The sequence below is a fragment of the Pseudoalteromonas porphyrae genome, from assembly GCF_001298125.1.
Taxonomy (GTDB): domain Bacteria; phylum Pseudomonadota; class Gammaproteobacteria; order Enterobacterales; family Alteromonadaceae; genus Pseudoalteromonas; species Pseudoalteromonas neustonica.
Window position 1 is genome coordinate 57672 of the sequence record NZ_LHPH01000015.1, and the last position, 57671, is coordinate 115342.

General features: G+C 40.3%; 51 protein-coding genes (1 of these 51 only partly in view). 14 read left to right on the forward strand and 37 right to left on the reverse strand.

Annotated elements, in window-relative coordinates; translation table 11 throughout:
- Together panC and ADS77_RS13430 are read left to right on the forward strand one after the other, a co-directional pair.
- A protein-coding gene (gene panC / locus ADS77_RS13425) for a pantoate--beta-alanine ligase (RefSeq protein ID WP_054454896.1) crosses the window boundary here: on the forward strand, window positions 1-509 show its 3' portion. Its footprint begins 343 nt before the window's first position; only the last 509 of its 852 coding nucleotides appear in the window; the start codon falls outside the window, past its left edge; its stop codon occupies window positions 507-509.
- 18 nt (window positions 510-527) lie between these two features.
- Window positions 528-767 carry a hypothetical protein gene (locus tag ADS77_RS13430; protein ID WP_054204252.1) on the forward strand — a complete coding sequence of 80 codons (240 nt, stop codon included), beginning with the start codon at window positions 528-530 and terminating at the stop codon, window positions 765-767.
- Between the two features lie 243 nt (window positions 768-1010).
- On the opposite strand, the gene ADS77_RS13435 is transcribed toward ADS77_RS13430, so the two are convergent.
- The 13 genes from ADS77_RS13435 to ADS77_RS13495 all read right to left on the reverse strand — a co-directional run bounded on the left by ADS77_RS13435 (window position 1011) and on the right by ADS77_RS13495 (window position 14989).
- On the reverse strand, window positions 1011-1979 hold the full coding sequence (locus ADS77_RS13435; RefSeq protein WP_054204253.1) for a PstS family phosphate ABC transporter substrate-binding protein: 969 nt from the start codon (window positions 1977-1979) through the stop codon (window positions 1011-1013).
- A gap of 91 nt (window positions 1980-2070) precedes the next feature.
- Window positions 2071-3390: a phosphate regulon sensor histidine kinase PhoR gene (gene phoR, locus ADS77_RS13440; protein ID WP_054454899.1), complete on the reverse strand. Its 1320-nt coding sequence runs from the start codon at window positions 3388-3390 to the stop codon at window positions 2071-2073.
- A 70-nt stretch (window positions 3391-3460) separates the two neighbouring features.
- Entirely contained in the window at window positions 3461-4150 is a 690-nt protein-coding gene (gene phoB / locus ADS77_RS13445) for a phosphate regulon transcriptional regulator PhoB (protein ID WP_054204255.1), read from the reverse strand.
- A gap of 279 nt (window positions 4151-4429) precedes the next feature.
- Window positions 4430-5362, reverse strand: a complete 933-nt coding sequence (locus ADS77_RS13450) for a porin (protein ID WP_054454901.1) — start codon at window positions 5360-5362, stop codon at window positions 4430-4432.
- 393 nt (window positions 5363-5755) lie between these two features.
- Window positions 5756-6820 (reverse strand): class II fructose-bisphosphate aldolase, encoded by a 1065-nt coding sequence (fba, locus tag ADS77_RS13455; protein ID WP_054204257.1) that lies wholly within the window; start codon window positions 6818-6820, stop codon window positions 5756-5758.
- A gap of 213 nt (window positions 6821-7033) precedes the next feature.
- Window positions 7034-8209, reverse strand: coding sequence for a phosphoglycerate kinase (locus ADS77_RS13460; protein WP_054204258.1), 1176 nt, complete (start codon window positions 8207-8209; stop codon window positions 7034-7036).
- A 55-nt stretch (window positions 8210-8264) separates the two neighbouring features.
- Complete coding sequence (gene epd / locus ADS77_RS13465) at window positions 8265-9281, reverse strand: erythrose-4-phosphate dehydrogenase (protein WP_054204259.1); 1017 nt, start codon at window positions 9279-9281, stop codon at window positions 8265-8267.
- Window positions 9282-9440: 159 nt separating this feature from the next.
- Window positions 9441-9701, reverse strand: a complete 261-nt coding sequence (locus ADS77_RS13470) for a hypothetical protein (protein WP_054454903.1) — start codon at window positions 9699-9701, stop codon at window positions 9441-9443.
- Between the two features lie 200 nt (window positions 9702-9901).
- Window positions 9902-10525 (reverse strand): 3'-5' exonuclease, encoded by a 624-nt coding sequence (locus ADS77_RS13475; protein ID WP_054204261.1) that lies wholly within the window; start codon window positions 10523-10525, stop codon window positions 9902-9904.
- Window positions 10526-10558: 33 nt separating this feature from the next.
- Complete coding sequence (locus ADS77_RS13480; protein ID WP_054204377.1) at window positions 10559-12397, reverse strand: DUF294 nucleotidyltransferase-like domain-containing protein; 1839 nt, start codon at window positions 12395-12397, stop codon at window positions 10559-10561.
- Between the two features lie 108 nt (window positions 12398-12505).
- Window positions 12506-12718: a cold-shock protein gene (locus ADS77_RS13485; protein ID WP_054454906.1), complete on the reverse strand. Its 213-nt coding sequence runs from the start codon at window positions 12716-12718 to the stop codon at window positions 12506-12508.
- A 272-nt stretch (window positions 12719-12990) separates the two neighbouring features.
- A complete protein-coding gene (locus ADS77_RS13490) occupies window positions 12991-14715 on the reverse strand; it encodes a sodium:solute symporter family protein (protein ID WP_054204263.1) in 1725 nt (574 codons plus the stop codon).
- A gap of 10 nt (window positions 14716-14725) precedes the next feature.
- On the reverse strand, window positions 14726-14989 hold the full coding sequence (locus ADS77_RS13495) for a DUF4212 domain-containing protein (RefSeq protein ID WP_004586074.1): 264 nt from the start codon (window positions 14987-14989) through the stop codon (window positions 14726-14728).
- Between the two features lie 389 nt (window positions 14990-15378).
- On the opposite strand from ADS77_RS13495, the gene ADS77_RS13500 reads away from it, so the two are divergent.
- Window positions 15379-18819, forward strand: a complete 3441-nt coding sequence (locus ADS77_RS13500; RefSeq protein WP_054454908.1) for a PAS-domain containing protein — start codon at window positions 15379-15381, stop codon at window positions 18817-18819.
- Between the two features lie 163 nt (window positions 18820-18982).
- On the forward strand, window positions 18983-19360 hold the full coding sequence (locus tag ADS77_RS13505; protein ID WP_054204265.1) for a hypothetical protein: 378 nt from the start codon (window positions 18983-18985) through the stop codon (window positions 19358-19360).
- 92 nt (window positions 19361-19452) lie between these two features.
- Here the strand turns inward: ADS77_RS13505 and ADS77_RS13510 are convergent, their stop codons facing one another.
- Window positions 19453-20055: an alpha-ketoglutarate-dependent dioxygenase AlkB gene (locus tag ADS77_RS13510; RefSeq protein WP_054454910.1), complete on the reverse strand. Its 603-nt coding sequence runs from the start codon at window positions 20053-20055 to the stop codon at window positions 19453-19455.
- Between the two features lie 245 nt (window positions 20056-20300).
- Between ADS77_RS13510 and ADS77_RS13515 the strand changes: the two genes are divergently transcribed.
- Entirely contained in the window at window positions 20301-21074 is a 774-nt protein-coding gene (locus tag ADS77_RS13515) for a hypothetical protein (RefSeq protein WP_054204267.1), read from the forward strand.
- Window positions 21075-21272: 198 nt separating this feature from the next.
- On the opposite strand, the gene ADS77_RS13520 is transcribed toward ADS77_RS13515, so the two are convergent.
- The 4 genes from ADS77_RS13520 to ADS77_RS13535 all read right to left on the reverse strand — a co-directional run bounded on the left by ADS77_RS13520 (window position 21273) and on the right by ADS77_RS13535 (window position 29786).
- Window positions 21273-24005, reverse strand: a complete 2733-nt coding sequence (locus ADS77_RS13520) for a DUF2339 domain-containing protein (RefSeq protein WP_054204268.1) — start codon at window positions 24003-24005, stop codon at window positions 21273-21275.
- A 110-nt stretch (window positions 24006-24115) separates the two neighbouring features.
- A complete protein-coding gene (locus ADS77_RS13525) occupies window positions 24116-25480 on the reverse strand; it encodes a hypothetical protein (RefSeq protein ID WP_054204269.1) in 1365 nt (454 codons plus the stop codon).
- A gap of 164 nt (window positions 25481-25644) precedes the next feature.
- Window positions 25645-26952, reverse strand: a complete 1308-nt coding sequence (locus ADS77_RS13530) for a metallophosphoesterase (protein ID WP_054454912.1) — start codon at window positions 26950-26952, stop codon at window positions 25645-25647.
- A 47-nt stretch (window positions 26953-26999) separates the two neighbouring features.
- Entirely contained in the window at window positions 27000-29786 is a 2787-nt protein-coding gene (locus tag ADS77_RS13535) for a TonB-dependent receptor (RefSeq protein WP_054454914.1), read from the reverse strand.
- A gap of 325 nt (window positions 29787-30111) precedes the next feature.
- On the opposite strand from ADS77_RS13535, the gene ADS77_RS13540 reads away from it, so the two are divergent.
- From ADS77_RS13540 to purU, 3 genes are all read left to right on the forward strand, one after another.
- Window positions 30112-31032, forward strand: a complete 921-nt coding sequence (locus ADS77_RS13540) for a GGDEF domain-containing protein (protein ID WP_054454916.1) — start codon at window positions 30112-30114, stop codon at window positions 31030-31032.
- Window positions 31029-32048 carry a helix-turn-helix domain-containing protein gene (locus ADS77_RS13545; RefSeq protein ID WP_054454918.1) on the forward strand — a complete coding sequence of 340 codons (1020 nt, stop codon included), beginning with the start codon at window positions 31029-31031 and terminating at the stop codon, window positions 32046-32048. Before ADS77_RS13540 ends, ADS77_RS13545 begins: the two co-directional genes overlap by 4 nt.
- Before the next feature lie 469 nt (window positions 32049-32517).
- Complete coding sequence (gene purU / locus ADS77_RS13550; RefSeq protein WP_054204274.1) at window positions 32518-33348, forward strand: formyltetrahydrofolate deformylase; 831 nt, start codon at window positions 32518-32520, stop codon at window positions 33346-33348.
- A gap of 81 nt (window positions 33349-33429) precedes the next feature.
- On the opposite strand, the gene ADS77_RS13555 is transcribed toward purU, so the two are convergent.
- Together ADS77_RS13555 and acs are read right to left on the reverse strand one after the other, a co-directional pair.
- Entirely contained in the window at window positions 33430-34083 is a 654-nt protein-coding gene (locus ADS77_RS13555) for a response regulator transcription factor (RefSeq protein ID WP_054204275.1), read from the reverse strand.
- 97 nt (window positions 34084-34180) lie between these two features.
- Window positions 34181-36121, reverse strand: coding sequence for an acetate--CoA ligase (gene acs, locus ADS77_RS13560; protein WP_054454919.1), 1941 nt, complete (start codon window positions 36119-36121; stop codon window positions 34181-34183).
- Between the two features lie 298 nt (window positions 36122-36419).
- On the opposite strand from acs, the gene ADS77_RS13565 reads away from it, so the two are divergent.
- Window positions 36420-37586 (forward strand): DcaP family trimeric outer membrane transporter, encoded by a 1167-nt coding sequence (locus ADS77_RS13565; RefSeq protein ID WP_054204277.1) that lies wholly within the window; start codon window positions 36420-36422, stop codon window positions 37584-37586.
- 156 nt (window positions 37587-37742) lie between these two features.
- Window positions 37743-39872: a TonB-dependent siderophore receptor gene (locus tag ADS77_RS13570; protein ID WP_054454921.1), complete on the forward strand. Its 2130-nt coding sequence runs from the start codon at window positions 37743-37745 to the stop codon at window positions 39870-39872.
- A 400-nt stretch (window positions 39873-40272) separates the two neighbouring features.
- Here the strand turns inward: ADS77_RS13570 and recA are convergent, their stop codons facing one another.
- The gene (gene recA, locus ADS77_RS13575; protein ID WP_054204279.1) at window positions 40273-41316 is read right to left on the reverse strand and encodes a recombinase RecA; all 1044 of its coding nucleotides are present in this window, start codon (window positions 41314-41316) and stop codon (window positions 40273-40275) included.
- A gap of 65 nt (window positions 41317-41381) precedes the next feature.
- On the reverse strand, window positions 41382-41873 hold the full coding sequence (locus ADS77_RS13580) for a CinA family protein (RefSeq protein WP_054204280.1): 492 nt from the start codon (window positions 41871-41873) through the stop codon (window positions 41382-41384).
- 21 nt (window positions 41874-41894) lie between these two features.
- On the opposite strand from ADS77_RS13580, the gene mutS reads away from it, so the two are divergent.
- Window positions 41895-44465 (forward strand): DNA mismatch repair protein MutS, encoded by a 2571-nt coding sequence (gene mutS, locus ADS77_RS13585; RefSeq protein ID WP_054204281.1) that lies wholly within the window; start codon window positions 41895-41897, stop codon window positions 44463-44465.
- A gap of 77 nt (window positions 44466-44542) precedes the next feature.
- On the opposite strand, the gene rpoS is transcribed toward mutS, so the two are convergent.
- The 11 genes from rpoS to ADS77_RS13640 form a co-directional block, all read right to left on the reverse strand.
- Window positions 44543-45526 carry an RNA polymerase sigma factor RpoS gene (rpoS, locus tag ADS77_RS13590; protein WP_054204282.1) on the reverse strand — a complete coding sequence of 328 codons (984 nt, stop codon included), beginning with the start codon at window positions 45524-45526 and terminating at the stop codon, window positions 44543-44545.
- 57 nt (window positions 45527-45583) lie between these two features.
- The gene (locus ADS77_RS13595) at window positions 45584-46408 is read right to left on the reverse strand and encodes a peptidoglycan DD-metalloendopeptidase family protein (RefSeq protein ID WP_054454923.1); all 825 of its coding nucleotides are present in this window, start codon (window positions 46406-46408) and stop codon (window positions 45584-45586) included.
- Window positions 46409-46449: 41 nt separating this feature from the next.
- Complete coding sequence (locus tag ADS77_RS13600; RefSeq protein ID WP_054204284.1) at window positions 46450-47028, reverse strand: YqaA family protein; 579 nt, start codon at window positions 47026-47028, stop codon at window positions 46450-46452.
- Window positions 47029-47037: 9 nt separating this feature from the next.
- Window positions 47038-47676, reverse strand: a complete 639-nt coding sequence (locus tag ADS77_RS13605; protein ID WP_054204285.1) for a protein-L-isoaspartate(D-aspartate) O-methyltransferase — start codon at window positions 47674-47676, stop codon at window positions 47038-47040.
- Complete coding sequence (surE, locus tag ADS77_RS13610; RefSeq protein WP_054204286.1) at window positions 47666-48430, reverse strand: 5'/3'-nucleotidase SurE; 765 nt, start codon at window positions 48428-48430, stop codon at window positions 47666-47668. The genes ADS77_RS13605 and surE overlap by 11 nt, the downstream gene beginning before the upstream one ends.
- On the reverse strand, window positions 48411-49460 hold the full coding sequence (truD, locus tag ADS77_RS13615) for a tRNA pseudouridine(13) synthase TruD (RefSeq protein ID WP_054204287.1): 1050 nt from the start codon (window positions 49458-49460) through the stop codon (window positions 48411-48413). Before truD ends, surE begins: the two co-directional genes overlap by 20 nt.
- Window positions 49457-49939 carry a 2-C-methyl-D-erythritol 2,4-cyclodiphosphate synthase gene (gene ispF / locus ADS77_RS13620; protein WP_054204288.1) on the reverse strand — a complete coding sequence of 161 codons (483 nt, stop codon included), beginning with the start codon at window positions 49937-49939 and terminating at the stop codon, window positions 49457-49459. Before ispF ends, truD begins: the two co-directional genes overlap by 4 nt.
- Complete coding sequence (gene ispD, locus ADS77_RS13625) at window positions 49936-50637, reverse strand: 2-C-methyl-D-erythritol 4-phosphate cytidylyltransferase (RefSeq protein WP_054204289.1); 702 nt, start codon at window positions 50635-50637, stop codon at window positions 49936-49938. Before ispD ends, ispF begins: the two co-directional genes overlap by 4 nt.
- Complete coding sequence (gene ftsB, locus ADS77_RS13630) at window positions 50627-50917, reverse strand: cell division protein FtsB (RefSeq protein WP_054204290.1); 291 nt, start codon at window positions 50915-50917, stop codon at window positions 50627-50629. The genes ispD and ftsB overlap by 11 nt, the downstream gene beginning before the upstream one ends.
- A gap of 58 nt (window positions 50918-50975) precedes the next feature.
- Entirely contained in the window at window positions 50976-51605 is a 630-nt protein-coding gene (locus ADS77_RS13635; protein ID WP_410054818.1) for a hypothetical protein, read from the reverse strand.
- A gap of 65 nt (window positions 51606-51670) precedes the next feature.
- Window positions 51671-52153 (reverse strand): DUF2947 domain-containing protein, encoded by a 483-nt coding sequence (locus tag ADS77_RS13640; protein WP_054204292.1) that lies wholly within the window; start codon window positions 52151-52153, stop codon window positions 51671-51673.
- Window positions 52154-52213: 60 nt separating this feature from the next.
- Between ADS77_RS13640 and ADS77_RS13645 the strand changes: the two genes are divergently transcribed.
- From ADS77_RS13645 to ADS77_RS13655, 3 genes are read left to right on the forward strand one after another with little or no spacing between them, the layout of a single operon-like run.
- On the forward strand, window positions 52214-52453 hold the full coding sequence (locus ADS77_RS13645; protein ID WP_054454927.1) for a DUF1653 domain-containing protein: 240 nt from the start codon (window positions 52214-52216) through the stop codon (window positions 52451-52453).
- Window positions 52454-52504: 51 nt separating this feature from the next.
- Window positions 52505-53353, forward strand: coding sequence for an AAA family ATPase (locus tag ADS77_RS13650; protein ID WP_054204294.1), 849 nt, complete (start codon window positions 52505-52507; stop codon window positions 53351-53353).
- A gap of 1 nt (window position 53354) precedes the next feature.
- A complete protein-coding gene (locus ADS77_RS13655; protein WP_054204295.1) occupies window positions 53355-54542 on the forward strand; it encodes a vWA domain-containing protein in 1188 nt (395 codons plus the stop codon).
- Window positions 54543-54803: 261 nt separating this feature from the next.
- On the opposite strand, the gene ADS77_RS13660 is transcribed toward ADS77_RS13655, so the two are convergent.
- The 4 genes from ADS77_RS13660 to ADS77_RS13675 form a co-directional block, all read right to left on the reverse strand.
- Window positions 54804-55052 carry a hypothetical protein gene (locus ADS77_RS13660; protein ID WP_054204296.1) on the reverse strand — a complete coding sequence of 83 codons (249 nt, stop codon included), beginning with the start codon at window positions 55050-55052 and terminating at the stop codon, window positions 54804-54806.
- 218 nt (window positions 55053-55270) lie between these two features.
- Window positions 55271-56518, reverse strand: a complete 1248-nt coding sequence (locus ADS77_RS13665; protein ID WP_054454929.1) for an NRAMP family divalent metal transporter — start codon at window positions 56516-56518, stop codon at window positions 55271-55273.
- Window positions 56519-56661: 143 nt separating this feature from the next.
- A complete protein-coding gene (gene hpf, locus ADS77_RS13670; RefSeq protein WP_054204298.1) occupies window positions 56662-57018 on the reverse strand; it encodes a ribosome hibernation-promoting factor, HPF/YfiA family in 357 nt (118 codons plus the stop codon).
- A 183-nt stretch (window positions 57019-57201) separates the two neighbouring features.
- Window positions 57202-57513, reverse strand: a complete 312-nt coding sequence (locus ADS77_RS13675; protein WP_054454931.1) for a pyrimidine/purine nucleoside phosphorylase — start codon at window positions 57511-57513, stop codon at window positions 57202-57204.
- Between the last annotated feature and the right edge of the window lie 158 nt (window positions 57514-57671).

The window sequence follows — 57671 nt, forward strand, 5'->3', positions numbered from 1 at the left end:
CTATGGGTTATTGCGGGGGTTCTCGCCCGGGTCACTTTCGCGGTGTGGCAACGGTTGTCACTAAGCTATTTAACTTAGTGCAGCCTGACTTTGCCTGTTTTGGTGAAAAAGACTTCCAACAATTGCAAGTTATTAAGACCATGACTCGTGATTTATCAATTCCTGTTGAAGTAATTGGTGTCGCAACAAGTCGTGAAGTATCAGGGCTTGCCATGAGCTCGCGTAACGGTTATTTGTCTGCTGAACAAAAAGAAACTGCGACCATATTATTTAAAACACTTAACTGGTGTGCAGAACAGCTTACCAATGGTGAACGTGATTTTATTAGCGTTTGTGAGCAAGCAAAGCAACAATTGCAAGATGGCGGACTAAAACCAGATTACTTTGAAATAGCACAGCGAGACACCTTAATAAAAGCTACACTTAACGATAATAATCTAGTGATTTTAACTGCGGCTTATTTAGGTAGCGTTAGGTTAATCGATAACCTGCAAGTTGATATTACATAACAATAATTAGGGATAAGAATGAATTCATTAATAAAGTTATCAAGCGTTGCTGTGTTCGTTACTCTTTTTTCTGGTTGCCAAAACCAAATTGAGAATCCCGAAATGCAACAATGTGCCCAGCAAAACTATCAATGCGAAGTCAATTGTGAGCAACAAAGTACAGGCGAAGGCTTAGTTCATAAAGTCTGCAGCACAAAATGCATTGAAGCGTATAACCAATGCAAGACAAACGCAGAAGCGTTAGGAAATGTTAGATAACCAATTATACCAATCGACTTAAATATTTAACCATTCTAGCGGGCTAAATAAAGCGCTAACAGCGTTAGTAATTTTTCAAGTAGTAACAACTACATGTCAAAATTTCTGCCTTGTTATCACTGTATTTACCTGTCGCTATAAGTAGTCTGTAACTTAACACGATTGGTATTATCTATTTTTCAATATAAAAAAACCGCGCAATGTACATTACGCGGTTTTTTATTAACTTTTATGTTTTAGGGCTTAAAGAAGACCTAGCTTTTTAAGCTCGCTCATCGCCATTTTTCCAGAAAGTGGCACATAACCATCTTTCTCTACAATTTTTTGACCATCTTGTGATAACACCATTTTTAAGAACTCAGCTTCAATAGGAGCAAGTGGCTTATTCGGATGCTTGTTCACATAAACATATAAGAAACGAGACAGCGGATACTTACCTGTTGCTACATTCTCAAGTGTTGCATCAACAAAGTTATCGCCTTTCTTCGCCAGTGGTACAGTACGTACACCAGATGTTTTATAACCGATACCTGAGTAACCAATTGCATTTACTGATGACGAAATTGACTGTACAACAGATGCAGAACCTGGTTGCTCATTTACATTGTTGCGGAAATCGCCTTTACACAATGCCTTCTTTTTAAAGTAACCGTAAGTACCTGATACTGAATTACGTCCGTAAAGTTGGATATCTTTAGCAGCCCAATCACCAACAAGACCCACGTCACTCCAACGATTTACTTGTGAACTTGCGCCACATTTACGTGTTGAAGAGAAGATTGCATCTACTTGATCAATACGTAAACCTTCAATTGGATTATCTTTATGAACAAAGACTGCCAATGCGTCGATAGCAACGCGTACTTCTGTTGGTTTATAACCGTAGCGTTTTTCAAACGCTTCGATTTCTTTTGACTTCATTTTTCGGCTCATTGGGCCAAAGTTTGCAGTCCCTTCAGTCAAGGCTGGTGGCGCAGTTGAAGAACCCGCAGCTTGAATCTGAATGTTTACATTTGGGTAGATACGTTTGTATTCTTCTGCCCAAAAAGTCATCATGTTGGCAAGTGTATCAGAGCCCACAGATGAAAAGTTACCTGAAATACCACTGGTTTTTTGATACTCAGGAATACTTGAATCTACAGCCATAGCTTGTGCAGATACAAAAGTTGTTACAGCCACACCCATTGCGGCAACTAAATTTTTAAATTTCATAGGGGTTACTCCGATTTGTTCGTCCCATTTTCTAACTGTGCTCTACTGTAAAGACATCACATGACAGTTAGATTACTCTAAAATGACAATTTTATGACTTATCTAAATTGGCTAATAAAACCGTTTTATCCTTATTAAAGGAAAATGAAAAGCACGAGCCCTCGCCTAATTTACTCTTAATTTTCAATTGGCTATCATGACGCGTTAATACATGTTTAGTGATCGCTAAACCTAAACCAGATCCTCCGGTAGTGCGGCTACGTGCTTTATCAACCCGATAAAAACGCTCGGTTAAACGGTTAATATGCTCTGGGGCAATACCATCACCGTTATCAATTACAGAAAAATGGGCTTGGTTTTCTGTGTACTGCCAACTAACTGTAACTTTCCCGCCAGCTTTAGTGTAATGAATAGCATTAAATACCAAATTTGAGAACGCGCTGCGAAGCTCTTCTTCTGAACCTTTAATATCAAGGTTAGTGTCTATATCAAAAATTAATTCATGCCCTTTATCTTGATTAAGTGACTGTGCTTCTGTTTGGATATAAGTGAGTAACTGTGGCACATTAATTGGCTTATCGTTATCTTGGCGTCTGGCGCCTTCAATTCGTGATAAAGACAATAGCTGATTGACTAAACTATCCATGCGCTTACATTGTTCAAGCATGGTATTTTGTGCTTTACACCATATTGCCGGCGGCGGCATCATATCGCCATCAAACATTTCTAAATAACCAGATACAACGGTTAAAGGCGTTCTCAGTTCGTGGGATACATTCGCGACAAAATCTTTGCGCATTTGCTCAAGTTGCTTCAAGCGAGTAACGTCACGCACAACAACCATTAACTGCGAGCTGGCGTAAGGCATCACCCTAAATTCTAAGACTTGCTCAACACTGTGACCATTTTCTAATTCCAACGCTTCATCAAACGACTCAGCATGCATATATTTTACAAACTTAGGATCGCGAACAAGGTTATCTAATCGCTGACCATGATCTGTCGGCCACTGTAAACCAAGTACTTTAAGTGCTAATTGATTACACCACACAATGCTTAGGTCACGTTGTAATACGATTACAGCATCGGGGACTGCTTCTGCACCATCACGAAAACGACGAATTAAATCAGCCAACTCATTTCGTTTTTTACGATTACGATGTTGAAGATGGTAAATCCCTTCAAATACTTGCTCCCATGCACCTTCCCCCTCTGGCGGATTAAAACTACGTTGATTCAATAGCCAATCACTCAGTCGATATAATTGATGATAATGCCAAATCAGTAATGAAAAAGAGCCTAAAAATAAAAGCAAAAATGGCGCACCAATAAGCACGCCAATTAATAATAAAGGTAGAAAATAGATAAACAGACGTTTAGCTAACGCCTGTTTATTGACAACTCGATACATACACTCACTTTACCTTAGAGTAAGTAAATTTAAGCCAATGTTAACATTCGCTAGGTCATCTGTGTGACACTTACAATTTACTAGAAAAACGATAACCTGCACCACGTACAGTTTGTACTAAACGATCATGTCCAAGCGGTGCGATAGCTTTGCGCAGGCGACGAATATGCACGTCTACCGTTCTATCTTCAACATAGACATTAGTCCCCCATACATTATCTAATAATTGCTCTCGGCTATAGACACGCTCTGGATGAGTCATAAAAAAATGTAATAAACGGAACTCGGTTGGTCCCATGTCAAGTTCACTACCTTCTGAGGTTACACGATGCGAGATAGGGTCTAGACGTAAACCATGCACTTCTATGGCCTCTTCTAATGAGGTAGGCGATACACGACGAATAACCGCTTTAATACGTGCCATTAACTCTTTTGGCGAAAATGGTTTGGTAACATAATCATCTGCCCCCACTTCAAGACCGCGTACTTTGTCTTCTTCTTCACCGCGCGCTGTGAGCATAATGATCGGGATTTGGCGGGTATATTCGCTTTGTTTGAATTTTTTAGCAATTTGAATTCCACTTCCGCCTGGTAACATCCAATCCAGTAATACCATATCTGGGTAAGGTTCAACCATAGCTGCAATAGCCGAATCATAATCTTCTGCTTCAATTGCTTGAAAACCATTTTGTTCTAATACAAAAACCAACATCTCTCTGATGGGTGCTTCGTCATCGACGACAAGTACTTTACGTGACATTCCAATTTATCTCTTTCGTTATCGAACTAGTTTTCATTATTATGACTAAGTATGACATTTTTATGAAAGTGTAACGTGTAAATCGAAATGGGGGCAAAAAAAATACTATTTACCCTATATTAGGTCCAAATTAATTGGATATTCTTATATTTCCTAAAAAATTATAAAGCCCGTAACTATATTCTTATTTTTATTATATGGACCGACTACTGTAAAATCGCTTTTTATTCGGCCATTATTGGTCTAATTTTATTGTTATATCACAGCAAAACTATAAATTTAAAAATCATACCTTAATGTTAGCGCTAAGTGATCTTGGTTATTTTTGCCATCTAACGAAAACTGCGTATACCACATATACATACGTATTTTCTTAGACACACTACGTTCGATCCCAACGGAAGCACCAGTACCCGAATCTTTTAATTTTCCAAATATACCGTCATTATCTTGATACTGAGCTAATAATTTATATTTATCTATTTTATAAGAGGCACTGACTAGGTAACCTTCTGCACTAATATCTGTATCAATATTTTTAGCCTCTTGATACATAGCACCAAGCACTAATGGGCCTACTTTTCCCTGCACTGTTGCTCTGCTAATGTCATATCCTGCGACTTTACTGTCATGCGCGACACTTATATAATATGTTGTTTTCTTGAGCTTACTGTCGCCATAAACAGCAGCCATTGATATCCCAGTCTCATCATTTTGCTTTTCGTTTTTATCTGCAACATAGGTAACAATCAACTGCAATTCACCTAACTTAGGTGAACTATAATGCATCACATCACCTAGGCGGTTATCGCCATTAAAGAATGACTTTAGATCACCGCTAAAATCATTCATTACATCTAATTTACCCTGTGATACTTTTAGTGCAGTATCATGACGACCTATTACAACTTGTCCAAAGTTACCTTTAAGCCCCACATATTGATTTCGAGACGTTAGGGTATCCGCGTTATTATCAATATTTACAGCAAACTCAAATTTATAAACGGCCTCTAAATTTTTGCCTATTTGTGTATAGCCTTTTACACCAAGTCGGGATGAATAATTTTCTATAGAGGTTTCATTACCTTGCCCTATATCGCTATTTAATAAACCTAAATGAGCTCGACCATAGATTTTAATTGGCTCCGCCAATATGCATGATGAAAATATCACCGTAATAATACAAAAAAGTCGTAAAAAGCATAGAGCCATAATTGGATCCCTTTAAATTCACTTATGTAAAAGTCGTCTATAAATGCTTATTGGTCAAATGAATGGATCATTTACACCCAACTAGATCTGTAATAAACGGGTTGGGATCATTATTTTACCTACACATTACGATCTGAGATCGTATTTTTACCAATGACATTTCATAAGCTGTTGATAATTAGTACTACACATCTTCAATTAGATTGTTTTATAAGCGAAAACGCCCATTATTCTTTAACTCCTTAGTAAAGATCTGATCCCAAACAACTAAAGTTAGTAAATGAATGATCCCTACTTTATTAGTTAGTAAAAAATCGATCCCCAATGATCAGCCACAAAAAAGCCAGTGAGGCTTCCCTCACTGGCTAATGTAATTTTAACTTAATAATTACATTACTTTATTTGTGGATCTAACTCACCCGTTAAATACTTAAGGTGCATTTCATCAAGTGAAATTGGTTTGATCTTATCAGCTTGCCCTGCAGTGCCAAACGACTCATAACGTGCAATACAAATATCTGTCATTGCTTTGGTCGCTTCAGCTAAATATTTGCGAGGATCAAAATTGGCTGGATTAAGTGCAAGGTGGCGACGAATCGCACCTGTTGATGCTAAACGTAAATCGGTATCAATATTCACTTTACGAACACCAAACTTAATACCTTCAATGATTTGCTCAACTGGCACACCATATGTTTCAGGGATTTCGCCACCGTACTGGTTGATGATCTCAAGCCATTCTTGTGGAACAGACGACGAACCATGCATAACCAAGTGAGTATTAGGGATACGTGCGTGGATCGCTTTAATACGATCAATCGCTAAAATATCATCCGTTGGTGGGCGAGTGAATTTGTATGCACCATGCGATGTACCGCAAGCAATTGCAAGTGCATCGACGTGCGTTTTACTTACAAAGTCAGCAGCTTCTTCAGGATCTGTTAGCATTTGCTCTGTGGTCAGTTTACCTTCAGCGCCAACACCGTCTTCTTCGCCCGCTTCACCTGTTTCAAGTGAGCCTAATACACCTAGCTCGCCTTCAACTGACACACCACATGAATGCGCTAGTTCAACTGTTTTACGTGTTACATCAACATTGTACTCATATGATGATGGTGTTTTGCCATCACTCATTAATGAGCCATCCATCATTACTGATGAAAAACCTAATTGAATTGAACGTTGGCAAACGCCTGGTGAAGTACCGTGATCTTGGTGCATGACGACTGGGATATGTGGCCACTCTTCAATGGCAGCTAAAATCATATGACGAATAAAAGGTGCCCCAGCATAGGCACGTGCGCCTGCTGAACCTTGAACAATTACAGGGCTGTTTGTTTTATCAGCCGCCATCATAATTGCGCGGATTTGCTCTTGGTTATTAACGTTAAAAGCAGGCACGCCGTAACCGTGTTCAGCTGCATGGTCAAGAAGTTGTCGCATACTGATTAAAGCCATTGGGTATTCTCCAAATTGTCGATAGCAGTGCATACACTACTACCTAGTTCGAACGGGATAGTTTAATTTGATGCAATCAATACATCACGATAAGCAAGGCTTAGCCAAAATTACCGTTATACAAATCAGCTATTAAATTAGGGTGAGAGGTATTTAATATCTGATCATCGCCAGTGTACAAACCTAAGTTAATACACTGGCCCGTGACTAATTTTACTTAGCACGCTCTTCTAGCATAGCAACTGCTGGTAATTTTTTCCCTTCTAAAAACTCAAGGAAAGCACCGCCACCGGTTGAAATATACGAAATTTTATCGCCAATACCATATTTATCAATCGCCGCTAACGTATCACCGCCACCAGCAATAGAAAATGCATTTGAGTTAGCAATCGCTTGAGCAATTGCACGTGTACCGTTACCAAATTGATCAAATTCAAATACACCAACTGGGCCATTCCACACCACGGTACCTGCATTAGCAATAATTTTTGCAAGTTTATTAGCCGTATCAGGGCCAATATCAAAAATCATATCGGTGTCAGTTACTTCGCTAACATCTTTTAATGTTGCAACCGCAGACTCTGAAAATTCATTACCAACAACGACATCAGTAGGTACCGGTATTTCACCATTATTACTTTTTGCTGCTGCACTTAATTTATTCGCTTCGTCAATTAAGTCAGCTTCATATAATGATTTACCAACTGGATAACCTGCTGCTGCAATAAAAGTATTAGCAATACCACCACCAGTAACCAATTGGTCAACAATGGTGGACAGTGAATCAAGTACCGTTAATTTAGTTGATACTTTAGATCCACCAACAATTGCTACAAGTGGACGAGCTGGATTATCAAGCGCTTTGCCTAATGCATCTAATTCAGCCGCTAATAATGGACCTGCACAGGCCACATCTGCGAATAAACCAACGCCATGGGTAGACGCTTGAGCACGGTGAGCCGTACCAAATGCATCCATAACATATACATCACATAACGCCGCTAACTTTTTAGAAAGTACTTCGTCGTTTTTGCCTTCGCCTTTATTAAAGCGTACATTTTCAAAAACGATGACTTCGTTATCAGCAATTTCAACACCGTTTAAATAATCTTTTTCAAGACGCACGTTTTGCTCTAGTGCTTCATTAAGATAATCAACAACTGGTGCTAATGAAAACGCTTCATCATGTTCCCCTTCCGTAGGGCGGCCTAGGTGTGACATAACCATCACTTTAGCGCCTTTTTCAAGGGCTAATTTAATGCTCGGTAGTGCTGCACGAATACGCGCATCTGAGGTCACTTTACCTGCTTTTACTGGTACATTTAAATCTTCACGAATTAACACACGTTTGCCGTGTAAATCTAAATCTGCCATATTTATGACCGACATGGACTTCTCCTTAGTTAACGATACTGGCTGAAAAAATACGATTTATAATTATAAATTAGTTACTTATTGCCATCATTGTACGCGCAGTGTCGAGCATACGATTGGCAAACCCCCACTCATTGTCACACCAGACTAATAATTTTATCAGGCGTTTATGACTAACGCGTGTCTGTGTGCCATCTATAATACAAGAATGCGGATCATGATTAAAATCCACCGATACCAATGGCTCTTCGGTATAACTTAAAATCCCCTCGAGTCGATCCTTTGCCGCTGCTTTTAATGCTTTATTTACAGCTTGTAAGTCGACATCTGCGTTGACCGTTACACTTAAATCCATCGCCGTTACATTAATTGTAGGAACGCGCACTGCAATGGCTTCAAAGCGGCCATGAAATTTAGGTAATATGCGTTCAATACCACGGGCAAGTTTAGTATCAACTGGAATAATTGACTGGCTCGCAGCGCGAGTACGGCGTAAATCGTGATGGTACGCATCAATCACTTGTTGGTCGTTCATCGATGCATGAATAGTCGTGATAGCGCCTGACTCTATACCAAACGCATCATCAAGTACCTTAATAACGGGTACAATACAATTTGTGGTACATGAACCATTTGAGACAATTGTATGCTCAGCTTTAAGTTCATCATCATTAATGCCATAAACAATAGTTGCATCAACGTCTGCGTCTGCAGGCTGTGAAAATAATACTTTTTTTGCACCTGCATTTAAGTGCAATTGCGCATGCTCTCGAGAGTGATAAACCCCAGTACATTCAAGTACAACGTCAACATCAAGTAATTGCCAAGGTAATTCACTTGGGTTTTGCTCAGCAAATAACGATATGGTATCGCCAGCAACCGTCAGCGAATCTTCCCCTAAAATAACAGGAAACGTAAAACGCCCGTGCGATGTATCATATTTAAGAAGATGAGCAATCCCGTGGGGATCTGCGAGCTCATTGATTGCAACAATTTTGATCTCATCGCTAAGCCCTAATTCATAAAGGGCACGGACAATATTTCGTCCAATCCGACCAAAACCATTTATTGCAAGTTTGATTGCCATTAGATAGAAAATCCACTCTAGTTGCGTGCAGATAAAGGCAACCTGCCTTTTTGATGGCGGTATTGTAATCGACCTAGACTTTGAATATAAGAGGCTAACAGCAGAAATTTAAAATTAACCTGCTATGGCTAGCCCGATTTTCTAGGAAAGCTAAATTATTTAACGCTTAAATAGCTTGCGTACCAAACTACCTGCTAATAAAGAAACAAACATAATCACAATACAATAAATCACTAACATACCTGATGACGTTGCCAGCTCTATTACTTGCTCATTTTCACCCATACATAAGTTGGTTTTATGATCAATCGCGCCACCGCTGTCTAAACAACGATCCACCAACAAAAAACCGTGTAACCACCAAACGGCAAATAAACTGACTAACACACCAACTAAAGAGGGCACTAAATTATTTTTCATAGGATAAACCTAACAACAGATTGAATTACAGCGCGCTACAATAGCAAACTTAAAACCGAATAACCGCACTAACAAAGCCTGATTTTTACACTTTTAAATTAGTACTTAAAGCCTTGTTTGAACACATATTTACCAGCTATTCATCTAATGTAAACATACCTAATCCAGTAAACTGTATGCTTGCTGACTAAGGGATTAATTTATAACAATTCTCTTAATTTTAATACCTGCCCACGACTAATCTGATGACACTGCGCTAACAATAATTCGGCGGTTGCCATAGCGTCAGTCAATGCATGATGACAGGTGTAATGGGGTAACTCATAACGCTCCCTACAGGCACTTAAGGTTAATTCATCCAAAGCAATATCGTGACCTTGTTGATGTAAGCGTTTTTTTTCGATCTGAAAAGTGTCTAGAATTAACTTTGGTTGCACCGTTATACCCAACTCAGCATATGCGAGCTTTAAAAACCCCCAATCGAGCGTGGAATTATGAAACACTAAAATAGCATCTTCAAAATGTGCACTTAGCTGAGTCAAAATCATTTTTAAGCTCAGTCCTTTAGCGATATCTTGCTGTGCAATACCGTGATAAACAGGACTTTGATCTAACTGCTTTACACCTTTATTAATATGATGCTCTGCTTGACTTAGCTTAATACATTGCTGCTCGAGCATTACCCACGCAACCGAGACGATTTCATGTTGTTTAGGATCAAGCCCCGTTAACTCTAAATCAATTACAATAAAACGTTGCTCAAGTGCAGCCTGTGCAAGCAACTGTTTACGTTTCAAATAGCGATTTAACCAACGTTTAACCACTTAGCTTTTGATCCTACTTATTATAAATTGCATTTATAAACTTCCTCGCGCAAATTTAAATGCCGCCGCTTGCTGCGCCTGCTTCACCAAGTAAAACGCCTCTTTGAGTTGGTGACGCTCCAACGAATTTAGCTTATCTGGGTTAATACAATTACTCGGCAAACCCTCTTCATTAATTTGTGTGCGTAAGCGAAGTTGCGTTAAAAATCGCCAGCAATCTTTAAGGTTATACACATCGTGATTACTCAATAATGTATGTTTAAGTAACGCATCTAGACGCTCTTGGGTATTTGCACGGCGAATACCCGCTTTTAATGAATATAAACGCACTATGTCATTAATAATCACCACGCCGCGTTTTTTCAAATCAATGTACTTATGTTGTTTAGCGTCTTTTTCGAGTTTAAATTGATTAAACAAACCGATTGGTACTGAATTAGATTTGATATCCGTCGCCATCGCGGCATAAAACAATTCATTGCGTGATATGCGCGTAAGCTGCTCGCAAAACGAGGCATAAAGCGCCGTTGAGCCTTCAATAAAGCGTAAATCAAAAAATATTTTACAGTTAAGCATCGCCTCAGGTGTTGGGGTTTTAATCCACTTGAAAAAACGCTCACACCAATTAGAAATACTCATACGGCATAATTCATTGCTAGCCATAATATTTCCTGGGCAACGTTTAATACCGCACTCCACTAATTGCTCGCACACAAACTCCCCCATACGGCGAAAGTAATCTTGATGCTGGGCACTTAAATCATTGGGTAATAATAAGCCGTTGTCTTGATCTGAATGCAACGTTTGCTCTTCGCGTGCTTGGGAGCCAAAACAAATAAAACTAAAACTGGTTGGTGCTGCACCATTGTCTTCTTGAAATAAGTGAATTAAACGAGAAGTGAGTGCGTCAGTTAAACCACTTAGTAATTTGCCAATCAATGAGATGTCGTCAATGTTATTAGAAAATCCACGCAGCAACTCTGGTACTTCAGCGGCGTAGCGCTTTAGATCTGCCACACTGTGCGCTTTATAAATGCGGCCAATCAGTTGTACTGGATCACTTTTTTGCTGACGTAATAAATCGGTGCTGGTGATCATCCCCAATGCTTTATGATGTTCATCAAGTACTGGTAAATGGTGAATATTATGTTTAAGCATTAAATGCAGTGCCGAAAACACCCGATTATTCTCAAAAATAAACTTCGGTTTGGCGCTCATAATTGAGCTAACGGCATCTTTTGGATCAACCTCATCAGCTAGCACACGATTACGCAAATCACGATCCGTTACCACGCCAACTAAGCGTTCAAACTCAGTGATCATGATTGATGACACACCATGTTTTTTCATTTTTTTAGCTGTTTGGCGAATGCTCGCATCAGGCGCTAAAGTAACCGCCTTGCGCGACATTAGTTCAGAAATTTTACGCTCAGACCAACTCTCATTTTGACTTTTATAATGCGATGACAACAAACGGTTCGCATGTGCGCGCACAAAATACTGCTCAAAGGGTTTATATTCGCGGCGTAGGTAATCAAAGGCGTCTTGATTGAGCATATAAACAATGCCCTCTTTTTGCACTGCCAAGCGATTTTTAATCTCCTCCCCTGTTAATAGAGAAGGAAAACCGAAATAATCGCCTTGTGCTAAGCGAGTGATCACATCTCCTTTAGCATCAACTAAATCATATAAGCCCGAACGAATTAAAAATAACTTAGGGGACGCTGACTGTAACCATTGCGATTGGTTTTCACGGGTCAGGTAAATCACATCAAGGTGCTTTACAAAATATTCTGTTACCGATGCATCTAGATGATTAAAGGGTGTTTGCGCCATTACAAATTGGGCGACTTCCTGTTGCTCATGATTCATAGCCGTACTCGCAAAAAACAATCGTATAACTACTGTACTGCTATCAGAAGTAAATAAAAAGCCCGACTTAAGTCGGGCTTTTTCATCTAACAAATAAAGGCATTAAGATTATATTGCACAAACGTTAGATGCCTGCGGGCCTTTTTGACCTTGCTCAACTTTGTAAGACACTTTTTGGCCTTCAGCTAAGGTTTTGAAACCTTCAGATGCAATAGCACGAAAATGAACAAACACATCAGCGCCGCCATTATCCTGAGTAATAAAACCAAAACCTTTCTCTTCATTAAACCACTTTACTACCCCAGTTGTTGAGCTAGACATGCTGTATTCCTTTATATTTGATTAATAAAATTGACGCTGTATATCGTTTTTTACCCAATATCCTGAGTATTAATTAACGAATGCGGTACTGAAAATAATAAATTTAATATTTATCTGACTTTACGTCCCGGTAACAGTACCAATAGTGAAATGTAAATATGATATTAACAGGTACACGTATATTGTAAACACATGCATTCCCTTTAATATAAAAAGCCCGATTTAAGTCGGGCTTTTGGGTATATCAATATACTCATTAATAAAGTAAATTATTAGTGATCGTGTGCTTCACTAGAGCCTTTCGGGTTACGAATACTTTCAACCATTTCTTGAATTTCAAGCGGCGTCTGTGCTGTAAATTTAAGAACGATTGCAGCAACTGCGAAGTTAATGATCATACCGACTAAACCAATACCTTCCGGTGAAATACCTAAGAACCAATGCTCTGGGCTATTAAGCTCTGGGCTGATGAACTTAAAGAAGATTATATAAGCAGCGGTAAAGGTAATACCTGTGATCATGCCTAATACAGCGCCTTCTTTATTCATCTTCTTAGAGAAAATACCCATGATGATTGCCGGGAAGAAACTTGCTGCAGCTAAGCCGAATGCAAATGCGACCACCGACGCCACAAATCCAGGCGGATTAATACCAAAGTAAGCGGATATTACAATCGCGATCATAGCCGCCAACCTCGCTGCGAGTAACTCTTGTTTATCGCTGATGTCTGGTTTTAAAGTTCGCTTGAGCAAATCATGCGATACGGAGGTCGAAATAACCAATAGTAAGCCTGCTGTTGTCGATAATGCAGCAGCAATACCACCGGCAGCCACTAACGCAACAACCCATGCTGGTAAATTAGCAATTTCAGGGTTAGCAAGTACCATGATGTCGCGATCAACATTAACTTCGTTAGCGCTGTTTGGATCATCAATTTTACCAGCTGTGTAGAACATTTTGCCATCACCATTTTTATCGTTAAAGGTAATTAGGCCTGTTCTTTCCCAGTTTTTGATCCACGCCGGTGCTTCTGCGTATTCAGTACCGCCACCGTCTTTACCGTTAATCGTATCAACCATATTAACGCGGGCAAATGCTGCAACCGCTGGCGCTGTTGTATAAACAATTGCAATGAATACTAAAGTCCATGCTGCAGAGATACGCGTATCTTTAACACGAGGCACAGTGAAAAAACGTACAATGACATGTGGAAGACCCGCAGTACCCACCATTAAGGCACCTGTGATAGCAAATACATCAATCATGCTCTTAGAGCCTTCAGTATACTGTGCAAAACCTAACTCAGCACTTAAGCCGTCAAGTTTATCAAGTACGTAAACACCATCACTACCAATTAGCGTTGCACCAAACCCTGTTTGTGGGAAGAAGTGACCTGTCATCATCATAGAGATAAAGATGGCTGGTACTAAGTAAGCAAATACCAATACACAATACTGTGCTACTTGCGTATACGTAATGCCTTTCATGCCGCCAAGTACAGCATAGAAGAATACGATAACCATACCAATGTATACGCCCGTTTCAATTTCAACTTCTAAGAAGCGAGAGAACACCACGCCTACACCGCGCATTTGGCCTGCTATATAGGTAAAACAAATAAAGATGGCACACAAAATAGCCACTAAGCGCGCTGTGCGTGAGTAGTAACGGTCACCGATAAAGTCTGGCACAGTAAATTTGCCGAATTTACGTAAATAAGGTGCTAAACACATGGCAAGTAGTACATAACCACCCGTCCAACCCATTAAGTAAACGCCGCCATCGTAACCGGCGAAAGAAATAATACCGGCCATTGAGATAAATGACGCAGCACTCATCCAATCCGCTGCTGTTGCCATACCATTAGCAAGTGGTGGTACGCCGCCGCCTGCTACATAAAATTCTTTTGTTGACCCTGCGCGGGCCCAAATTGCAATGCCGATATAAAGCGCGAAGCTTAAACCGACAATTATAAACGTGAGTGTTTGAACATCCATTACTTAGCTCCTATTCGTCTACGCCATATTTTTTATCTAACGTATTCATTTTGAAAACGTACACAAAAATCAAAGCCACAAAGGTGTAAATCGCGCCTTGCTGGGAGAACCAGAAGCCTAATTTAAACCCAAAAAAGCGTACTTCATTAAGTACATCAACCAGTAATATGCCAAACCCGAATGACACGACAAACCAAACCGCTAATAATTTAAACAGCAGTGAAATGTTTTCCGCCCAGTAAGCTTTTGCTTGTTCTTCATCTTTAAAAGCCATTTTTATTTCCTCTTTAACATCTGTAAAAAGTGATGTGTGTATTTTGTTTTCTTCGCTAACCAATTTAGCAACGCAGCCTTAACATTGAATTGAGACCATAGTCGTAACAATAAGTTAACGTTTACGTAAACTGTAAACACCCAATTGTTAAAAACAAGTAAAAGCGCTTTTTTATCAAAGCATTAACTATTTTATGGAATGATTTTAATTATTCACAAGCGCTATATGGCAGATCTGCGACATTAGTCTAATGTAATTACAAGCATTGAAATTAACTATAAATATCAATATCTTAAATAAATCACTTTTTAAAGCGTGGAATTGACAGCTCAAAACTGCAAAAACTTCTGGTATGGTGTGCAGTAACATAATAAAAATTGAATAAAAACATGACTGCTGCACTTATTTTTGTTGCTTTGGCATACATTGGCGTGTTGTTTTGGCTGGCTAACTGGGGTGATAAAACCACGCCGCTTGCAAAACGTATTAGCCACCATCCCTTTGTTTACTCGTTTTCATTGGGTATTTACTGTACCTCGTGGACGTATTACGGCTCAGTGGGCACTGCTGCAACAAGCAGTTGGAGTTACTTACCTATTTTACTTGGCCCCGCGTTGCTGTTCTTTTTTGGGCAAGGGTTTTTACGTAAATTGGTACTGGTGAGTAAAAAGCAAAATATTACCACCATCGCTGATTTTATCTCAGCCCGTTACGGTAAACGCCAAACCACGGCTATTATGGTCACTGTAATTGCCTTATTGGCCACTATTCCATATATCGCTTTGCAGCTTAAAGCCCTAAGTAACAGCTTTTTACTACTGCAAAGCGACAATAAAATATCAGGTTCGATGGTGGCACTGTCGGCCACTTTGATCATGGCCATGTTCGCGATCTTTTTTGGCACTCGTAAAGTTGATGTAACCGAATATCGCTCAGGGTTAATGTTAGCTGTAGCCTTTGAATCATTGATAAAACTACTCGCATTAGTAGCTGTGGCAGGTTTAGCACTTTACACCTTGTATAATTTGCCCACAGGCAGACAAGCGCAACTGCAAGAATCGATTTGGCAGCACTGGAACAACTTTAACTTTTTTAGTTTTAACTTTATTGGCCAATCGCTCATGGCAGCTGCTGCAATTATATGCCTGCCACGACAATTTCACGTTACCGTGGTTGATAACCAAGACAAACGCCATTTATTTACCGCCCGCTGGGCATTTCCACTGTATTTATTGCTCACCGCAGCAATGATTTTACCTATTGCCACTGCTGCAATTCACCCTGGTATTGGTAATGGCTTTTCACCCGATAGCTTTGTACTAGCCCTGCCATTGATGCACGACAATGTACTGCTCACAACGTTTGTATTTATTGGAGGGATCTCCGCCGCGACAGCCATGATAGTGGTTGCCACATTAACGCTAAGCACCATGATCTCTAATGACGTCGTATTGCCGCTAATGCTACGTCGTAAATTTAAACGCAACCTAATTACCAGCAGCTATAAGCCACAAATACTGCTCGTACGGCGCTTTACTATTGCCGGTATTTTGATCTTATCGTACTTTTATCAGCAATGGTTTGGCCACGGCAAAGCACTTGCCAGCATGGGGTTAGTCGCCTTTTCATTAGTAACCCAATTACTGCCCGCTATTGTTGGCGGTTTATATTGGCGCAAAGGCCATGCTTATGGCGTATATGCAGGATTGCTTGCAGGCTTTATTTGCTGGATACTTTTTTTAATGTTACCGATATTAGACGCTGGTAATACCTTGGATTCTGAACTACAGCAAACCCTGATCACCCGTGGCACTCTAATCGCTTTATTTGCCAACATAGGTTGCTATATTAGCTTTTCATTAGGTGCTGATGAGCGCTTAATTGACAAAATTCAAGCGGCTGCTTTTGTTAACCCCAAAGAGCAAGCGGTGCTTGCAAGGCGCTTAAACAAAAACGTAAAAGCCACCGTATACGATTTTAAAATACTGCTACAAACATTTTTAGGTATTCAACGCAGTCAACAAGTATTGGCTCAGTTTTCACTTAATCACCAGCTTGGCGAAAATAATACTCACCCCACCTCTGAGTTTATAGCTTACTGCGAACGCGCCCTCACGGGTGTATTAGGTGCATCTTCTGCGCAAGCATTGATCCATACTGTTGCATCAGGTAAACGCATGGCGTTTGAAGAAGTCGTTAACTTTTTTGATGAAACCACGCAAGCACTGCAATTTAATCAAAACTTACTATTTACCTCGCTTGAAAACCTTAGCCATGGTATTTCAGTTGTTGATAAAGAACTTAATTTAGTGGCATGGAACAAACGCTACGCAGAAATGTTTGACTACCCCGATGGTTTTTTAGAGGTAGGCCAACCAATTGAAGACATTATTCGCTATAACGCACAGCGCGGTGAATGTGGTCCCGGCGAAATTGACCGCCAAGTTGATAAACGCGTGCAACATTTAAAAAATGGCAGCTCACATCACTTTATTCGCCACCGTCGCAATGGCCAAGTGTTTGAGATGATTGGCAACCCACTGCCCGATGGCGGCTTTGTTACTAGCTTTTCAAATATCACTACCCACATTGCCACTCAAAATGCGCTCGAAGAAGTCAATATGGACTTAGAGAACCGCATTGAAGCGCGCACACAAGAAATTCGCACCATCAACAAAGATCTAGAAGCACAAATAGAAAGCCGTGTACAAACAGAGCAAGCACTCACTTTAGCAAAGCGTGAAGCAGAGCAAGCTAATGACAGTAAAACCCGTTTTTTAGCCTTAGCAAGTCACGATATTTTACAGCCACTCAATGCCGCCCGACTCTACCTTGCCGCAATTGATGAAAAATCACTTGCTGATAGCAATATCAACAACTTTGAAAAACTTGGCGCTAGCTTAGATTCAACTGTGCATTTAATGTCAGCTTTACTTGAAATTGCTAAACTAGAGCAAGGCGCCATGACCCCCACACCACGTCATTTTAGTATTGATGATATTTTAGCGCCGCTGCATAATGAATACGCAATATTAGCAAGTGAAAAAGGCCTACAACTCCATGTACGTTCAGGCCAGTTAATTGTGCATAGTGATATCACCTATCTGCGCCGAATTATTCAAAATTTAGTATCTAACGCAGTTAAATATACCGAAAAAGGTAAAGTATTAGTGGCGTGCCGTAAACGAAAACACCATTTACGCATCGAAGTATGGGACACGGGTCCCGGCATTAGTAAAGTAGAACAAGCTAAGATTTTTAATGACTTTTACCGTATTGAATCAGGTGATAACAAAGGCGTTGGTTTAGGGCTTGGTGTAGTCAAACGCATGGTTGATTTACTTAGCCTGCGCCTTGAAGTGGATTCTAACGTAAATAAAGGCAGCCGCTTTAGCATTGAAGTGCCCTATGGTGATAGCCAATTTGTACAGCAAAAAAACATCACTAATAGCTTGTTTGAAAACCGCTCCGCAATGAACATTATTGCCGTTGATGACGATCCTGAAAACTTAACTGCAATGGCCAGTTTATTGCAAAAGTGGCAGGCAAATTATCAGTTATTTGAGCAAGTAGAAACCGTGCTGGAGTATGCCAAACAGCATAGTGCACCCGATGTCATTCTAATGGATTATCAACTCGGTCATGACTGCGATGGCATTACATTAATCAAAACCTTACGGGAGATTTGGCAAAGCCCCGTACCTGCAATTTTAATAACCGCAGTACGCGACGATGAGCTAAAACAAGCAACTAAAGCTGCAAACATCCATTACTTATCTAAACCAATCAAGCCAGGGAAGTTAAAAGCACTGCTTAACCACAGTGCTTGATGTAAAAGGTTTTAGGAAAAAGATCAGGCTCTGCCTGATTTTTGTCCTTGCGATTTATCATTGTTTGTCATTTAATTGATTGTCTATTATTTGGCTGTACATTATTTGAGCCACACTCATAAGCTAGCGCTATTTTAACTTTGTTATATTACAAGGAGTTTGTATGAATACTTGGGTTTTCATTGCAGGGATAATCGGTTTATTTACATCTTGCGTGCATATTTTTGCTGGACAAGTGGATCCTATTAGACCTTTTCTTAAATCAGATCTTCCCGACATACCTAAAGCAACATTACTGGCCTGTTGGCATATGGTATCTGCCACTCTTGTTATTTGTGGGCTTGTATTAACTTTTGTTGGTTGGTTTAACTTGAACTCATTTCAAAATGTAGTTATCGGAATATCTGTAACATTTATCATTTTTTCATTTGTGTTTTTTACTGTCGGTTGGTACTTTTTCAAACTTAATACGTTTATAAAATTACCTCAGTGGTTACTACTTTTACCTATTGGCGTTTTGGGTATAGTTGGCGCCATCTAAACATATAAATCAGGATAGCTTGCATCAGTCTTCCTAAACCCTATTGTTTAATACCCTAGAGCGATCACGTTTTTAATAAGAATTTGTATAAATTAAACGCTCACTTCATTGGGCCAAGCAAATTGCCGAAATGAGATATTAAACCTTGGACCGATTGCTTTTGGCGTGCTTGCCAAGGCGTGTTGATACATATCTTGAAAATCTTCCCCCATTATTAATAGCGAGCCATCTTCGAGCGTGACACAGTGCTGCTCTTCGTCATTATTTTGGCTTCGAATTAAAAATTCACGTTCGGCTCCTAAACTTATTGAAGCAATAATATCTGTGGGGCCAAAAGCAGGTAAATCACTGTGAAAGCTCAAACTCTCTTTTCCATCAGGATAATAAAGGCACACAGCAACACTAAACTCGACACCCGTAAGCTCAGCAATTTGCTGTTGCAATCGACTTAGAAGGGGAAACCAAGCAGCATGACGCCCATGGTGTGAAGAAAAAAGCCCAGATTTTTCTAATTTTGGCTCTAAAAAAATCATTCGCCAAGGAAAAATGTTTACTTCGCTACCATCTGGCATTTCAATGAATTCTGGCTCATTCAGATCAAAGCGTACGCTTAACCAGTCAAATATTGCACGACTTTGCGAACGAGGCATAAACTGTGAATAGTAATGTGCATCGCAATTTAATGGGAGTTTCACTCACGTACCCTTAACGGTGATTTTAAATCCTTTTTAGAGCTTAGCAGTTTGTAGCGATAAGTAATATCAACGGTTATTACTTCAGTTAAATATGAGTAATACTGATTATTTTAAGTGCAACACTATAAGAAAGTCATAGTCTCAGGTAGAGTAGCCCAGCCTTTACAATATAACTTAAGGCACTCTTAATTATCGAACACTGACACCTCTAATTCGCTAAGCAAAACATATGAGAAGCTCTATTAATGCCAAGTAATCTATTAAATCGGCCAATTATTATGGTTCAACTACAACAATTAAGAATATTAATTGCTGCTTTACTGGCTATACCGTTATTTCTTTGGATGGATAGCCCTGCTGGCGATGTAACGTTTGGCAATGGTCAATTAACAGCAAACATAGCCGTATTCACTATTTTTATGGTGGGGGTTTTGCATTGTAATAGCCGAACTCGTACTGCCATGTTAATTGGAATTTTAGTTGGGTTTTTAGGGGAGTGTTTATTTTCGTTAGTTTTAAATATGTATCACTATCGGTTTGATAATATACCACTGTGGGTCGCATTTGGTCATGGGATGATATTTGGTCTTGTGTATCGCGCTTCTAGAAAACCGTTAATATTAAGAAATACGAAAAAACTAAAAATCATTTTGTTAATTGGCATCATACTATTCTCTACTTTTTGGTTTTTTGCTGAGAATGATGTATTTGGATTTATATGCACTTTGGTATTTTTAGCCTTTTTAATAGTGGCTAAAAAATCACAACTGTTTTTCTTACTGATGTTTTATGTGGTGCTGTATATAGAGTTAGTCGGTACATATACGGGTACTTGGTGGTGGCCTAATAACCTATCAAGTATTGCAAGCTTACCTAGTAGCGGTAACCCACCAACGGGGATTGCTGTATTCTATTTTTTATTCGATTTTGCTGTGTTTTATATTTATTTACACGCTATAAATCGAGTCACTCTGAAAAGATATAGGCGTTTTGAACAGCGATTAAAAGCAAACCCTTAAAACGAGTTCTATTGTTGAAACTTATCGCTCAGTAATGATGCTGAGCGATAATCCGTCATGTATACCCAAGCCAGTTCAAGATGCTATTTCAGTTGACGTTAAAAGCTATTTAGGCAAGCCATTATTGTAAAGTAACGCCTTGATATTAACCCCCTGTGAAACGCTGAAGTCTCTATGTTGTGGTAGCAGAAGTACATGCTAATGTACTTCTGCTTTACTTCTGAGCTTTTGAAACAGCCAGCTCAACGCCACCAGAGACAGCCCTAAACCAATAAATGAAATTGCTTTTAGTAAACCCGTTAGGTTTGCCATATCAATTAAGAATACTTTAACAATGACTGCGCCTAGAATACCCAATCCCAGTTTTTGTAGTAACAATTGGTGTTTTAAATGACCACTAATAACGACTAGCGCGCCAAGGGCTAACCAAATCACAGAATAGCTGTATAGCTCGGCATCACTAGCACCTTTTCCTAGGTGGATAAACGCACCTTGCCAATACTGACGAATAAGCGCATTAATTGCTAAAAACGCGAGTAGCCCCGATACACCTACGACTATAGCACTGAGTGTTGTATTAAGTGGTTTAACTAATTTAGCCAGCCAAAGTGCAAGTAAGCCTGGTACAAACCAAGTTAATAACACCCAGTTAAACACTGGGGTTTCGCCAATATATAGGCGCTCAAATAAAGGGTTGTTATCAAGTGATGTATTTAATAACAACAAAGCCGCTAATCCCGCAAGCGATAAGCCTGCCACTTTATAAAGCTTCCCTAACTGCCCTGCACTTTGTGAACGATATAAATAAACACAACCTAAAGCGAGCCAATTACAGCTTAGTAATACTTGCTCATAAAAACTTAATGAAGATAACTGTGGGTAGTGGCCAACAAGCTGATAACTGGTCTCTGTTGTAATAAACAGTGCTAAACAATGCAGTGTTGCGCCTTCGAGCCAGATTTTCATACCAGTTTGTTGCCACTGTTTTGCCGCAAACCAAAATAACCCAACGCATAACGGATAAACTACCGCGCTCCAATGTAACGATAACAAGGTTAAGTCAGAGTAACTTGCAATCCATGGTGCAAAGGTTAAACGGGCAAGCAACACAGCCACCAGCGCTTTAATTGGCCAATGCGGCATTGGCACATTATGGCGTTTTACTAAATAACTAATAACGAGCACTTGAATGGCTAGAGCAAGCGTTAATCCACTATCAGCTAATAGCATGGTTAAACACAGTGTTATATTGGCATTCGCGCCAATCCAATAGCTAAATTGTTGCCATTGAGTACTGGCGGCTTGTGAGCGCTTAATTAGCACGCCACTGGTCAGTAATAAAATAACTGTCCACACTGGATATGCAACATCTAAATCCTGCTCAGGGGTAATCGTGTAAAGTGTTGCTAACATAACAAACACACCAAACGATGCCAGCAAATGAAAGGTTAGGCGTTTTCTATAACGAGCACCAAAATAAAGCCCATAGCAGCAAAAACCAATGCCCAGTATTAATCCTAAGCCATAAATACCTTTAAATATAAATAAGTGATCATCACCATTAAAGTGCCTCTGTTGGGTGATCACTAAAACCACAGCAACTACTAATGCAAGCCCCTGCCAGAGATCCCATCGGCTATTTTGCAAAACCAAAAACAATAACATAACAATTGTACACAGCCCTATAATTTGCCACTGCATGCTGGCCAATGACATCACGATTGCAAGCAGTAACGGCACTACAATTGCCAATAATAATGGGTTGTCAGGCAATAACTTAAGTAATCGCTTAAGGCTATGCGGGCGGTATTCGAGTAAGCGTAGCATTAACCCTAAGCGCGCCATCGCAATCAGGCCAATAATAGATAACAACGCAAACCCACCTACAAGGTAATATTGCTGAGTATTCATTATGCTCAATGCGACCCAATACCAACCAATGTGGCATGTCCAAAGTAAATACCACAACCAATTGCGTTTTACTTTTTGCGCAACCAGTACCGCCGATAAAGTAACAAAACCAATATACATAAGCAGTGCCATAAGGTTGCCACTGCCTGTATTAACCCATATTGGTACGCTGTAAGCGCCAACAATGCCAAGCACGGCTAATAACGGCCCTAAACGCAACGCCATTACACTTGCCGCTAATGCTATAACTGCTAACATAACAAAGGCTGCAGTAGGGCTTAACATTGCGTAACTTGAATATGCAAGTAGAGTTAACGCAAAGCAGCTAATAAAACCGCCTCCCGCTAACGCCGCAGGCACGTAGTTATTAAACCCTTCAAAGACAATGCCTTTCCTATGTAAATATTCAGCCAGGCCAATGAGTGTCACGCCAAATAAAGCGCCAAATGTAATGCGTAATGAAGGCGACAATAAGCCCGCTTCTAAACTGTATTTAGCTAAAAATATTCCACCGAAGGCTAGCGCAATCCCCCCTATCCAAGTCATCCAATTTTCTTGTAGCTGAGTTTTAAATTGACTTAAAAAGGTGTTGAAAAAAGACGGTTGTTTTTTAACGCATGAGGGAGACGCTTGTTCATGCGATACTGGCTTGAAGGTATCTGGACTCTGCGGCGGCTCTACTGCAAATGATTGCACTGAGCGAGTTTGATGGGCTGCTGCATCTGTGTTGGTTATATCCGGATTGTCTGTCTCAGGATCATGCGGGTAAATACTGTGTGCATAAGCGCTTTGCATATCCGTGTTTTGCTTATTAAGCTGCGATGAATCCTGCTGTAAACTCTGATCTTTAGAACCTAACGCGCTATCTTTCTGCTGATTTAATACATAAGCCAGTTGCTTTTTTAATACCGTAATTTCATTTTTCAGCCCACCGAGCTGAAAAAAAGCAACTAAGCCTGCTATTGAACCTGCCAATATAATTAGTATCGCTAATACAATTAGCGCTATACCATCGTCCATTTTTCAATCCTTGGATATCTTTAATACCTCCGTTATAACGTAAAGTGTATTTAATATAAACACAAAAATCAGCGCTACTTTTTATAGCGCTGAAATTCATTTGCGTTAAATTATTCGACCGATTGCGTAATAGTGCGCTCTAACGTCATCTTATAGCCCGTACTACTGGCTTCGTCATGCTCAAGTATTAAAATATAGTTACCCTCTTGGCTAAAATCCATATCACCTTGCTGCATCAACACTATTTGCTGCCCGTTATCTTCATACAATACATAGGTGGTGTATGTTTCATTATCAACAACGACGCTTTCTTGGCTGTATTGATCAATACCCGTCACTCTATTTTTTGCATCATCAACCGTTTCGCCGTTTAAGGTAAAGACCACATCGACATCAACAATATTTTGCCCTGCATAACTATCTAATAAGTTAACAACAGTCACTTTATGGCTATAACTGCTTGGCGTTAAATCTTCTTTTAATGTCATCATTCGTGGGCCAAACTCTTTATCGGTATAAAAAAGTCCAACGTTACTTTGCTCACGTTCAAGGGTGAGTAAAAAATTATCAACAATGTTATCACCGGTATCATTCGTCATCGCAATACTGTAGCTATTAGGTGCAAGCTCAAGGTAGTTAGAATAGGTGTCGTTTGCAGTCAACTCAGATGGGTAACTTTGCGCGCCTCTGGTTACAGTAAAGCGAGTTTGGGAATAATCATCTATGGTATTAATAAAACGAACTTGCCCTTGCGCTGCCTGATGCTTTAACTGTGTCACGCTATTACTTGAGGTCACAATATCAAGTGCGATACCGTCATCTTGCGTAGCATAACTTGGGCGTATCATCATTACATAGCTGGCATTGTCGTTTAAATACACCGTAGCTGACTCAAAAATAACATTGGTGTCGCCACTTTGCGTGAGATATAAAGTGTAATAGCCTTCATCAATACTTTTTAAATCTAGCTCATTTAAATAAGTAGGTGACGTTATTAACTCTGCGGTATCAAACAGTCCATCATCATTAGCTAAGTAAACATCAAAGCTGATGTTCTCTCCTGCAATATTATAAAAACCTAAATTTAACTTACCATCATCGCTTGTGGTGGGTACGCTGAGTTCATTAATCGCTGGCTCAGCAAAGTCGCTGTTCATCACTAATAATTGGGTTACGCTATCTTTTACGTCGACGGTTTGCTCTTTGATGGTAATGTAACTGTCGTTTGCATCTAAATACTGTAGGCTAATATCATAACTATTTGTGCTGTAATTATGGCGCGTAGTTACATTGCCAAAGTCTGTACCTGAACGCTCAGCATCATCAATAAATAAGCGTGTGTATGGGCTATTATATGAGCCATTGTAAAGTTGAATGTAACCACTTTTGCTGGTGGATGAATCTCCTCCCGAGCAAGCTGTTAATGTTGTTATTAGCGTTGTTGTTAAAGCAATTTTAAATAGTGGGGTATTCATGGAATCAATTCCTTATTGTTTATAGTCGGCTTTAGACTCCTAATAAAGTTAATAATTTCATGATTTACAAAGCATTACTCCCGCTTACATAGCTTTACATACTTGTTAAAAACTGTGTAAATGTGCAAACAAATCGCACATTTACTCATAGTGATATTGCTTAATTATTGCGTGCGCTTATTAAAACTAAACTGAGCTTCTGACTGTAATTCACCACTTAAATCTCGCGCAGTTGTATAAAAACTCACATCAAGTTGATCGTCTTCATTATCAAGGTTTATGTGACTAAAGCCCCACACAAAACTCTTTGACCACACTAAATCATACTGAGGATACTGACGCGCTTGATACTGCGCAAACGGCGTATGCTTACCACGCATTTTTGAAGCCGCTCCTGAGATGATCAACGGTAACTTACCTTGACTATTGCCTGAGTCGTACTGTGTACAATCATCCGTTAATAACTCTAAATCGTGCTCATGTCCTGCAATATAACCGTCTGCATATTTACATAGTGTAGGCATTAGTAAACGCCTTAATACATGCCCTTCACTGTATTTTGTACCACCTATTGACCATAAAATATGGTGGCCATACACTAACTTCCACTTCGCCGTTGAGTTGGCAATACCTTGCTTTAGCCATGCAAGTTGTTTAAGGTCTTCACCATTTTTTGGGCCTTCATGCTGCTCATGAACTTCAAGCTCGGCGGTGCCATTTGCTATTGCTTGGCCCTCATCGCCTTCACTGCCATCTGAATTCAGTGGTACTTCATAGAATGTCTGCCCTGCTAACAGCATATTGGTATCCAGTACAAAAAACTCTACATCATTACCTGGAACCCCTTTTTTATAACTGTAATAACCTTGCTCTTCCATATAAAAATTGGCCTGTTTTGCCATCCACTGTGTTTGTAAAGCAACACCTTTACGCGAGCTTTTCCAGTCATGATTACCCAATGCTGAATACACAACTAAATTGGGGTCAACATTAAACAACGGTTTAAGTGGTGCATACACTAAATCGTGCAGACGCTTTTGATCGTCTTTACCGTCATCGGCATCGGCGCCATCTGGGTATACGTTATCTCCCAATTGAATAGCAAACTGGCACGCTTTGGTTTTACATAGCTGAGCCATAGCTAAGCCAACCGCTTGTGCCCCACCTTGCTCTGTTGCAATATCAGTTCCGGGATAAACATAAATAGGCGCATGATCAAACTCAGCTCTGGGGCGGTAATCTTCAAGCCAATCGTTAAGCTCAGCTGCAATAAATTGCTGCTTGTTCTTTGGATTTTTAAGGTGCTTTATTTTTGGGTAATCAACATGGTACCCGCCATCACCAAACGCTAAGAATGCAATATCGGCGGTGCCTATATTTCTCTTTTTTGGCTTATCTACATTTTGATATGTGCAACCTGATGCGGCTAAGCACACACTTAATACCAACCATACTGTATTTAATTTATTCATAACATTCTCAATAGCGAGCTTGCATAATTGCAAGCTCATCAATATTTTTATAAAGAAGAAAACGTAAAGCCCAACTCAAAGGTGCGCCCGTATGATTCATACTGATAGTTATAACGCTTATCAGAATGATATAAATACAATGGTTCATCAGTTAAGTTTGTCGCGTTAAAGTACACATTAATATTATCGCTAAAGTAATACTTGCTACTTAAATCTAACTGCATATGACTGTCTTCGTATACAGCCATATCTGCATCATCAAATTGAAAGCTCTTACTTTTATAAGATGCACTTAAGCGAGTGCTGATTGTATTGTTCTCAAAACCGATGAGCACATTTGCGACGGTATCAGCTTGGTTAGGTAGTTTGTCATCAGCATTAATAAATGTGCCGTTGGCCCCTAATAAAAAGCCTGATTTAAAGGTTTTATTCCAGTTTAGTTCAACCCCAGTTAACGAGGCTTTGCCACCATTGACCATTTGGACTACTTCATCAAAACCATCCCAGCCGACATTTCCTTGTACTTCTTGTTGCACAATAAAGTTATCAATATCTTTATAAAACACCCCAGCAGATAGCACGCCAATCGTGCCCGGATAGTATTCTATTGATGCATCTAAATTCATTGATTCGTATGGGTTTAAATCGGGGTTCCCAACTTGTGCTTTACGTTGCGTTTCAATAACGCCATCGTCTTCGGTGGTTTCGCTCTCGATAAGTTGATAAGCAGCGGAGTCGCTAAATGTAGGCCGTGCAATGGTATTGGTATAGGCAAACCGAGTAACCAATTTATCATTAATGTTGTAACGTAAATTTAAGCTTGGTAAAAAATAATCATAATCTTTGCTAACCTGCCACGGTGTTGTGGTGACGCTTTCCGTGTCATTAATTTCATCGGTAATTAACTCCACTTGATTACCTTGAGTATCAAAATCAGTTGCTTCATAGCGTACACCAGCCACTATATGTAACTTATCTATATCCATGCTAATCATTGCATAGGCGGCTGTAATATCTTCATTACTTATATAGCTCTCACCATCAGATTCAACACGAGATTCATTGCTGTTTAAATCAAACGTCGCTTTATTTGTACTAACAAACTGAGCTATCGCATGTCTACTTAACCCTGGGCCAAACTTACCTAAGTCATAGTCTGGCGCTAAAGTTGCAAAATCATTGCCCATCGCATTTAAAAAATCGCCATCGTAAATCGCTACATTTACATCGTTACGTTTTTCACGGCGCTGCTGTTTAAAGCCAAACTTAAACTCGCCATTGTTATTTTTCCAAACAAAATCACGTGTAAAATCAAGCTTAAAGCTCAGCTCTTCATCGTCGCTAGTATTATTAATAACCTCAACTTTGTCCATTTCAAACAGCGCTAAATCATGCGCATTAGCTGATTGAGTTAGCATTGGCGTATCAGTACGCGCGGTGTAACCCATATCAATATTCTCTGCTGCAAAGGTAACATCAAGACGGTTTGGTTCTTTTTCTTGAGATTTTGAATAACCTACATTGTATTCAACAAACCAATTATTTAGCTGGTTTTCACCCCCTACCACCATTGATAAAATGCTTTGCTCTTCGTATCTGTCTTTCGTGTCGCGGTCCATTTCTGCGCCAGTAAAACTTCCCGTGGTATCGCTACTTTGCAGTAATTTTCCATCACTGAATTTATATTCGTTTCGCTGGCGGTATTCGTCATCTGAAAAATCACTGTACAAAGTACGTAAGTAATATTTATCCGTCGCGCTCGTATGTAAATCAACATTAAGCGCAGCGCCAAAACGCTCTCGAGTTATTTGATAATGGCGCTGCTCAATTTCTTCAGCACCCATAATTGTTAGATCATTTCCTGTTGCTGCGTCTTCAACTTTAAATTCACTCCAGCCGCCATCGGTTTCTATATTTCGTGATCCAAAATCACGTTTAAACCAAGATACCGCTGTCGCTATACCTAAATCAACACCGCCATCAAGCTCATATATATTGGTATAACTACCGGAGAGCTTGGGGCTAGCTTTTGATTCTAACTCGTTATATGACCCATGCGCTGTAAAGCTATAGCTCTGCTTTGCTTTATCAAAAGCACTTAAACTTTTCACTTCAATAGAGCCGCCAATGGCACTGGCGTCCATGTCTGGCGTAACTGTTTTGCTTACTTCTAAACTTTGAATGAGCTCACTTGGGATCACATCCATTGCTACAGAACGCACACCCGCCTCAGGCGAAGGGACATTCAAACCATTCACTGTGACATTATTTAAATTAGGATCAATACCACGGATCCCAACAAAGCGGCCTTCACCTTGATCTCGGGCAATAAAAATACCGGGTAGTCGCTGTAATGACTCTGCTGCATTTTGATCTGGAAATTGGCCAATTGAATCAGCACTCACCACCGACTTTAAATTATTTGCATTTTTTTGACGGTTAATCGCCCCCGCTTGCCCTGCGCTTTGCCCATAAACAATAATGTTATCCATCGCGTCTTGTTGCTCACCGATAACAAACAGCTTTTCAAATACTTTGTTATCAACAACCGTAATAGCCTGCTCAACTCGCTCCGCTCCAATGTAATTTATAACCAAGGTGTAATTACCAGCGGGGAGTTTATTAAATGAAAACGTACCATCGCGGCTACTTACTGTTTTTAGGCTTAGCTCTTTAACAGTAACTTTTGCCCCGCCAAAATAAACACTATGGCTAGCATCCGTTATGCGCCCTTGTACTTTGCCATCAGCTAGTACTGGTGTTGCGTATAAAATGCTACAACATGCAATAGCGATACTCGATTTAATAAATGGTGACGATTTAAAGGGGTTCATAGTTGATCTCTTAATTGCGACTTATAATTTAATGTTGTTAGCGGCCACAACGTGGCCTACCGGCAACACCCTAAAAGTAAAAGATGAACTAAATATGTCAGTGCTAGTTACACTACTTTTAAATGCGATTATTTGATGTATTTAACGCCGTTACTTTTGTTAAATGAGCTAATTTGACCCCCAAACCACGTGGGGTAATCGCAGTAACTGCAATAAAAACCGCATAAACCCACCCTGTCAGTAAAAAATATGTCATCACTGTGAGCTAATATGACCCTAGTGGTATTTAAACTCTGTCGTCCAAACCCAACCTAATGAGCGCATCATGAATTTAACCTTTTTAAAATTACACCGTTCACTGTTATTTATTTTAGCGACCATGTTGATTTGCGTACTGACACTCACCCTCAGTTATGGGCACTACAAAGGGCATAATAATATTGATTGGTTTGATGTTGCTGGTGAAGGGGGAATTACAATCATGACCTTGCTGTGGATTTTCTTTATTTTACTCAGTAGACCGAAAGGGCGAGTAACCAACCTATTATTTGCAGGTTTGGCTATTATGAATCTATCAATGACTCTTGATTTTATTGATGAATTTGTCAACTACGATAAAAATCAAGCATGGTTGAGTACCATTGAATCTATTCCTGCGCCATTTGGCATGATTTTAATGAGCATTGCTCTATATCATTGGCATCAAGAACAAATGAGCATAAACCTGCAACTACGAAACCGAGAGCGCTTTTACCGAGAACACCAGCTCAGCGATGCAATCAGTGGCTTAGCCAGCGCCGATTATATGAAAAGTCAAATAAATAGAGAGCTCAATTTACTGCATCATAACGAGCATGGGTTTTCATTATTGATGATTGATATAGCTCAGTTTGACTGTTTCAACCGTCAATTTGGCGCCAAAGCTGGCGACAAATTACTTCATGAATTTGCCCAAGTATTAACCCTAAATGTACGCAAGAATGATTTAGTTTGTCGCTATGCCAGTGACTGCTTTATTGTATTACTGCCTGACACGCCTTTAAATATGGCAGATGAATTAAGTCGCTCAATTATTAATGCACTAGAGTCATTTTCGTTTCAAGGAAGTACAAAAAAAACCAACATAAAACAAAAAGTGCACCGAAGCTTAATTACAGCGCAACACGATGATTCAACATCTGCCTTACTCAGTAAGTTGCATAAAGGCTTATTAAATAACAAGCGCTTATTTGAGCAAACTGCGTGAATTTTAAAAAAGTAATCGACATAGATACACCATGTACTGGATTACAATCTTGGGCGGCTCAATTAGTCGACTTGGCCAAACACCGTGGGATCCATCCAGACAAATTATTAAAAGGGACCAAGCTTTTTTATCAAGATTTTGAGCGAGGTAAAAGTAATGTAAGTGTTGCTCAATTTTATCGTTTACAAGAAAACTGTCAGCAATTAGATTGGCAACACGAGCTTAGTTTTTTACTTGGCCGTAAGTTACTTAACCACAACCCTTTACACAGTGCATTCTCTCAAGCTTCGAGCTTAAAATGCCTACAAAAATTATTACTGCAATTTCCATTGCATGGCTTAAATTTATTTAATGCGCAGCATAGACATCATCACAGACGTCATCACTTCATTATTAACCTCAGCTTTGGTGCTATTAACACCGCCGTAGAACAATTTTGCTGTGAACTATTTGCCAGCTTTATCGCAACAACGTGCAAATCACGCATTGGTAATAACAGTGACTTATGCTTCTCATTCCCTTACCCTGAGCCCAAATATATAGAGCAATACCAAGTTAATTTGCAGGCAAAGTGTAAGTTCTCGCAGCAATTATTTATGATCAGTATAAGTGACGAGCTTTATAACAAATATTTAATTGATAGTTGCCCAAGCTTACTCCAGCAATCATTAGCAAACTTAATGCAGCACACATCACCGGCCACACCTTGGTTGCAATTGGTTCGTAACTATATTTCAGCCCAACCACAGCAGAACCTCGAGGCCGTAGCGCATTATTTTGCTATGAGTCCCGCAACTTTCAAACGTAAGCTTAAACAGCATCATACGCGTTTTATCGCTTTACAAGATTGCATCAAGCGGCAAACCGCAGTGTTTAATATCATAACTCTTGCACAAAGCAATGAAGCGCTCGCCATAGAGCTTAACTTTAATGATCTGACCAACTTTAGGCGCGCATTTAAACGCTGGACAGGCATGACACCAAGTAACTTACGTTGCCAGCTTAAGTCATTGTGAATAATTATAAAAAGCACTTAAGTGAGAACTGCAAAGTAAATCTAACTAGGGCTTGTTGAACTTTACGGATTAAAATTCGTTCAATTTAGGGGCGATTTAATCGCAGCGTAAGGTTTATAATCTAATTAGTGATGAAAACGATTTAATAAACAATGTCCCTTATATCGTCGTAAATCCATTAAGATCAAACATAGTGAGCCACATCGTCGACTACTCCATTGGGGGTTGTATTTATATAAAGTAGCAGCGAGTTTACCCCGCGTTTTTAAGAGGGTTACCCCGTACCAATCCAAATATTCGCATATTTACGAAACCCCGGTGCATTTAACCCGATATAAAATTGCAGCTACCACGTCAATTCCGCGTACTTATTGTATTTACTCTAAAATTTACAAGCTATAACCCCTTTTGTTTTCGTGATAAATTAACAAATAATAAAACGACTAATCATAGGATTGGAATGAGGGAAATGAACACAATACTTACAACGCAATGTGCGGATGATGTGGGCTTAATTGCCAAAATTACAGGGCTTTGTCACGAGCATAATTTAAATATTACACGTAATAATGAATTTGTAGATAAAGATGCCCAGCGCTTTTTTATGCGTACTGAATTAACTGGCGCACCAGCACCTGACTTTTTAAATCAATTACAGGCTTTGCTACCCGATGGCGCGCAATTAGCACTGCATACTGACGAAAAAACCAAAGTCGTGTTGCTTGCCACTAAAGAAGCGCATTGCTTGGGCGGCGTATTGCTAAAGCAGTTTGAGCAAGCGCTGAATATTGAAGTATTGGCTGTAATTGCTAATTACCCTGACTTAGCACCATTGGCGAAGGGCTTTGATGTGCCGTTTCATGTGGTCAGCCATGAAGGGTTATCACGCGCTGAACACGACCTGCAAGTGGGTGACTTAATTGCTAGTTACAAACCAGACATTATTGGCCTTGCCAAATATATGCGAATCTTAAGCCCTGAGTTTGTTGGTCGTTTTGACGGTAAAATCATTAATATTCACCATTCATTTTTGCCTGCGTTTATTGGTGCAAAACCGTATCATCAAGCATTTGAACGTGGCGTTAAAATTATTGGAGCTACCGCGCATTTTGTTAATAATGAGCTTGATGAAGGGCCAATCATCATGCAAGACGTGACTCATGTAAATCATGCGAATACAGCTGAAATGATGGCTAAGATGGGCAAAGATGTCGAGAAAACAGTGTTTTGTAAGGCACTACAATTAGCGTCTGAGCACAAGCTGTTTATTAATGGTAATCGTACTGTGGTGTTTAGTTAAGCTCTTGGTTTGTGGAAATAGCATGCCAATGAAAATGAAGAGGCTGTTCGCCTCTTTATTTTTGTTATTATTAATGTGTACTTATTGTGCAGGTTCAATCGGTTCTAGTTGTAATTTTGCTGCAATCAATACCGCTTGCGTACGGTTATAAACGCCTAGTTTTCTGAAAATTGCAGTAATGTGGGCTTTTACTGTCGCTTCTGAAATATGAAGTTCGTAGGCAATTTGCTTATTCAGTAAACCTTCGTGTAGATATTGTAATACTTTGTACTGCTGGGGCGTTAACGACGCAACTTGCGCTGCGATCTCTTTATCTTCGCCTTCAACGGTCGCAACTTTGTCTTTTAGTTCGAGCGGTAACCACACGTCACCATCCAAAATTTGGTTAATTGCACTGGCAATATCATCCGATGATGATGATTTAGGAATAAACCCCATTGCGCCATAACTCATGACTTTTGAAACAATATGTATATCTTCACTGCCTGATACAACTGCAATTGGTAAGCTTGGGTAGTCTTCACGAATGCGAATTAAGCCGTATAAATCGCCGCTTCCTGGCATATGTAGGTCAAGTAGTAAGATGTCTAAATCTTCTTGTTCGCTAAGTACCTGCAAAGTGCTATCAAAACTATCTGATTCAAAAACGTCTAAATCATCAAACTTTGAACTTAATGCTCCTTTTAGTGCTTCACGAAATAACGGGTGGTCATCCGCTATTAAAAACTGACTCATGGTTCACTCCTAATAAATTCGGCTGCTATCTATCAAGTAGACAACAGCCGATATACTACGTTTAGAATCAACTTCTAATCAAGTTTTTAACGCAAATTTAACGATTTAATCGGTTCTCGATTAATTCATCAACAACGCCCGGATCTGCAAGTGTTGAGGTATCACCAAGTTGTTGATGCTCATTTGCAGCGATCTTACGTAAAATACGACGCATAATCTTGCCTGAGCGTGTTTTAGGTAGACCAGGTGACCATTGAATCATATCTGGCGATGCAATTGGGCTTAGCTCTTTACGCACCCAGTTACGCACCTCTTTGGTCAGTTCATCGCTAACAGTAACGCCTTCGTTTGGCGTAAGATATACATAAATACCTTGGCCTTTAATATCATGCGGGTAACCAACAACAGCAGCCTCTGCAACTGCGGCATGGGCAACTAACGCGCTTTCTATCTCTGCTGTACCTAGGCGATGTCCTGATACATTTAGCACGTCATCAACGCGACCTGTGATCCAGTAGTAACCGTCTTCATCACGACGACAACCGTCACCGGTAAAGTACACACCCGGATACGCTGAGAAATACGTTTGTTCAAAGCGCTCATGGTCGCCATAAACTGTACGAGCCTGTGATGGCCAGCTATCAAGAATAACTAAATTACCATCAGTCGCGCCCTCAAGTGTATTACCTTCGGCATCAAATAATGCTGGGGCGATACCAAAGAATGGACGCGTTGCAGAACCCGGTTTCATGTCAATCGCACCTGGTAATGGTGTGATCATGATGCCGCCGGTTTCAGTTTGCCACCAAGTGTCAACAATCGGACAATTACTCTTACCAATGCTTTCGTAATACCATGTCCATGCTTCTGGGTTAATTGGCTCACCAACAGAACCAAGAATACGTAAAGTATCGCGATTTGATGTGGCTGTAGGTTCATCGCCTTTAGCCATCAATGCACGAATTGCCGTAGGTGCAGTATATAAAATTGTTACACCATGCTTATCAACGACTTCACCCATACGGCCAGCTGTTGGGTAAGTAGGCACACCTTCAAACAATACTTGCGTACAACCGTTTACTAATGGCCCGTAAGCAATATAGCTATGGCCGGTGATCCAGCCTACATCAGCGCTACACCAAAAAACATCATCTTCTTTTAAATCAAATACGTATTCGTGGGTCATCGATGAATAAACTAAGTAACCACCGGTGGTATGAACCACGCCTTTTGGTTGCCCTGTAGAGCCCGACGTGTAAAGAATAAAGAGCGGGTCTTCTGCGTTCATAGGCTCTGGCGCGCACACTGCTGGTACATCAGCAACTAAGTCATGCCACCAAACATCATGTTCGTTCCACTGCACTTCCCCACTAGTAAGCTGATGCACGACGACGTGCTCGATTGTCGTCACTGATGGTTGTGAAACGGCTTCATCTACGTTTGCTTTAAGCGGTACGGTGTTACCTGCTCGGCGGCCTTCATCAGATGTAATAACTATTTTAGCGCCAGAATCTTTAATGCGATCAGCGATGGCTGAAGGTGAAAAGCCACCAAATACCACTGAATGAATTGCACCTAAGCGCGCACATGCTTGCATTGCGTAAACCGCTTGCGGTGACATTGGCATATATATAGCGATTCGATCGCCTTTTTGTACACCTAATTTTTTTAAGCCATTGGCAAACTTAGCAACTTCATCATGCAGTTGCTGATAAGAAATATGTTCGCTTTGTGAAGGGTCATCACCTTCCCAAATGAGTGCTGTTTTATCTGCTTTAGTCGCCAAATGGCGATCTATACAGTTATATGACGCATTTAGTTCGCCATCTTCATACCATTTAATACTGATATGGCCTTTATCAAAAGAAGTATTTTTTACTTTAGTGAAAGGTGTAGACCAATCAAGGCGTTTGCCGTGTTCACCCCAGAAGCTTTCTGGGTCATCAATAGATTGCTTGTAAAGTGTATTATATTTATCGTTATCAACTAATGCTGCATTCTTGATATGTGCAGGAACTGGATAGATACTTTGTGACATAGTCGTCTCCATTTTTAATTACTTGCCATCGGCCTACCCCAAGGATCACCCAGCATCGTAGGTGAAAGTATTAGACCTTAGTTGTAGAGCCTTTTAATTGTTTATATGTACCTAAAAAGATACTAAACTATCGCACTTTTTACACCATTAATACAGTGTGTTAATAATTTGTACTTTTTATGCTCTGTAATAATGCCACCTTAGTCTAATAGACCAATAGGTAATTGAGTAAAAAGCGTACTTAATCAAAAGTGGTATTACAAAAATGCAACAAGCAGCCTCGAATAGGACATTGACTATGACAACAAAAACAACAGCATTAAAAACCCTCACCGCGACAGCCGTTCTATGCGCACTATCAGCAAGCGCGCATGCTGCAACCATTGGTAATACTGATGTAACTTACGGTGGTTATGTAAAGCTAGATGCTATGTGGAGTGACTACTCATCAGGTGTACAAGCTGGCGGAAGCATTGGTCGTGACTTTTACGTACCAGGCACGACACCTGTGGGTGCTGATGTAGATAGTGATCCAGTATTTGATATGCATGCTCGCCAATCACGCTTTTTCTTTGGTACTGCAACAACGCTAGATGACGGTAAAGAAATAAAAACTAAAATTGAAATCGATTTTATTGCATCAGCTGCCGGCGGAAATGAGCGCGTGAGTAACTCATACGCCCCGCGTGTTCGCCAAGCATTTATTACTTATGATGGTTGGTTATTTGGCCAAACATGGTCAAACTTCCAGAACGTAGGGGCATTACCTGAAACACTCGATTTTGTAGGCCCAGCAGAGGGCACTGTATTTGTTCGTCAAGCTCAAGTTAAATACACAACGGGTAGCTGGTCTTTCTCTATAGAAAACCCTGAAACCACAGTAACAATGCAAGGTGGTTCAAGAGCGTCAATTGATGATGCATCTTTACCTGATTTTACAGCTCGCTATGCGCACAAGGCAAAATGGGGTGAGATTGTGGTTGCGGGGCTTGCACGTCAACTTAGCTACAAACAAAACGGCATTGACGCAGACGAAACATCATTTGGTGTAAGCGCCTCTGGTAAAGTTAATTTTGGTAAAAACAATCTTAAATTTATGCTTACCCAAGGCCAAGGTTTAGGGCGCTATATTGGTTTAAATGTTGCTAATAGTGCGGTACTTAATGGCGATGATCTCGATGCGATTGATTCAACATCTGGTTTTATTGCTTATCAACAGCAATGGAATAACCAATGGCGTTCAACATTCTTATACTCATTCTTCTCAGCCGATAATAACTCAGATTTACTAGCGATAACTGGCGACCCAACAAAAACAAGTCAAAGCTATAGCGCTAATATTCTTTATTCTCCAGTTAAAAAGCTAACATTTGGTGCTGAGTTAAAAGTTGCCGAACGCGAACTAGAAAGCGGCTCTGATGGTGATATGGAACGCTTACAATTTTCTGTTAAATATGCATTTTAATATTATTTATTTCCTGTTACTTCCTTTTAAGCGGCTTTAGCCGCTTTTTTATTGCCAACCATACCACTCTAACTATCCACTTAAACAGAACAGGTATTGCAAATCACTATCATTTAGATTAAATTACTCGATTCTTTGAACTATTTGGAACTTTACATGTCTGCCCCGCAATTTTTACGTTTATCTAAGTTAGCCGTACTAACCTCTTTAGCCCTCAGCAGTTACAGCCAAGCCACTGAAAATAAAGACAATGATGAGAATATTGAAAAAATCGCGGTGTATGGACAACACCACAAAAACTATATTACGGAAGATGCACAATCAGCGACCAAACTTGGCTTAACAATAAAAGAAACGCCGCAGTCTATTTCAGTGATCTCGCGCGCACTCATGGATGACTTCTCGCTTGATAATTTAAACGCAGTGTTAGAGAGTACACCTGGTGTAACCGTTGAACAAATAGAGACAGATCGTACGTATTTTAAAGCTCGTGGTTTTGAAATTACAAATTTTCAAATAAATGGTATGGGCTTGCCTCAAGATTTAGGTTCTATTCAAGGTACGCTTGATACATCAATTTTTGAAAGTATTGAGGTTGTTCGCGGTGCCAACGGTTTAATGACCGGTGCTGGTAATCCATCAGCAACTGTTAATATGGTGCTTAAAAAGCCGACTTATCAAACAAAAGTTAGCGCTTCAGCTTCTTATGGTTCGTGGAATAACAAACGTTTTGAGCTTGATGCCTCAACAGCCTTAGCGGATGACCATGCAGTACGCGTCGCATTCACTAAGCAAAAAACAGATTCATACCTAGATCGTTATGAACAAGATAAAACTATTTATTACCTAGCCTACGAAGGACAGCTAACCGATAGTACTCTTTTATCTGTTAACTACGTTAATCAAAAAAAGGATGCTGATAGTCCTCTATGGGGTGCGCTGCCACTTTATTACACTGACGGTACAGCAACAAATTATGACTCATCAACCAGCACTGCCGCTGATTGGTCATACTGGAACAATACCGCTGAACAAATATTTGTATCTATTGAGCAAAGTATTGCTGCTAGTTGGTTTATAAAAGCGAATTATGCCCATATAGAAAATGAGCAAGAGTCGGCTTTATTTTACGTATACGGCACACCAAATAAAGAAACTCAAACAGGTCTATCTGGCTTAGCAAGCAATTATAATTATAAAGATGAGCATGATATTTTTGATTTATATGCCACAGGTAAACTTGATTTATTCTCACGTGAGCATGATTTATCATTTGGCGTAAACCAAGCCGATATGAAAAAAACCGAATCATCGCTATATGATGCAAACCAGCAGCACCCTAATCCAGCACCTAGTATTGATCACTTAAATACTTGGGACGGATCAGCGCCAGTACCCACTTTAAATGCAGGCTTACGTGGTGGGGATGTAAAAAACAGACAACGCTCGGCTTATATATCAGCACGACTTAGTCTCACCGATTCATTTAACTTCTTAACAGGTATAAGCCAAGTTAACTGGCAAACTGATGGTATTTCTTATGGCGTAAATAAAGCGAAAGATAGTGAGCAAACAGTGCCTTACTTCGGTGCTGTTTATGACTTCAACGAGAGTATTTCTAGTTATGCTAGCTACACCGAAACTTTTGTGCCACAAACACAACGCGACATTAACGGTGACTACTTAGATCCAATTACAGGTAAAAGCAGTGAAGTTGGCCTAAAAGCTCAATTACTTGAAGATAATCTATTTATTACTTTGGCATACTTTGATGCCAAACAAGTAGGACTTGCTGTAGCTATTCCTAATTCATCGCCAGATGATACGCGCTTTTATGGCGCTGACGGCATTAATAGTGATGGGTTTGAAGTAGAGCTCAGCGGTAAATTGACTGACGATCTAAGTGCAAGCTTTAGCTACAGTGGCGTAAATATTGAAGGTGATGACTTAGTTAAAGATTACACCCCTGAGAATCAATTTAAGCTTGCTATTACTCATCAAGTACCAACGATTGAAGGTCTAACCTTTGGTTTAAATTACCGCTGGCAAGATGATACTAAGCGCGTACAAGTGCGTGATGCCAACAATAATGCACTCGTTACAACAAAGCAAGACGCTTATGGGCTACTAGATTTAATGGCCACTTACGAAATTACTGATAACGTAGGGGTCACTTTAAACATTAATAATGTTACCTCTGAAAAATACATTAACAGCCTATACTGGGCGCAAGGCTATTACGGTGCACCACGTAGTTACGCCATCTCTGTAAATTGGCAACTATAATGACTAACACGCTTTTTATTTATTAAAAAGCACTAGGGCGTGTTGACCTTTGTGGATTGAAATTTGTTCAACCTAGGGGCGATTTAATCGCGGCGCGAGGTTTGTAACCTAGTGGGCTAAGTAAAAACCGAGCAACAAAGAGTCAATCGCCCCTAGGAAGAACCCTTTGGGCAGCGCATGTTTGGCATTTATACTGCGTTATCGCCTATTTATGGGGAACAACCACACGACATAGGCTCTGCCTTGCCTAAATACCAAACATACTGCTGCAAAATCAATCACGAAAGGTCAACACGCCCTAGCTCATTACTCAAAAAGTAAAAATAAAAAACCGCTAAATAATTATATTTAGCGGTTTTTTAATATTAAGCGCGGGTCAAGTCGAGCTTATTGAGTCTGTTTAAAGCTCTGCATCATCAGCTAAAAGAGCATCTTCATCGTCAGGCTTAATGGTTGCTTTTAATAGCAATAAATCACGCAACTTACCTTCAATCTCATCTGAAATCTCAGGATTCTCTTTCAAAAACTTAATTGAGTTAGATTTACCTTGGCCAACTTTACTGCCATTGTAGCTGTACCATGCACCGGCTTTTTCAACCAATTTATGTTTAACGCCTAAATCAATAAGCTCGCCGTGTTTAGAGATACCTTGGCCGTACATAATAATAAACTCAGCCTGTTTAAATGGCGGTGCAACTTTATTTTTCACCACTTTAACACGGGTTTCGTTACCAACGACTTCATCGCCCTCTTTAACAGAACCAATACGACGAATATCTAAACGAACAGATGCGTAAAACTTAAGTGCATTACCACCTGTTGTTGTTTCAGGGTTGCCAAACATAACACCAATTTTCATACGAATTTGGTTTATGAAGATACATAACGTGTTTGAGCGTTTGATATTACCCGTTAGCTTACGTAATGCTTGTGACATTAAACGTGCTTGAAGACCCATGTGTGAGTCACCCATGTCACCTTCAATCTCAGCTTTTGGTGTTAGTGCAGCAACAGAATCGACAACGACTACATCGACAGCACTTGAGCGTACAAGCATGTCGCAAATTTCAAGTGCTTGCTCACCGGTATCTGGTTGTGAAACTAATAACTCATCAATATTAACGCCTAGTTTCTGTGCGTAAATTGGATCAAGAGCATGCTCAGCATCAACAAAGGCACATGTTTTACCTTCTTTTTGAGCTTCTGCGATAACTTGTAGTGTCAGCGTTGTTTTACCTGATGACTCAGGACCGTATATTTCAACAATACGCCCCATAGGTAAACCACCTATGCCTAACGCGATATCAATGCCTAGTGAGCCTGTTGATATTGCTTCAATGTCTAATGCCTTGTTATCACCCAATTTCATAATTGAGCCTTTACCAAATTGACGCTCAATTTGAGATAAAGCAGCGTCCAATGCTTTTTGTTTGTTATCGTTCATTTTACTCTCCAAATCCGGCTAATGCAGACAAGTATACTGTATGAAATCACAGTATCAAGCTTATTTTATAAATTTATCTTTTCAATAACACTTTTCAATGCATAAACAATAGCTTGCGACCTAACTTCGGCTCTGTCGCCCGCAAATATTTGTTGGCTAGAATACACTTTATTGCCAATTTTAATACAAAACCATACTAAACCGACCGGTTTGTCATTAGTGCCGCCACCTGGGCCTGCGACTCCTGATATAGCGACTGATATATCTGCATGTGCAGCTTTACTTGCACCTTCTGCCATTTGCAAAACAGTCTGCTCACTCACTGCACCATAGTGTGTTAATGTTTGTGCATTAACCCCCAGTAAATCTTGCTTTGCTTTATTGCTGTAAGTTACGAATGCACGGTCAATATACGCAGAGCTTCCGGGGGTATCTGTAAGCGCATAACTCACTCCGCCACCAGTACATGATTCAGCGGTAGTGATCCATAAGCATTTATCCGTTAAAATAGCACCTAATTGCGCAGCAAGTGTTTTAATCTCTTGATGTAATTCCATATTCAGCCTTTGGGTAAATACATGTCGTTTGATCTTTATGCACCACACACTATAAGTCAACAAACTCCGATGATGCAGCAGTATCTAAAAATAAAATCTGAGCATCGCGATATTCTAATGTTTTATCGGATGGGTGATTTTTATGAGCTGTTCTTTGATGACGCCAAACGTGCGGCTCAACTGCTTGATATTTCGCAAACTCATCGCGGTAAAGCTGGCGGTGATCCTATACCTATGGCCGGTGTACCTTACCACGCTGTTGAGAACTACCTTGCGCGATTAGTGCAGATGGGCGAATCGGTCGCTATTTGTGAACAAGTAGGCGATCCAGCCACTAGCAAAGGGCCTGTAGAACGAAAAGTTGTGCGAATAGTTACACCCGGCACTATTTCGGACGAAGCGCTATTACAAGAACGCCAAGATAATTTGCTCGCCAGTGTTTGGCAAAGCAAAAAAGGTGTATACGGTGTTGCTTATTTAGATATTAACTCTGGTGTGTTTAACATTGTTGAAGTAAATACCGACGAAGCATTTAGTTCAACCTTGCAACGTTTGGCGCCTGCAGAACTACTTTATAGTGAAGACTTTGCTAACTTTCATTTAATTGAGCATGTTAAAGGTGTGCGTCGTCGTCCTGAATGGGAATTCGATTTAGATACTGCACAACACTTATTATGCGATCAGTTCGGCACTAAGGATTTAGTTGGCTTTGGAGTTGATAAAGCCAAAGCGGCATTAGTTGCTGCCGGCTGCTTAATGCAATATGTAAAAGATACTCAGCGTATTACTTTACCGCATATTCGCGCCATTACTCTTGAGCATAATGAACACGCTGTTATTTTAGATGCTGCCACACGCAAAAACTTAGAGCTAACTGTTAACCTATCCGGTGGCTTTGAAAATACCCTAGCGCAAGTACTCGATAAAACCGCGACAGCCATGGGCTCACGGTTATTAAAACGTCGTATTCATACGCCAATTCGTTCTAAGCTTGAACTAAATGCACGTCTTAATGCGATTAGTGCCATTATCGATGCTCAGCTCTACTGTGAGCTGCATGATTCTTTAAAGCAAATAGGTGACATTGAACGTGTTATTGCGCGCCTTGCTTTGTGTACTGCCCGCCCACGCGATTTAACGCGCCTACGCAGCGCTCTACAAGCCCTTGCACCACTGCATGAGTTATTAACGGATGCCAGCGACCCGCGCATCACTCAAATCATCATGCAGTCACCTGAATTACCAGATTTACAACATTTGCTTGAGCAAGCCGTGATTGATAATCCACCGGTACTTATTCGTGATGGTGGCGTTATTGCCCCCGGTTATAATAGTGAGTTAGACGAGTGGCGCGCGTTAAGCCAAGGCGCAACCGATGTACTTGAACAACTGGAACTGCGTGAGCGTGAACGCACAGGGATCAGCACTCTTAAAATAGGGTATAACCGTGTTCATGGTTTCTTTATCGAAGTGAGCCGCGCCAACGCCCACCTAGTACCTGCTGATTATATTCGTCGCCAAACACTTAAAAATAATGAACGTTACATCATTCCAGAGCTTAAAGAGCACGAAGACAAAGTGCTAGGTAGCCAATCAAAAGCGCTCGCACTTGAAAAACAACTTTATGAACAATTATTTGAATTTATAGCTCCCCACATAGAGCAACTGCAAATGATGGCCGCCGCATTAGCTGATTTAGACGTGCTAAATAACCTCGCAGAGCGTGCTGTTACACTTAACTACGCCAAACCCGTACTATGCGACAATGACGATATAAGTATCAAGCAAGGCCGCCACCCTGTCGTAGAGCAAGTTATGAAAGACCCGTTTATAGCCAACCCTGTTGAACTCAATGCACAACGTAAAATGTTGATCATTACAGGGCCAAACATGGGTGGTAAATCAACTTACATGCGCCAAACTGCACTCATTGTTTTAATGGCGCACATTGGTAGTTTCGTCCCCGCTGACAGCGCACATATTGGTCATATTGATCGTATTTTCACACGTATTGGTGCCAGCGATGACCTTGCATCAGGACGCTCAACGTTTATGGTCGAAATGACCGAAACGGCGACTATTTTAAATAATGCAACAGCGCAATCATTGGTCTTAATGGACGAGATTGGACGAGGTACAAGTACCTACGATGGCTTATCTTTAGCGTATGCAACGGCTGATCATTTAGCATCAAAAATATCAGCCAAAACCTTATTTGCAACACATTACTTTGAGTTAACCGAATTAGCTGAGCAACAAGCTGGGCTCGTAAATGTTCACTTAGATGCGATTGAGCACAATGATACTATCGCGTTTATGCATACCGTGCTTGATGGCGCTGCCAGCAAAAGCTTTGGCTTACAAGTTGCTGCATTAGCTGGCGTACCGAAAGCTGTGATTAAGCAAGCTAAACAAAAGCTAAAGATGCTTGAGAATCATCAACCCGTTACCGCTGATCTTAATGTTCAGCAGGCATCGTTATTTGAAAGCGAGCCGAGTGAGGTAGAAACTCAGCTGGCTGAAATCGATTTAGATAACCTAAGCCCACGCCAAGCCCAAGACTTACTTTATAAGCTAAAAGCACTGCTTTAATATTCTGAAAGCAAAAAAAGCTGAAGAGTGACACCCTTCAGCTTTTTTAATTCTATTTACGTATGTAATAAAGCAGATTAATTAAATTGGTCAAATAAACTATCTGTACTTAAACCTTCATGCTGTAAAATATCTTTTAAACGGCGCAGCGCTTCAACTTGAATTTGTCTTACACGCTCACGTGTTAAACCAATCTCACGACCTACATCTTCAAGGGTTGATGGTTCATAACCTAACAGGCCAAAACGACGAGCAAGTACTTCGCGTTGCTTGGGGTTTAACTCACCAAGCCAATCTACAATATGCTTATTAATATCGTTATTCTGTACTTCGCCTTCTGGACCAAAGCCTTTCTCATCAGCAATAATATCCAGTAAAGCAGTATCGTTCTCACCACCAATCGGGGTGTCTACTGAGGTGATTTTTTCATTTAAACGCAGCATTTTTGTTACGTCTTCAACAGGTCTATCTAAGCACTCAGCGATTTCTTCCGCTGTTGGCTCATGATCTAGCTTTTGCGTTAATTCACGTGCGGTGCGTAAATATACATTAAGTTCTTTAACAACATGGATAGGCAAACGGATGGTACGAGTTTGATTCATAATAGCGCGTTCAATCGTTTGACGGATCCACCACGTTGCGTAAGTTGAAAATCTAAATCCACGTTCAGGATCAAATTTCTCTACCGCGCGGATTAAACCTAAATTACCTTCTTCAATAAGGTCAAGTAACGCAAGACCACGATTATTATAACGGCGGGCAATTTTAACAACTAAACGTAGATTACTTTCGATCATACGTTTACGAGAAGCTTCGCAGCCTTTTAACGCTTTACGGGCAAAAAACACTTCTTCTTCAGCACTCAGTAAAGGTGAAAAACCTATCTCGCCTAAATATAGTTGGGTTGCATCTAAGTTTTTAGTTACTTCCTCTTTAGCAAATATTTCATCTTCGCTATCAACTTCTTCCAATAATGCTTTATTTGGTTCTTCAACCGCTACATCATCGAATTTATCATCAATTACGTCTTTTGATTTTTCTACTTTTGCTGTGTTACCCATGAGCGTACCCTCAAGCAAATAAGTGATTTATTGACCACTTATATATATTCCCGATAGCTAAGGCAGGTACTTTGCAGGGTTGACTGCTTGACCCCGAAAACGAATCTCAAAACGTAGAGCCGTTACTTCTGAGTCAGAGTTACCGACTTCTGCAATTTTCTGTCCTGCTTTCACATCCTGTTTTTCTTTAACTAGCAGTTTTGAATTATGTGCATAAGCACTTAGATAATCATCATTGTGTTTCAATATGATTAAATTACCGTAACCTCTTAGCGCATTCCCCGCATAAACAACCGTTCCTTTGGCTGCGGCTAAAACAGGCGAACCTTTTTTATTAGCAATTTGTAACCCTTTAAAACCATTTTCCTTAGTAGAAAAACGCTGAGTTACTTTTCCTTTAGCTGGCCAAGACCAATGTACCCTTTTATCGTACATGCTATTGGAATTGCTAACTTTTTTACTAGTCTGTTTTTGAACATACTCTCGTTGTTTTGGCTGATCAAGCTCTTTCTTTAATTTTTTGTTATTTTTTTGTGTTTCTTTTGTAGACTTTTTACTCGAACTCGTATATTTTTTCTGCTTTTTCTTTTTTGCTGATGGTTTTTTAAACGTTATTATTTGCCCCGGTTGAATAATGTAAGGGGCTGGAATACGGTTGTTTTTCGCTAGGGTTCTAAAATCTTGTTTAGCACTAAACGCGATTGAATATAATGTATCACCTTTTTCGACTGTATAGCGATCACCTGTGATATTAACCTTGCTTGTATAAGGTTTTACATTTGTATTTAAACTGCTTACAGGGGCTGGCGCTTGGCGGGATGAGCAAGCACTGAGCAAAACACTTGTAAATAAAGTAACATAGAGAATTTGTCGTTTATTCATAGCGTTTTGCCCTTAATTACCAAAAAGTGATTTTTCAATGCTTAGCGTAGTAAAATGTACGCTATCGCAACTAAAACCACGAGTCCCCAGCCAAGTACTTCAACATATTGACGTAATTTCTGCTCCATTTTAACTCCACCCCATTTCATTAAAGCAGAAACTAAAAAGAAGCGTGCGCCACGACCTACCGCCGACGCCAATAAAAATGGCAAAAACGCCATATGCAATAAACCAGCGCCAATAGTAAACACTTTATAGGGGATAGGAGAAAACCCAGCTAAAAATACAACCCAAACTCCGTAATTTTTAAACCACTCTAAAGCAACGTTAAATTTATCTTGCCATCCCATTTGCGCAATAAGCGGTTCAACAACAGGCTCAAATAACCAAAAACCAAGTAAATAGCCAAATACCCCACCAATAACTGAAGCTATAGTAGTCAGTGTAGCAAAACGCCACGCTTTGCTTGGTTGAGCAAGCGACATAGGCGCAAGCATTACATCAGGCGGTATAGGAAAAATAACTGATTCAGCAAAACTCATCCCTGCTAAATAACGCTCTGCGTGGCGATGTTTTGCCCACACTAATGCCATATCGTATAACTTAGTAAACAATTTCAAAGTAGCTTCCTATTCAATATCGCCAGGTATAAGAGGTACAAACCTCACTGGCGCAATTACATGTTGAGTAAATTTTTCGCCTTCACGCACAACCATCACTAGTTGCTGATCTTCATTACCAATAGGGGCAATCATCACACCGCCATCAGCAAGTTGATCCAATAGTGCTTGTGGCACGTGTGACGCTGCCGCAGTCACAATTATTCCTGCAAAAGGTGCTTGCGACTCCCATCCTTGCCAACCATCACCATGTTTCATGGTAACGTTATATAAATCAAGGTTCTGTAAGCGACGTTTGGCTTGCCATTGCAGCGCTTTTATACGTTCTACTGAAAATACCTTGGTAAAGGTTTTAGCCAGTATTGCTGTTTGATAACCAGAGCCCGTACCTATTTCAAGAACTTTATCACGCACACCGGCTAAACGCAGCAATTCTGTCATACGTGCAACGATATAAGGCTGTGAAATTGTTTGCCCCTGACCTATAGGCAATGCTGTATTTTGATAGGCTTTATGCTTGAGTACATCGTCAATAAATACGTGACGTGGAACATCTGCAATAGCGGCCAATACGTCTTTATCTTCAACACCTTCGCGCTGTAATAACTCAGCGAGCCCATGTGCACTGCGTGTATAATTAGCTAGCACCGTTGATCTCCATTGTTTTGAGCCAATCACCTACCGCTGCTAAACTATCTTTTGCGGTCATATCTACACTTAAAGGTGTGACTGATGCGTAACCATTATTGATAGCAAAAAAGTCGGTGCCAACTCCAGCATCACTTTCGGCCCCTAACACACCATACCAATAGATATCGCGTCCCCAAGGGTCTTGTTGCTTGGTCATAGTTTCAGCTTTGTGGCGTGCGCCTAAGCGCGTTACCTGCACACCTTTTAGTTCACTTAATGGTATATCGGGCACATTAATATTAATGATCTGATCTTTAGGAAGGGGGTGCGATGCAAGCTCTTTAATTATACTGACCGTAACTGCCGCTGCCGTTTCAAAATGGTTGCCCTCTTTAGAGCATAATGAGACTGCCACCGCAGGCAAACCTAAATGACGCCCTTCAGTTGCCGCCGCAACAGTGCCTGAATACAAGGTATCGTCGCCTAAATTAGCACCATGGTTTATACCTGCAACAACCAAATCAGGTTTTTCATCAAGTAGTTCATTAACCCCTAAATGCACACAGTCGGTAGGAGTTCCATTGACAGAAATAAACCCATTTTCTAGTGCTGTTGCACGTAATGGGTTCATCAACGTTAATGAGTTACTTGCTCCACTGCAATTACGGTCAGGCGCAACAAGTGTCACATCGGCAATTTGTGACAGCGCATGATAAAGCACCGCAATCCCTTTAGCATTTACGCCATCATCATTACTTAGCAGAATTTTCATTGGAAGCGTCCTTCTCTTTATGTACGCGTGGACTGGCGTCTGTGTAATCCACCAGCTCACGTAATAATGCCGTTGCAAAAGTCCCTTTTGGTAAACCAAAGCTCAATTTAATGGTGGTTTCATCAACCGTTTCAACCGCTAAATCTTGTGGTATCAAACGCAGCATTCTGCGTTCGTTTTTAAGCCCTAATTCACCTAGCCCTTCGCACCACTCTTTATATGGTTCTAGCCATATTTTTTCTTGTTCAGTAAGGCCTTTTTCGCTAGTGCCTACCAGAGGCGCTGACATCATAATATCGCCTGAGGCGAGCCTTGCTATGTTTTCATCACTGATTGCATCTTCAAAAAAAGCATTGCTACCACTGAGCATAAATACTTCGCGGTGCATGGTTTTAGCCAAACCATGTTCAGCGACTCGCAGGTTCACTATTTGATTAAACACATACGAGCGCGCTGCAGAGATTATTAAACCACGCAGTTTTTTGTCACGGATACGCTCACCGGCAAACATTTTTTTAGCCATCACTAGGTTATGACCGTCGTGACCAAAACGTTGTTCACCGAAGTAATTGGGCACACCAGCACGTACTGCATTTATTCGACAAAGAATATCAAGCGGCTGAGTCACATTACGCAAGGTTATAGTAAATTTGTTACCTTTGTGACAACCAGTGCGAAGTTTACGGTTATGGCGTTGCTGAGAAATAATAAACAGTGATTCACTATTGAGCTCTGTAAAATCAATGTCTTTTTTAATAGGCACTGGCACGCTAAACCATTGGCTACAAACACCATGGCGATCTTTCATACCTGCGTAACTTACATCGCGCGGTGAAATACCGGCTTTTTGAGCAAGCAATTTGGCAACATATTGGGTGTTTTCGCCTTTTTTAACCACTTGCAAACACACATGCTCACCGCTACCCGTAAACTCTATACCTAAGTCTTCATCAACCATAAAGTCTTCAGCAGTGGTTTTAAAATCAGCTTTTGATAATGGCGCGCCATATAGATAATTTAATTCACTCATAACAGCTCTTTGCTCATGATCACGACGGCGTGACTCGATATACCTTCTTTACGCCCTTCAAAACCTAGCTTTTCCGTGGTCGTTGCTTTTACGTTTACTTGACTAAGCTCTGCGTTTAAATCTGTGGCTAAGTTTGTTCGCATAGCTTGAATATGCGGCAACATTTTTGGTGCTTGCGCAACAATGGTTACGTCTGCATTACCAAGTACATAACCTTGCTGCTTAGCTAAGTCGACAACATGGCGCAGTAAAATCCGGCTATCGATATTTTCATATTCACTGGCTGTATCCGGAAAGTGCTTACCGATATCGCCCATCGCCAACGATCCTAAAATAGCATCGCACAATGCGTGGATCGCAACATCACCATCGGAATGAGCAAGAAAACCCTGTGGATACTCTATCTTTTCACCACAAATTGTTAACGGGCCTTCGCCACCAAACTTATGGACATCAAAGCCATGGCCAATTCTAATCATGATGCTTTCTCACTGTGTTGTTTTTGGAGTAAAAAATGGGCTAAATCTAAATCTTCAGGCGTGGTAATTTTAATGTTATCGCTTCGTCCAGCGATAAGTTTGACAGGCTTATTGGCCCACTCAATAGCTGATGCTTCATCGGTGATAGTTACACCTTGTTGTAATGCGCCCTCTAATGCCGCTTTTAGTTCGTGATATTTAAAAAGTTGAGGAGTCAATGCTTGCCATAAATCATCGCGCGGAACAGTCTGTTCACTGTGAGTATTACCGCGCTTAATGGTGTCTTTTACTTTACTGGCTAAAATCCCGCCTTCATTTGCATGCGTACATTGCGCGATGAGGTTTTCAATGTCATCAATAGCAACGAGTGGCCTTGCGGCATCATGCACCAATACCCAGTCTGGGGGGTTATCTGACAAAGCCAATAAACCATTGAGCACTGAATCAGCGCGCTCTTTACCGCCCACAGTCCTAATAATTTTGACATCAATAAACCCTATATTTTGATAAAAAGGGTCATTGTCACTCACCGCAACAACTATTTTACTTAACTGCGTAAGCTGCGCTAATTTCGCCAGTGTGTGCTCTAAAATCGTTTTCCCTGCCAAAATAATGTATTGCTTTGGCATACTATGCTGCATACGACTTCCCACCCCTGCGGCTGGAACAATGGCAGCGATTGTTTGATTATTTTTCATTATATTGCTGGCTCGGTAAAACACGTATAAATGTCTCTGCGGGTTTAATCATCCCAAGTTCATTACGGGCACGTTCTTCGACCCCTTCTTGACCAAGCTTTAAATCTTCAATATCAGCTTTGAGCACTTTATTACGTTTAATAAGCTTGGCATTAGTATCTTGGTGAGAAATTACCGCATTTTTTAAGCGACTATAATCTTGTAAGCCATTATGACCAAACCATAAACGATACTGCACAAACAGTGCTAAACACAGCAAAGTAAATTGAAATAGTCGCATTAAACACTCCTTGATTATCTTTACCAGTACAAATTTAATGCGATTGAGGCAACTGGTATTATATTTTTTTAACGTGAACATACGGGCGTTTTAAATTACGCCAATTGATATTGCCAGCAAGCAGCATTTCTCTCAGTGATAGAGTTCGCGGTGTACAACGTTTAGCAAAATGCCATTGGTGACCACAACATGCAGCAGCCATTGTGGCTTTGCTGGGCTTAAGTAACACAACAGCTAACCCATCAAGTGAGCGCCCTGCGCAATCAAACCAACCGTGCTCATTACAATGCAGTTTATTGTCGCTTACTTGGTCGATGCTGTCTATTGCAACACGAGTATGATTATCGTTATTAACCAATAACGGCACTATTAAACCCGTTTTTTTATCTGTTTGATAAAAAGTACCATTCTTTTTTTCGTCGGGCGGGTGCGCTGTTTGTTTCTCAAGCCAGCAGCCATTTTGTGGATCTAATTGAAAAGGCACTTGGCCATTTACGATATGTGTCGCTGCGCATTCAACATAATAAGGCAGGCTTTTTAGTGTTTTTCGTAAGCGCGATTCATTGAGCTCATGCGTAAGCCGATTTATTTCTCGCGCATAAAAAGCGTTACACAGCTGTGCATAAAGCACACGCTGCGCATCTGATTGCCAAATATCACCTTGTTGATGGAGATCACTTGCAGCCAACACTTATACTCAAAAACGTTTAGTTAACTATTTTATAGCACAGTACTGACCGCATTTTAAGCTATTTACTTCGCTTGTGGCTTTGCGCCTAGTTTAGCGTCACCCGTTTCTAAAAATTGAACAACCTCGTCGCGCTTTTTGCCTAATAGCAAACTACCATCAGCTAAAAACATAAAGTTTTGCCAATTGCGCTTAAATACATCAAAACTGGTTTCGATAATATTATCGCGGGCAATACAAAAATACACCGTGGTATTTGCTTGCCAGCCTAAGTGATCAAGAATGTCTTGAGGGAGTTGATCTGCGCCTTCTTCCCATGCAGCTTCCCAATGGATAGTTTGCGTAAAGTTTTCTTCGTTGCCACACCAATCTGTTTTTTCAAAAAAATCGGGATGATCATGCTCGCGACTCACCATTGTACTCCATAAAACCGCAGCGCGCTCATGGCTCATTGGTTTTATTAAAGCAAGATCTTGCTCATTAACAGGGGCATCTTTATGGCGAAAAACCCACGCTTTTTTGTAATCATCTAACGGTATATAGTTCATAATAGTAGCAAATTAGTTAGCATTAAAAGTGCAAGCGCAAATTATACAAGAGATCAAAACATGACTACAGCAATAAAACCACATTCCCTCAAATCAGGCATATATCAACACTACAAAGGCCCTAAGTACAAAGTATTTTATGCTGCCACTCATAGCGAAACGCACGAGCAGCTTGTTATTTATCAAGCCCTTTACGGCGAGTTTGGCATGTGGGCACGCCCACTGAGTATGTTTTTAGAGACCGTAGAAATAGACGGCCAAACCATCCCCCGCTTTGCTTATCTTGGCGAGGCCACTTAGATATGGCATCATGGCTAACATTATTACTGCTCAGACCAGACAGGTATTACCGTGCAATTTCATTCTACAGATAACTACATAGCAAGTAATTCGTTAAAACAAGCTGTTAATGCGGCTATTTTGCTTGAAAAGCCACTCCTTATAAAAGGCGAACCCGGTACAGGTAAAACCATGCTGGCTGAAGAACTCGCTAAAAGTTTAGATACCACGCTTATTCAATGGCATATAAAATCGACCACCAAAGCACAACAAGGTCTGTATGAGTATGATGCGGTATCGCGCCTACGCGACAGTCAATTAGGCGATGAGCGCGTTCATGATATTGGTAACTACATTGTTAAAGGTAAATTGTGGCAGGCATTTACTTATGGTGAAGAACATAACAAACGCCCGGTATTATTAATTGATGAAATAGATAAAGCCGACATCGAGTTCCCTAACGACTTATTATTAGAGCTCGATAAAATGGAGTTTCATGTTTATGAAACCGGTGAACGTGTAGTCGCTAAGCTACGCCCTATTGTGATCATCACATCAAATAACGAAAAAGAACTACCAGATGCCTTCTTACGTCGTTGTTTTTTCCACTACATTGATTTTCCATCGAGCGATGAAATGCAACAAATTGTTGATGTACACCACCCGTATGTTAAACAAGATTTAGTACGCCAAGCGCTGGAAGTATTTTTTGGCTTACGTGAAGTCAACGGCATTAAGAAAAAGCCATCTACCAGCGAACTACTTGATTGGCTTAAACTTTTAATGGCCGAAGACATCGACGCAAAAACGCTGCACGACAAAAGCCAAAAAGGCGGCTTAATGCCAATGTTTGGTGCGCTTTTAAAAAATGAACAAGATATTAGCTTAATTGAAAAACTTGCTTTTATGAGTCGCCGCTAAGATGTTGATTGCGTTTTTCTTCAAACTACGGGAATACCGCTTACCAGTGAGTTTGCGTGAGCTACTTGACTTGATCAACGCGCTAAAAAAAGGCGCGGTATTTGCCGACATTGACGGTTTTTATTATTTAGCCCGCACTATTATGGTTAAAGACGAAACCCATTTTGATCGCTTTGATAAAGCCTTTAGCGATTATTTTACTGGTATTGCCGATCTCGATTTATTAGAAAGTCTAAAGCAACAGCATGACTTACCTAATGATTGGCTGCGTAAAGAGTTTGAAAAACACCTGACGGATGAAGAAAAAGCGCAACTCAAAACGATGGGTGGTCTTGATGAACTCATGAAAACCCTCAAAGAGCGCCTAGAAGAACAACAAAAACGCCACGCTGGTGGCAATAAGTGGGTGGGCACAGGCGGTACATCGCCCTTTGGCGCCTATGGCTACAACCCTGAGGGCGTGCGCATAGGCCAAGACGGCAACCGTAACCGCCGCGCTGTAAAAGTGTGGGATAAACGCGAATACCGTAATTTAGACTCTGACCGTGAAATAGGCTCGCGCACCATTAAACTCGCTCTTAAAAAACTACGTAAATTTGCTCGCACAGGCGCAAGTGATACGCTTGATTTAAATGAGACCATTCGCGCCACAGCTAAGCAAGGCGGCATGCTTGATGTAAAAATGGCACCAGAGCGTCATAATGCAGTAAAAGTATTAATGCTGTTTGATATTGGCGGCTCAATGGATGATTACATTCACACCTGCGAAGAGCTATTTAGCGCCGCCCACAGCGAGTTTAAACACTTAGAGTTTTACTACTTTCATAACTGCTTATACGAACACGTTTGGCAGGATAACCAACGCCGCCATTCAAACGTTATCGACACCATGACGCTGATCAACAAGTTCACCAGCGACTATAAAGTGATATTTGTGGGGGATGCCACTATGGGCCCGTATGAAATAGCCTACCCCGGCGGCTCAGTTGAGCACTACAACGAAGAACCCGGCAGTGCATGGTTAAACCGTATCACCGATCACTTTGATAAAGTCGCGTGGCTCAACCCGCAACCCGTTGAACACTGGCGTTACTATCAATCAATTGATTTTATAAAACAGTTGATGGATAACCGTATGTACCCACTGAGTTTAGATGGGATAAGTAATGCGATAAGGGAGTTGAGTTAAACGCTTTAAGTGCTCTTTGCGAGGAAGGTATACAAGTTTTATTTTCATTAGCAGCAAAGTATCAAGCGTTAAATTAGCCACTTTTTATAAAAGTAAGAAGCAAGCAATAATTGAGACAGCTATTTTAGGCATAGCCACTGGACAGTGCTTGCTATTTATATACGGCGTTATCCCCTATTTATGGGGAATAACTCCACTATATAAGCTCTGCTTTGCCTAACAACCAAACATACGCAACCTCGAAAGAGAAATAACGCGGCATTAAGATGTTGTTACTTCTACAACAAAAATTAATAAGCCTTCCACAGCACTTTCCCAAAAGCTCATGTTAGCTCTTTGTTTTTTATAATGCTCGTCAAGGCATTCTTGGTATAATTCATCCGCAGATTTTTGCCCATTATTATCTGCTGTATTCGCTATCTCAATACAATGACTTGTATCAACTGGCTCCGTTGTTTCACAACCAGAAATAAAAAGGCTGATCACCAATACTAAAATAAATTTTTTCACTTAAATCCTTTTGCTATTCGAAAATAAAAATTACCGAACACTTCATTACTAGGCTAAAAATTGTCGGTTAAAATAAGCGAAGAAGGAACAAAAAACAACTGTCTTTGTCCCTATTTAAATGTTTTTATCTTCGCTAATAATTAAATGAAGTTAAGGCATAAACCTAACGACTCATCTTTAAACACACACGCCTAGAAATTTAAGCTTTAGCATTACGGTTAAAACAGTTTCCAAACCACAAAGGCAACTGCAAAGCTCACCAAATAAATTAAGCCAACCCAGCTCAGCGCTCTGACTAAAATTGAGTGTTCAATACTTGACTCTGATCGCACTAAACTAAAGTTTAGCCACGCAAATACCGGGGTGGTGATAAACGCGAGTGTCATGGCAAAGGTAAGCATGGGGCCGAGGGCTGATTTAAAAAATAAGATCACCGCCATGCCAGCGAGAGCTTGTATTATCAGCCATATTTTTAAGCTATGCTTGCTTTGCTTGAAGCCAAGTAGCTTGTGAGATTCGTTCAACGTACGTGCGTAGCCGTCTAGCACTGTTAGTGTCGTGCCAAACATACATAAAAAGGCAATAACCGATACAAGCGGACGCGCCCATTCGCCGATAGTAAGCGCGTACATATCAATAAGCTGTTTTGCAAATGCCACACCACCTAACTCTATATTCGCGCTTTGACCATATTGCACTAATACGCCCAATGAGAAAAACACCAGCGCAAGCCCAGCGGTTAGCCAATAACCTACATTAAAATCAAACAAGCCCTGTGTTCGTGTTACCGTTTGTTGACTTTGCTTTTCTTTAAGCCAAAGTGAGCTTAGTGCTGAAATTTCAATCGGTGCTGGCATCCAGCCCATTAACGCAACCATAAAACCAAGCATGGCAAGTTCATAAGGCGATGGCCCTACATAATCAACAGGTGCTACTATTCCATGGTTCATAGCGCCATTACTAAATGCGATAACTAATGCACTCACGGTTGCCAATGTTAACAGCGCCATAATCGCTTTAGCTGCGTTATCTAATGCTTTAAAATGACCAAGTAATAACATAACTAAGCACACAGCTAAAATTAACCAACATAGTAATGTTACCGATACACTTACAGGCAACGCATAATGCAGTAAGCTTGCGGTTAACAGTAAAACCCCAGCAGTATTAACCACCGCAGCAATAATATTTAAGCCGATAAAACTATAAAAAAACCATGGGCCTTTACTTTTATACCCTTCAACGAGGCTTTTTTTAGTTGCTAGAGTGTACTCAATACCAAAACGAAAAAATGGATACTTAAGCACATTTACAACAACAATTAGCCAAAATAGCTGCCAGCCAAAAATAGCGCCAGCTTGGGTTGATGCAACAAGGTGAGAGCCACCAATAGCGGCCGTGGCCATTAAAATACCTGGGCCTAAAGCACTTAAACGAACTTTCCAATTTGTGCGGGTTGATTGCATTGATATGCTTAATATTTATTATTAGTAATAAATAAGTTACAGCGTTTTATTTAAAAATGGAAGGTGCACAAGTGGCGATAAAAAATGCAGAAATAAAAAAAGAGCCTTTAGGCTCTTTTTGTAACTGTACTTACGTTTAATATTTAACGTAGGTCCATTTCTTGAATAATTTCGTGTGCAATTTCAGGTGTCGTGCTCACTGGTTTTTCATGTAAGTTGGCTTTGATTTGCCCTTTTCGATGTTTTAGTGCCGCATCGAGTTTTTTAGCTGCGTTTGAAATAGCTGGGTAAAGAACTTCGTTCTCACCTTTAACCGATAAACGCGCGCCTTCATAAATTGTGCTAATTTCAGCTTGAAGCTTATGGTGCTCTTTTGAAAGAATTATATCTAGTGCGATCAGAGATGGAAAATGACTCGCAATTTTTGAAAATTTTTCGTTGATGTGCTCTCTAATAGAGTCAGTAACGTCAACATGGTGACCAGAAAGATTAATTTTCATAGGGTATCCTTTTTTATGTTACCTCATAACTAGTATTGGGGGCTATTTAGATTAACACAAGGCAGAAAACCACAAATATGACATTTATTTGTTATTCATTGTGATTAAGCTTAATTACTGCACATTAAGTATGCAAAAACCCACGCAACGTGGGCTTTTGGGCTTAATCATTAATATTGAAGATTAAGTATACGAGCAACAGTAATCGGCAAAATCGGTTACTTTTACTTGAAATGTAACGTCGGCATCAACGTTAAATGATTCACCTGCTTGCATAGTTTGCCATTCGCTCTCGCCTGGCAGTAGAACACTCCATTGCCCACCATTGAGTTCCATAAGCTCTTTTTTACTGGTCGCAAATTCAAATTCACCCGCTTGCATAAAGCCTAATGTTTTAGTGCTACCATCAGCAAAAACCACCGTACGGCTTGAAACTTTACCATCAAAATACACATTGGCTTTTTTGATCACACTTACATTATCAAACTGAGACATCCTCACTCCTGTTTTATTTATAATATTTAATTACATTCACAGTGCCTGATACCCTATGTGCTTGCAAGTGTAGTGATGTGAAAAATACTCATGGGCTTCAGGCTTACATTGTAGGTCGTGCTTTAGCGCGTCAAGTAGTTAAGGGTTTAATAAATGAT

What these genes read in the sequence shown, in the direction of transcription:
- ADS77_RS13430 (WP_054204252.1), top strand. Translation starts at nt 528, where the DNA reads ATGAATTCATTAATAAAGTTATCAAGCGTTGCTGTGTTCGTTACTCTT.
- ADS77_RS13435 (WP_054204253.1), bottom strand. Translation starts at nt 1,979, where the DNA reads ATGAAATTTAAAAATTTAGTTGCCGCAATGGGTGTGGCTGTAACAACT.
- phoR (WP_054454899.1), bottom strand. Translation starts at nt 3,390, where the DNA reads ATGTATCGAGTTGTCAATAAACAGGCGTTAGCTAAACGTCTGTTTATC.
- phoB (WP_054204255.1), bottom strand. Translation starts at nt 4,150, where the DNA reads ATGTCACGTAAAGTACTTGTCGTCGATGACGAAGCACCCATCAGAGAG.
- ADS77_RS13450 (WP_054454901.1), bottom strand. Translation starts at nt 5,362, where the DNA reads ATGGCTCTATGCTTTTTACGACTTTTTTGTATTATTACGGTGATATTT.
- fba (WP_054204257.1), bottom strand. Translation starts at nt 6,820, where the DNA reads ATGGCTTTAATCAGTATGCGACAACTTCTTGACCATGCAGCTGAACAC.
- ADS77_RS13460 (WP_054204258.1), bottom strand. Translation starts at nt 8,209, where the DNA reads ATGTCGGTCATAAATATGGCAGATTTAGATTTACACGGCAAACGTGTG.
- epd (WP_054204259.1), bottom strand. Translation starts at nt 9,281, where the DNA reads ATGGCAATCAAACTTGCAATAAATGGTTTTGGTCGGATTGGACGAAAT.
- ADS77_RS13470 (WP_054454903.1), bottom strand. Translation starts at nt 9,701, where the DNA reads ATGAAAAATAATTTAGTGCCCTCTTTAGTTGGTGTGTTAGTCAGTTTA.
- ADS77_RS13480 (WP_054204377.1), bottom strand. Translation starts at nt 12,397, where the DNA reads ATGAATCATGAGCAACAGGAAGTCGCCCAATTTGTAATGGCGCAAACA.
- ADS77_RS13485 (WP_054454906.1), bottom strand. Translation starts at nt 12,718, where the DNA reads ATGTCTAGCTCAACAACTGGGGTAGTAAAGTGGTTTAATGAAGAGAAA.
- ADS77_RS13490 (WP_054204263.1), bottom strand. Translation starts at nt 14,715, where the DNA reads ATGGATGTTCAAACACTCACGTTTATAATTGTCGGTTTAAGCTTCGCG.
- ADS77_RS13495 (WP_004586074.1), bottom strand. Translation starts at nt 14,989, where the DNA reads ATGGCTTTTAAAGATGAAGAACAAGCAAAAGCTTACTGGGCGGAAAAC.
- ADS77_RS13500 (WP_054454908.1), top strand. Translation starts at nt 15,379, where the DNA reads ATGACTGCTGCACTTATTTTTGTTGCTTTGGCATACATTGGCGTGTTG.
- ADS77_RS13505 (WP_054204265.1), top strand. Translation starts at nt 18,983, where the DNA reads ATGAATACTTGGGTTTTCATTGCAGGGATAATCGGTTTATTTACATCT.
- ADS77_RS13515 (WP_054204267.1), top strand. Translation starts at nt 20,301, where the DNA reads ATGCCAAGTAATCTATTAAATCGGCCAATTATTATGGTTCAACTACAA.
- ADS77_RS13520 (WP_054204268.1), bottom strand. Translation starts at nt 24,005, where the DNA reads ATGGACGATGGTATAGCGCTAATTGTATTAGCGATACTAATTATATTG.
- ADS77_RS13525 (WP_054204269.1), bottom strand. Translation starts at nt 25,480, where the DNA reads ATGAATACCCCACTATTTAAAATTGCTTTAACAACAACGCTAATAACA.
- ADS77_RS13530 (WP_054454912.1), bottom strand. Translation starts at nt 26,952, where the DNA reads ATGAATAAATTAAATACAGTATGGTTGGTATTAAGTGTGTGCTTAGCC.
- ADS77_RS13535 (WP_054454914.1), bottom strand. Translation starts at nt 29,786, where the DNA reads ATGAACCCCTTTAAATCGTCACCATTTATTAAATCGAGTATCGCTATT.
- ADS77_RS13540 (WP_054454916.1), top strand. Translation starts at nt 30,112, where the DNA reads ATGAATTTAACCTTTTTAAAATTACACCGTTCACTGTTATTTATTTTA.
- purU (WP_054204274.1), top strand. Translation starts at nt 32,518, where the DNA reads ATGAACACAATACTTACAACGCAATGTGCGGATGATGTGGGCTTAATT.
- ADS77_RS13555 (WP_054204275.1), bottom strand. Translation starts at nt 34,083, where the DNA reads ATGAGTCAGTTTTTAATAGCGGATGACCACCCGTTATTTCGTGAAGCA.
- acs (WP_054454919.1), bottom strand. Translation starts at nt 36,121, where the DNA reads ATGTCACAAAGTATCTATCCAGTTCCTGCACATATCAAGAATGCAGCA.
- ADS77_RS13565 (WP_054204277.1), top strand. Translation starts at nt 36,420, where the DNA reads ATGACAACAAAAACAACAGCATTAAAAACCCTCACCGCGACAGCCGTT.
- ADS77_RS13570 (WP_054454921.1), top strand. Translation starts at nt 37,743, where the DNA reads ATGTCTGCCCCGCAATTTTTACGTTTATCTAAGTTAGCCGTACTAACC.
- recA (WP_054204279.1), bottom strand. Translation starts at nt 41,316, where the DNA reads ATGAACGATAACAAACAAAAAGCATTGGACGCTGCTTTATCTCAAATT.
- ADS77_RS13580 (WP_054204280.1), bottom strand. Translation starts at nt 41,873, where the DNA reads ATGGAATTACATCAAGAGATTAAAACACTTGCTGCGCAATTAGGTGCT.
- mutS (WP_054204281.1), top strand. Translation starts at nt 41,895, where the DNA reads ATGTCGTTTGATCTTTATGCACCACACACTATAAGTCAACAAACTCCG.
- rpoS (WP_054204282.1), bottom strand. Translation starts at nt 45,526, where the DNA reads ATGGGTAACACAGCAAAAGTAGAAAAATCAAAAGACGTAATTGATGAT.
- ADS77_RS13595 (WP_054454923.1), bottom strand. Translation starts at nt 46,408, where the DNA reads ATGAATAAACGACAAATTCTCTATGTTACTTTATTTACAAGTGTTTTG.
- surE (WP_054204286.1), bottom strand. Translation starts at nt 48,430, where the DNA reads ATGAAAATTCTGCTAAGTAATGATGATGGCGTAAATGCTAAAGGGATT.
- truD (WP_054204287.1), bottom strand. Translation starts at nt 49,460, where the DNA reads ATGAGTGAATTAAATTATCTATATGGCGCGCCATTATCAAAAGCTGAT.
- ispF (WP_054204288.1), bottom strand. Translation starts at nt 49,939, where the DNA reads ATGATTAGAATTGGCCATGGCTTTGATGTCCATAAGTTTGGTGGCGAA.
- ispD (WP_054204289.1), bottom strand. Translation starts at nt 50,637, where the DNA reads ATGAAAAATAATCAAACAATCGCTGCCATTGTTCCAGCCGCAGGGGTG.
- ftsB (WP_054204290.1), bottom strand. Translation starts at nt 50,917, where the DNA reads ATGCGACTATTTCAATTTACTTTGCTGTGTTTAGCACTGTTTGTGCAG.
- ADS77_RS13640 (WP_054204292.1), bottom strand. Translation starts at nt 52,153, where the DNA reads ATGAACTATATACCGTTAGATGATTACAAAAAAGCGTGGGTTTTTCGC.
- ADS77_RS13645 (WP_054454927.1), top strand. Translation starts at nt 52,214, where the DNA reads ATGACTACAGCAATAAAACCACATTCCCTCAAATCAGGCATATATCAA.
- ADS77_RS13655 (WP_054204295.1), top strand. Translation starts at nt 53,355, where the DNA reads ATGTTGATTGCGTTTTTCTTCAAACTACGGGAATACCGCTTACCAGTG.
- ADS77_RS13665 (WP_054454929.1), bottom strand. Translation starts at nt 56,518, where the DNA reads ATGCAATCAACCCGCACAAATTGGAAAGTTCGTTTAAGTGCTTTAGGC.
- hpf (WP_054204298.1), bottom strand. Translation starts at nt 57,018, where the DNA reads ATGAAAATTAATCTTTCTGGTCACCATGTTGACGTTACTGACTCTATT.
- ADS77_RS13675 (WP_054454931.1), bottom strand. Translation starts at nt 57,513, where the DNA reads ATGTCTCAGTTTGATAATGTAAGTGTGATCAAAAAAGCCAATGTGTAT.